The sequence below is a fragment of the Burkholderia sp. USMB20 genome (assembly GCF_000949135.2).
In the GTDB taxonomy this organism is placed as follows: domain Bacteria; phylum Pseudomonadota; class Gammaproteobacteria; order Burkholderiales; family Burkholderiaceae; genus Burkholderia.
Genome location: NZ_JTAN02000015.1, coordinates 114178 through 171848 on the forward strand (window position 1 = coordinate 114178; position 57671 = coordinate 171848).

The following is a 57671-nucleotide window of genomic DNA, read 5'->3' on the forward strand; positions in this document are numbered from 1 at the left end:
GTTCCATGAAAAGAAGAGCAGCTATGTCGCCGACATGACGAGTTGCGAAGTGTTGCCGCCGCACGTGTCGGCGATGCTCGTGCCGCTGCGCCGGCTGGTCGAGGGGCTGTCGATCCGTGACCGGATGCCGCAGATCGAGCTCGCGGTCGGTTCGCAAGTCACGGCACTGGTGCTGCGCGTGCTGGAGCCGATCAATGCGGACGACGAAGCGCTGCTGCGCGCGTTCGCCGACGAGCACAAGGTGCAGTTCTGGCTGCAGCCGAAGGGCCCGGACACGGTGACGCCGTTCTATCCGCTCGACGTGCCGCTCGACTATACGCTGCCGGAGTTCGGCATCCGCATGCCGTTCAAGCCGACCGACTTCACGCAGGTCAACCATCAGATCAACCGCGTGCTGGTGGGGCGCGCGCTGCGCCTGCTCGCGCCGTCGCGTGACGATCGCGTGCTCGACCTGTTCTGCGGGATCGGCAACTTCACGCTGCCGCTCGCGCGGCTGTCGCGCGAGGTGATGGGCATCGAAGGCAGCGAGACGCTGACGACCCGCGCGCTCGCGAATGCGCGCGAGAACGGCGTCGACGGCCATACGACGTTCGCGTGCCGGAACCTGTTCGAGGTGACGGGCGACGACCTGCGTGCGCTCGGCGCCTTCGACAAGTTCCTGATCGACCCGCCGCGCGAAGGCGCGCTCGCGGTGTCGAAGGCGCTGGCCGAAATCGCGCAGAGCGGCGAAGGCCCGCTGCCGAAGCGCATCGTCTACGTGTCGTGCAACCCGTCGACGCTCGCGCGCGACGCAGGCCTGCTCGTGCACGAGGCCGGCTACCGGCTGAAGGGCGCCGGCGTCGTGAACATGTTCCCGAATACGTCGCACGTCGAATCGATCGCGCTGTTCGAGCGCGACTGAGCGGGCGGGCGGTGGACGTAAAAAAACCGGCCCTCGGGCCGGTTTTTTTATCGGGTACGGCGAACGTCAGTTGCGGTTGCCGCCGAAGATGCCGAGCAGCGCGAGCAGGTTCGTGAACACGTTGTACAGGTCGAGGTAGATCGCGAGCGTGGCCGAGATGTAGTTCGTCTCGCCGCCGTTCACGACGCGCTGGACGTCGAACAGCATGTAGGCCGAGAAGATCGCGATCGCGAGCACCGACACGGTGAGCATCAGCGCCGGCAGTTGTAGGAAGATGTTCGCGACCGAGGCCAGCAGGATCACGATCACGCCCATGAACAGCCATTTGCCGAGCCCGGAGAAGTCGCGCTTGCTGACCGTGGCGATCGTCGCCATCGCGGCGAAGATGATGCCGGTGCCGCCGAACGCGAGCATGATCAGCGACGGGCCGTTCGAGAAGCCGAGGATGAAGCTCAGCAGGCGCGACAGCATCAGGCCCATGAAGAACGTGAAGCCGAGCAGCACGAACACGCCGGCCGCGCTGTTTTTCGTCCGCTCGATCGCGAACATGAAGCCGAACGCGATTGCGAAGAACGCGAGCAGGCTCATCATCGGGCTCGTGGCCGCGAACAGCGAGAAGCCCGTCGCGACGCCGACCCATGCCCCGAGCACCGTCGGCACCATCGACAGCGCGAGCAGCCAGTACGTGTTCCGCAGCACGCGATTGCGAACCTCCGCGGTGCTGACGGAGCCGCCGCGGCCGAAATTGTACGGATAGTCGTTCATGGTTTCTCCTAACATTGAACGCGTGGGCGTCCGGGGCCGGTTCGGCGCGCGCGGTGTGCGGCGCAGCAAACCGGAGCAGCTATGGCTAAGATACGTTCCGTGCCGCGAGGTTTCAATGGCCGGGCGGCGCAAAAAACATATGGATTTGGAATCTTTCACTCGTGTAAGGGTTCAATCGCAATGATACACGGGATCGTGCTACAATAGCGGATTCATTTGAACCTGTAACTTCTTAATTTCTTGGAGTTTTTATGGCAATCGAGCGCACCCTGTCGATCATCAAGCCGGATGCGGTGGCAAAGAACGTGATCGGCCAGATCTACAGCCGTTTCGAAGGCGCCGGCCTGAAGATCGTCGCATCGCGCATGGCACACCTGTCGCGTGCGGACGCAGAGAAGTTCTACGCAGTTCACGCAGCACGTCCGTTCTTCAAGGACCTCGTCGATTTCATGATCTCGGGCCCGGTGATGATCCAGGTTCTGGAAGGTGAAGGCGCGATCCTGAAGAACCGCGACCTGATGGGCGCGACGGATCCGAAGAAGGCGGAAAAGGGCACGATCCGCGCCGACTTCGCCGACAGCATCGACGCGAACGCCGTGCACGGCTCGGACGCTGCCGAAACGGCTGCGGTCGAAATCGCGTTCTTCTTCCCGGAAATGAACGTCTACTCGCGCTAAGCCCTGGCTGGCAACAAGTAGGCAGGATTCAGCGCACGCGGCAAGGCAGCACATCATGACGAGCGAAACTTCCGTCAATCTTCTCGACTTCGATGCCGAGGGTCTTGTCGCGTACTGCGGCAGCCTCGGCGAGAAGCCGTTCCGCGCCAAGCAGTTGCAGCGCTGGATCCATCAGTACAACGCCGGCGATTTCGACGGCATGACCGATCTCGCGAAGTCCCTGAGAGAAAAGCTCAAGGGCCGCGCGTCGATCGTGATGCCCGATATCGTCAGCGATCACGTTTCGACCGACGGCACGCGCAAGTGGCTGATCGACGTCGGAAACGGCAATGCGGTCGAAACCGTTTTCATCCCGGAAGAGACGCGCGGCACGCTGTGCGTGTCGTCGCAGGCCGGTTGCGCGGTCAACTGCCGCTTCTGCTCGACGGGCAAGCAGGGCTTCTCCCGCAACCTGTCGACAGCCGAAATCATCGGTCAGCTCCGGATGGCCGAGTTTGCGCTGCGTGCGTCGCTGGGTCGCGCACCCGGTCCGAACGGCAAGGCCGAACGGGTCGTCACCAACGTGGTGATGATGGGTATGGGCGAGCCGCTGCTGAATTACAGCGCGGTCGTGCCCGCGATGCGGCTGATGCTCGACGACAACGCGTACGGCCTGTCGCGCCGCCGCGTCACGTTGTCGACGTCCGGCGTGGTGCCGATGATGGACCGCCTCGGCGCCGAATTGCCGGTCGCGCTCGCCGTTTCGCTGCACGCGCCGAACGATGCGCTGCGCGACGAACTGGTGCCGCTCAACAAGAAGCATCCGCTTCGCGAGCTGATGGCCGCGTGCCAGCGCTATCTGAAAGTCGCGCCGCGCGACTTCATTACTTTCGAATACTGCATGCTCGACGGCGTCAACGACACCGAAGCGCATGCGCGCGAACTGCTGGCCGTCACGCGTGACGTGCCCTGCAAGTTCAACCTGATCCCGTTCAATCCGTTTCCGGAATCGGGCCTCATCCGCTCGAAGCCGGAGCAGATCAAGCGCTTTGCACAGGTCCTCATCGACGCGGGTGTCGTCACGACCGTGCGCAAGACGCGCGGCGACGACATCGACGCCGCGTGCGGCCAGCTGGCCGGCGCCGTGAAGGACCGCACGCGCCTGGCGGAGCGAACGGGCGCAGCAGCAAAAATCATCGAAGTTCGGGCGATCTGACGGGGACGCCTGGTCGGGGCCGCATGGGTGCGGATGCCTGGACTTCTTGCGGTACAACACGCGAATAGCGATCGGTCGCGGCGCCTCGGCGCCGCGCATGATGTGGACAGTTGCGGGAGCCGGCGGCGCCCGCCAGTGAAGAAGAATCGACGCGAGGACAAGGATGAGTGAGCCGCAGCCGACCAACGGCGCAGAGACGAATGCCGCGAAGCCGGCACCGGCGGGGCTTGAAACGCTGGCGGCCGTCGGCAGCCGGCTGGCGCAGCTCCGGGAGGCGAAGGGCTGGACGGTCGACGACGTGTCGGCGCGGCTCAAGGTCGCTCCGCAGAAGCTGCGTGCGCTGGAGGCCGGCGACATCAGTCATTTGCCCGGCGTGACGTTCGCGCTCGGCGTCGTGCGCAGCTACGCGAAGATGCTCGGCGTCGATCCGGAGCCGTTCGCCCATGCATTGCGCCGCGAGCGTGGCGTGCAGGAAGTCGATCTGTCGATGCCCGCGTCGTCGGGGACGGATCTGCCGCGCGGCCGCGTGTCGATTCCGCTTGGCGGGTCGTCGCACCATCATCCGTGGCTGTGGGGGACGGCGATCGTCGTCGTCGCGGTGATCGCGGTACTCATGTGGCACACTGGCGGCGATTCGTCGAGCTGGCTCGCGCGCTTCAAGGGCGGCGCCACGGAACACGCATCGGCGGCCAGGCGGCCGGCGGCGTCTTCCCGTCGAAGCGGCAGGCCGCGGCGGCCGGCGCGGTCGGCGGCAGCGTCAACGAAGGCCCGGCGCAGGTTGCGGCATCCGCCGTGGCGGCCGCACCGTTTGCGTCGGCTGCTCCGGCTCCGCGACCCCGACGGCCGCCGCGCCCGCGTCGCAAACCGGTCGGTCGCGCGGCCGCGGCGAGCAGCGCGGCCGTGCCGCCCAGGCCCGCGAGCGTCGTGGTCGCGGCAGGGCCAGTCGATGGTCGAACTGAAGGTCAAGCAGGATTGCTGGTTCAGCGTGCGCGACAAGAGCGGCAAGGAACTGTTCTCGGCGCTGGTGCGGGCCGGCGAGACGAAGCAGGTCGCCGGCGACGGTCCGTTCAAGGTCACGATCGGCAACAAGGCAGGCCTTGATACGGTCGCGTTCGACGGAAAGCCTGTCGATCCGGCAAAATATTCGGCAGCGCGGGGTAACGTGGCGCGGTTCACGCTGCCCTGACGTCAAGCGCCGTGGCGCAGGCCTGTCCTGGACAGGCCGCGAGGGCACGGCGCTTTTTCAATTCATGCGCCGCCTCGCGGCGCATTCCGCGTAAATGGATCTATCGATGCAATCCGAAGCTCAATCCCCACGCAGCAGTCAGATTTGTTCAACCGAGCCGGTGTTCGGCGGGCATCAGCCGCGTCGCGTGTCGCATGCGGTGGATGTTCGTTGGGGCGGGCAGCTCGTGACGATCGGCGGTGATGCGCCGGTGCGCGTGCAGTCGATGACGAATACCGACACGGCCGACGCGATCGGCACGGCGATCCAGATCAAGGAACTCGCGAACGCGGGCTCCGAACTGGTGCGCATCACGGTCAATACGCCGGAGGCCGCGGCCGCCGTGCCGGCGATCCGCGAGCAGCTCGACCGGATGGGCGTGACCGTCCCGCTCGTCGGCGATTTCCACTACAACGGCCACCTGCTGCTGCGCGACTACCCGGGCTGCGCGGAGTCGCTGTCGAAGTACCGGATCAACCCGGGCAACGTCGGCCAGGGCGCGAAGCGCGACACGCAGTTCGCGCAGATGATCGAAGCCGCGGCGAAGTACGACAAGCCGGTGCGGATCGGCGTGAACTGGGGCAGCCTCGACCAGGATCTGCTCGCGCGCATGATGGACGAGAACGGCGCGCGCTCGCAGCCGTGGGATGCGCAGAGCGTGATGTACGAAGCGCTGATCCAGTCGGCGATCGGCTCGGCCGAGCGCGCGGTCGAGCTGGGCCTCGGCCGCGATCGCATCGTGCTGTCGTGCAAGGTCAGCGGCGTGCAGGACCTGATCGCCGTGTACCGCGAACTCGGCCGCCGCTGCGGCTTCGCGCTGCATCTCGGGCTGACCGAGGCCGGCATGGGCTCGAAGGGCATCGTCGCGTCGACGGCCGCGCTCGGCGTGCTGCTGCAGGAAGGGATCGGCGACACGATCCGCATTTCGCTGACGCCGGAACCGGGCGCGTCGCGCACGGGCGAAGTGATCGTCGGCCAGGAAATCCTGCAGACGATGGGCCTGCGCTCGTTCGCGCCGATGGTGATCGCGTGCCCGGGTTGCGGACGCACGACGAGCACGCTGTTCCAGGAACTCGCGATGCAGATCCAGACCTACCTGCGCGAGCAGATGCCGGTCTGGCGCAAGGAATATCCGGGCGTCGAGAAGATGAACGTCGCGGTGATGGGCTGCATCGTCAACGGCCCGGGTGAATCGAAGCACGCGAACATCGGCATCAGCCTGCCGGGTTCGGGCGAGAACCCGGCCGCGCCCGTCTTCATCGACGGCGAGAAGGTCAAGACGCTGCGCGGCGAGCGGATCGCCGAGGAATTCCAGCAGATCGTCAGCGACTACGTCGCACGCAATTACGGCCGTACCGAGGCCCTGAACTAAATTCGTCCACACACACGAACGATGACTGAACAGAAACGCAAGATCGAGAAGCTCACCGGCGTCAAGGGCATGAACGACATCCTCCCGCAGGATGCCGGCCTCTGGGAGTTCTTCGAAGCTACCGTGAAATCGCTGCTGCGCGCGTACGGCTACCAGAACATCCGCACGCCGATCGTCGAACACACGCAGCTCTTCACGCGCGGCATCGGCGAAGTCACGGACATCGTCGAGAAGGAGATGTACAGCTTCACCGATGCGCTGAACGGCGAGAACCTGACGATGCGCCCGGAGAACACCGCGGCGGTCGTGCGCGCGTCGATCGAGCACAACATGCTGTACGACGGCCCGAAGCGCCTGTGGTACATCGGCCCGATGTTCCGTCACGAGCGTCCGCAGCGCGGCCGCTACCGCCAGTTCCACCAGGTCGGCGTCGAGGCGCTCGGCTTCGCGGGCCCGGATGCGGATGCCGAGATCATCATGATGTGCCAGCGCCTGTGGGACGACCTCGGCCTGACCGGCATCAAGCTCGAGATCAACTCGCTCGGCCTCGCCGAAGAGCGTGCCGCGCACCGCGTCGAACTGATCAAGTATCTCGAGCAGTTCGCCGACGTGCTGGATGAGGACGCGAAGCGTCGCCTGTATACGAACCCGCTGCGCGTGCTCGACACGAAGAACCCGGCGCTGCAGGAAATCGCGCAGAACGCGCCGAAGCTGATCGACTTCCTCGGCGACGAGTCGCGTGCCCACTTCGAAGGGCTGCAGCGCCTGCTGCTCGCGAACAACATCCCGTTCAAGATCAACCCGCGTCTCGTGCGCGGCCTCGACTACTACAACCTGACCGTGTTCGAGTGGGTGACCGACAAGCTCGGCGCGCAGGGCACGGTCGCGGCCGGCGGCCGCTACGATCCGCTGATCGAGCAGCTCGGCGGCAAGCCGACCGCCGCGTGCGGCTGGGCGATGGGCATCGAGCGCATTCTCGAACTGCTGAAGGAAGAGGATCTCGCGCCCGAGCAGGAAGGTGTCGACGTGTACGTGGTGCACCAGGGCGAGACGGCGCGCGAACAGGCGTTCATCGCGGCCGAGCGTCTGCGCGATACGGGCCTCGACGTGATTTTCCACTGCAGCGCCGACGGCGGCCCGGCAAGCTTCAAGTCGCAGATGAAGCGGGCCGATGCGAGCGGTGCCGCGTTCGCGGTGATCTTCGGCGAAGAAGAGGTCGCGAACGGCACGGTGGGCGTGAAAGCGCTGCGCGGCGCGGGCGAGGACGGGGAAAAGAACGTTCAGCAGACCGTACCGGTCGAAAGCTTGACCGAATTCCTAATCAATGCGATGGTTGCATCCGCCGAAGACGGCGACGACTGATCGCGCTGGCATTCGCTCGACAAGAAAAGCCTGAAATGGAAGGAATCGCTCGCCGATGAGTTATCACGACGAACAAGAATCGATTGAAAGTCTGAAGGCGTGGTGGGCCCGCTGGGGTAACCTCACGACGTGGATCGTGCTCGCGGCGCTGGTCGTCGCGGCCGGTTTCAACGGCTGGAATTACTGGCAGCGCCGTCAGGCCGCCGAGGCTTCCGGGTTGTACGAGCAGGTGCAGAAGGCCGCTGCCGCGAACGACAAGGCGACGATGGCCCGTGCGGCCGCCGACATGGAAGACAAGTTCGGCAGCACGCCGTATGCGCAGATGACCGCGCTCACGGCGGCGAAGACGTTGTACGCGGCCGGCGATGCCGCCGGCGCGAAGGCGCAGCTGCAATGGGCCGCCGATCACGCCAAGGACGACGAGTACAAGCAGATCGCGAAGCTGCGTCTCGCGTCGCTGCTGCTCGACGAGAAGGCGTACGACGCGGGCCTCGCGCTGCTGTCCGGCACGCCGGTGGATGCATTCAAGGGCCTCGTGGCCGATCGCCGCGGCGATCTGCTCGCGGCGCAAGGCAAGACCGACGATGCGCGCGCCGCGTACAAGCTCGCGCTCGCCGGCCTGTCGCAGGACGACCAGTCCGCGCGCCAGCTCGTGCAGTTCAAGCTCGATGCGCTCGGCGGCTGATCGCGGCCCCCTCAACCTCTTAACTCTGCTTCGCTAACCGATGAATTTGCTGAAACGTTACGCTGTGCCCGTAGCCTGCGCGGCGGCTGTCCTGGCATTGGCGGCCTGCTCGTCGTCGAAGGACGCGCGCCGCGTGCCGACGCCGCTCACCGAGTTCAAGCCCGTCTTGGACGTGCAACAGGTCTGGAAGGCGAGCGTCGGCAAGGGCGGGCGCTACCTGTTCTCGCCGGTGGCCGTGGGCGACGCCGTCTACGCGGCGGGCGAGAACGGTTCGGTCGAGAAGATCGACGCGAAGACGGGCCAGACGCTGTGGCGCTCGAAGGTCGGTTCGGACCTGTCGGCCGGGGTCGGCAGCGACGGCAACCTGACCGCCGTCGGCGCGCTCAAGGGCGGTGTGTTCGTCCTCGGCCCGGACGGCAAGCAGCTGTGGAAGACGAGCGTGCAGGGCGAGATCTTCTCGCCGCCGCTGGTCGGCAACGGCCTCGTGATCGTGCGCACGATCGACGGTCAGGTGATCGCGTTCAACGGGCAGACGGGCGAGCAGAAGTGGAACTACCGCAACCGCGCGGTGCCGCTGAACCTGCGCGTGTCGGCCGGCATGACGTTCGCGGGCGATGCGGCCGTGCTGGCGGGCTTCCCCGGCGGCGGTCTGGTCGCGATCAACCTGCAGACGGGCGAGCCGTTCTGGCAGACGCCCGTGTCGTTCCCGAAGGGCGTGACCGAAGTCGAGCGCATCAACGACGTCAGCGGTCCGCCGACGCTCGTCGGTGCCCAGGCGTGCGCGGTCACGTTCCAGGGCCAGCTCGGCTGCTTCGACGCGAACTCGGGCCGTCCGCTGTGGGAAAAGGCGTTCTCGAGCCGCAGCGGTCTCGCGCAGGACGATTCGGTCGTCGCCGGCGGCGACGACTGGTCGGTCGTGACGGCCTACGACGCGGCGAGCGGCAACCCGCTCTGGCGCAACGACAAGCTGAAGAGCCGCGACGTCGGCGTGCCGTACCTGCTCGGCCATGCGGTCGTGATGGGCGACTACAAGGGCTTCGTGCACTTCCTGTCGCGCGAGGACGGCAGCTTCATCGCCCGGATGAAGACGGACGGCAGCGCGATTACCGCGGCGCCGGTCCTGGCGGGCAATACGCTCGTCGTGCAGACCAAGGACGGTGGCCTGTACGGATTCCGTCCGCGCTGACGCGCACGCAACAGGCGCAATCGCGGCGCGGCGGGCCTGTCCCGCGCGCTGCGGTCGCGCGACATGAAGGCGGCCGGTGTCCCCGGCCGCTCGGTATTTGAAAGGCAGTTCGCAACGAAAGACGACGGCGCGCACCGCGCGCCCGGCGCGCGCATCCGGCGCGGCGCGAATTCGTGATATTTTCATTCAGCGCAGCCGCCCGCAGCAGCGGGCCTCCCGCTGCTGCGCATCACCGTAGAAAACACAGATGAAACCGGTCATTGCCCTCGTTGGGCGCCCCAATGTGGGGAAATCCACGCTGTTCAACCGGCTCACGCGCTCGCGCGATGCGCTGGTCGCCGACTTGCCGGGCCTGACGCGCGATCGCCATTACGGCGAAGGGCGCGTCGGCGCACGGCCGTACCTGGTCGTCGATACCGGCGGCTTCGAGCCCGTCGCGAAGGACGGCATCCTGCACGAGATGGCGCGCCAGACGCGGCAGGCCGTCGAGGAAGCGGACGTCGTCGTGTTCATCGTCGACGGTCGTAACGGGCTCGCGCCGCAGGACAAGTCGATCGCCGACTACCTGCGCAAGACCGGCCGGCCGATCTTCCTGGTCGTCAACAAGGCCGAGGGGATGAAGTACACGGCGGTCGCGACCGACTTCTACGAGCTCGGCCTCGGCGATCCGCGCGCGATCTCGGCCGCGCACGGCGACGGCGTGACCGACATGATCAACGAGGCGCTGGAAGTCGCGTACGCGGGCCAGCCCGAGGAAGCGGACGAGGACGACCCGTCGCGCGGCATCAAGATCGCGATCGTCGGCCGCCCGAACGTCGGCAAGTCGACGCTCGTGAACGCGCTGATCGGCGAGGACCGCGTGATCGCGTTCGACATGCCGGGCACGACGCGCGATTCGATCTACGTCGACTTCGAGCGTAACGGCAAGAAATACACGCTGATCGATACCGCGGGCCTGCGACGCCGCGGCAAGGTGTTCGAGGCGATCGAGAAGTTCTCGGTCGTGAAGACGCTGCAGTCGATCTCCGACGCGAACGTCGTCATTCTTCTGCTGGATGCGCAGCAGGACATTTCCGACCAGGACGCACACATCGCCGGCTTCGTCGTCGAGCAGGGCCGCGCGCTCGTGATCGGCGTCAACAAGTGGGACGGTCTCGACGACCACGCGCGCGATCGTGCGAAAGCGGATTTGACCCGCAAGCTGAAATTCCTCGACTTCGCGAAGTCGCACTACATTTCGGCCGCGAAGAAGACCGGCATCGGCGCGCTGATGCGTTCGGTCGACGACGCGTACGCGGCGGCGATGGCGAAGCTGCCGACGCCGAAGCTCACGCGCGCGCTGATCGAGGCCGTCGAGTTCCAGCAGCCGCGTCGTCGCGGCCCGGTGCGTCCGAAGCTGCGCTACGCGCACCAGGGCGGCCAGAATCCGCCGCTGATCGTCATCCACGGCAACGCGCTGGACGCGGTGACGGAAACCTACAAGCGTTACCTCGAAAACCGATTCCGCGAAACTTTCTCACTGACTGGGACTCCATTGCGCATAGAGTTCCGTTCGTCGAACAACCCGTACGCGGACAAGGGCTGAAGCAGGTCCTGCAAGGGATAGGCCGCATGGCCTACGCCCGGGCGGGGCAGGCAAAATCAGCTATAGTGTAGCGATTGGCGCCGGATCTCTTTTTCTTCGTCGCCAATCCAGATCAACCTGCAAAAAAAGATGGAGTACGCCATGAGCAACAAAGGGCAATTGTTACAAGACCCGTTTTTGAACGCACTGCGCAAAGAGCACGTTCCCGTTTCGATCTATCTCGTCAACGGCATCAAGCTGCAAGGGAACATTGAATCGTTCGACCAGTACGTCGTGTTGCTCCGTAATACGGTGACCCAGATGGTCTACAAGCACGCCATCTCGACGGTCGTGCCGGCGCGCCCGGTGAATTTCCACCCGGACGCGGAAGCCTCGTCCTAACCCATCGCAGCGGCCGGCATCCGGTCGCCGCGAGCGACCGATGCCAGCCGCCTTATCTTGACACCCGATAATTTGATCAACGCAGCGCTCGTCGGCATCGACTTCGGCAAGACCGATTTCGAAGCCAGTCTCGAAGAACTCAGTCTTCTCGCCTCCAGTGCGGGGGCCCGTCCCGCCGTCACCCTCACAGGTCGTCGCGCCAGCCCCGATGCCAAGATGTTCATCGGCAGCGGCAAAGCCGAAGAATTGCGGCTTGCCTGCGACGCGCACAACGTCGAAATCGTCATCTTCAACCACGCACTGGCACCGGCCCAGCAACGCAATCTGGAGCAGGCGCTTAACAGGCGGGTGGTCGATCGCACGAGCCTCATCCTCGACATCTTCGCGCAGCGCGCCCGAAGTCACGAAGGCAAGCTGCAGGTCGAGCTCGCACAGCTGCAATACCTGTCGACCCGGCTGATTCGCGCGTGGACCCACCTGGAGCGGCAAAAGGGCGGTATCGGCCTGCGCGGCCCCGGCGAAACCCAGCTCGAAACCGACCGCCGGCTGATCGGCGAGCGCATCAAGATGCTGAAGTCGCGGCTCGACCGGCTGCGCCGGCAGCACAGCACGCAGCGTCGCCAGCGCGCACGCAGCGGCACGATGTCGGTGTCGCTCGTCGGCTATACGAACGCGGGCAAGTCGACGCTGTTCAATGCGCTGACGAAAGCGCAGGCCTATGCGGCCGACCAGCTGTTCGCCACGCTCGATACGACGTCGCGACGTGTGTACCTCGGCGACGAGGCCGGTCAGATCGTCGTGTCCGATACGGTCGGGTTCATTCGAGAACTGCCTCACCAGCTGGTTGCCGCGTTCCGCGCGACCCTCGAGGAAACGATCCATGCGGATCTGCTGCTGCACGTGGTCGACGCATCGAGCGCGGTGCGGCTCGAACAGATCGAGCAGGTGAACGGCGTGCTGCACGAGATCGGCGCGGACACGATCCGGCAGGTGCTGGTGTTCAACAAGATCGATGCGGTGCCCGAGCTGGCGGCCCGCGGCGACGCGGTCGAGCGGGACGAGTATGGTAATATTTCGCGCGTCTTTTTGAGCGCACGCACCGGTCAGGGTCTTGACGCGTTGCGTGCCGCCATCGCCGAGATCGCCTCCGCGGAACACCTTAACGGCGCGACGTTACCCAACGGCGCGCTCGACGGCGCACCCGCTGAACCACACGAAGACCACACGATTTCCGAACACGGGCGCTAACCGGTCCCGGCCGGTTCGCCGGCGTCTAATCTGGTGAACAAACTCTGGTGAACGAATACAACGAGCGGAGTACCTGGCGGCGGATGCGCGCCTTGCTGTCGATCAACGATCCCCGCTGGGGGCGCGGCGAAGGCAAGGGCAACGACGGATCCCGTCCGCGTGTGAACGAATCGAAGCGTCCGCCCGGTGGCGACGGTGACGGTCCGCCCGATCTCGACGAGATGTGGCGCAACTTCAACCGGCGTCTGAGCGGCCTGTTCGGCGGCAAGGGCGGCAACGGCTTCCGGCCCGACAACGGCCGGGCCGCGCGTGTCGGCGTCGGCATCGTGATCGGCGTGCTGGTCGCGGTCTACGCGGGCAGCGGGCTGTTCGTCGTGCAGGAAGGCCAGACGGGCGTCGTGCTGCAGTTCGGCAAGCTGTCGGGCACGGTCGGCCAGGGCGTGCACTGGCGCGCGCCGTATCCGTTCGCGTCGCACGAGATCGTCGATACGTCGCAGGTCCGTTCGATCGAGATCGGCCGCAACAACGTCGTGCGTCTCGCGAACGTGAAGGAAGCGGCGATGCTGACGCGTGATGCCGACATCGTCGACGTGCGTTTCGTCGTCCAGTACCGGATCCGTTCGGCAACCGATTACCTGTTCCGCAGCGTCGATCCCGAGCGCAGCGTGTCGCAGGCCGCCCAGGCCGCGGTGCGCGCGATCGTCGGCACGCGCAGCGCGGCCGACATGCTGAACCAGGATCGCGACGCGCTGCGCGCGCAGCTGTCCGCCGCGATCCAGCGCGATCTCGATCGCTACCAGTCGGGGCTCGAGGTGACGGCCGTCACGATGCAGAGCGTCGCGGCGCCCGAGCAGACGCAGGCTGCGTACGCCGAAGTCGCGAAGGCGCGCGATGATCGCGAAGCCGCGAAGCGTGCCGCGCAGGCCTACGCGAACGATCTGCTGCCGAAGGCGCAGGGCGACGCCGCGAAACTTGCCGACGAAGCGAAGGCGTATGCCGATCGCGTGGTCACGCAGGCCGAAGGCGACGCCGACCGGTTCAAGCAGGTCTATGCACAGTATTCGAAGGCGCCCGCGGTGATCCGTGAGCGGATGTACCTCGAGACGATGCAGGAAATCTATTCGAACGCGACGAAGGTGTTCGTCGGCAACAAGGGCGGCAACAGCGTCGTGTACCTGCCGCTCGACAAGCTCGTCGAGCAGGGGCGACAAAACGCCGCAAATGCGACGAATGCGACGAATGCCGCGACGCCCGCCGGCGCATCCGCGCCCGACGCGATGTCGGCGCCGGCCGCCGCCGCGGCGAGCGCACCGCGAGCGCGGCTTCGGCCGCGGGCGCGCCCGCACCGGGCAGCGACGTGCTCGGTCGCGCGAAGCGTTCGCAGCCGCTCGCGTGAAGACGATACGAAGTAACGGGGAGCGCAGAACATGAACCGAATCATTGCGCTCGTCGTCGCAATCGTGATCGCCGCTTTCGCGGCGTCGTCGACCGTCCTGACCGTCGATCCGCGCCATGCGGCCGTGCTGTCGGGCCGCGACGGCGCGCAACCCGAACTCGCGGGCCCCGGCATCCATTTCAAGCTGCCGCCGCCGCTGCAGACGGCGACGCTGATCGACACGCGCCTGCAATCGCTCGAGTCGTCGGATCCGCTGCAACTGGCGACCGAAGACAAGCACGACCTGCTCGTCGCGTATGCGGTCAAGTATCGGATCAGCGATCCGATGAAGTATTTCGCGGCGACGGGCGGTGACCCGGCGGCGGCCGCCGACCGCCTGGCCGGCGCGCTGAAGAGCGCACTCGGCGACGCGTTCGGCAAGCGCGCGCTCGACGACGCGCTCGGCGGGCAGCGCGAGATCGCCAATGCGGCGCGCGACGCGGTGCGCGCGACGGCATCGGGCTTCGGCGTCGACGTGGTCGACGTGCAGTTGACGCGCGTCGACTTGCCGGCTGCGCAGACGGATGCCGTCTATCAGCGGATGATTGCCGCGCTGCGCGACCAGGCCGCACAGGTGCGCGCGGATGGCGCCGCCGATGTCGAGCAGATCAAGGCCGACGCGGAACGCGAGCAGCAGGCGGTGCTCGCGAATGCGTACAAGTCCGCGCAGACGATCAAGGGCGAGGGCGACGCGAAGGCCGCGTCGATCGCCGCCGATGCGTTCGGCCGCGATCCGCAGTTCTACCAGTTCTACGCGAGCCTGCAGGCTTACCGGAATACCTTCAAGCGCAACGACATCATCGTCGTCGACCCCGACAGCGAGTTTTTCCGTTTCATGCGCAGCCCGACGGGCGGTGCCGCACCGGCGGCACCCGCTCCCCGCAAACACTGACCTTGGGGCGCCGCGTCGAGCGGCGCCGTCGCTCGCATGGACCTGGCTGGCTCGTTGTTGCTCGCGGTAGCACTGATGCTGATCATCGAGGGGGCGTTCCCCTTCGTGTTTCCCGTCGCCTGGCGCGACACGTTTCGTAGAATAGCGGAGCGGCCGCCGCATCATATCCGGATCGGCGGGCTCATCGTGATGGCGCTCGGGCTCGTCCTGCTGCTGCTCGCCACCTGATCCGGACGGCGCACCCGCCGTTCGTTCCGCCCGATTGCCGATTTCCGATTCATTTCGCGGCGCGCATGTCGCGCCCTGTTTCCCGTCGTAGGACCGTACCGATGTCGACCTGGTTACTTCCCGAGAATATCGCCGACGTGCTGCCGTCGGAAGCGCGCAAGATCGAGGAGCTGCGCCGCAGGCTGCTCGACCGCTTCCGTTCGTACGGCTACGAAATGGTGATGCCGCCGTTGCTCGAATACCTCGAATCGCTGCTGACGAGCGGCGGCAACGACCTGCGCCTGCGCACCTTCAAGCTGGTCGACCAGCTGTCGGGCCGCACGCTCGGCCTGCGCGCGGACATCACGCCGCAAGTCGCGCGCATCGACGCGCACCTGCTGAACCGCCAGGGCGTGACGCGCCTCTGCTATGCCGGCCACGTGATGCATACGCGTCCTCGCGGGCTGCACGCGACGCGCGAACAGATCCAGATCGGCGCCGAAATCTACGGGCACGCCGGGCTGGAAGCCGATCTCGAGATCCAGCAGCTGATGCTCGACGCGCTACACCTCGCGGGGTTGTCGCGCATCCGCCTGGACCTGTGCCACGCGGGCGTGCTCGCGGCGCTGCTCGCGCGCGATGCACAGGCTGCCGAGCGCGGCGAGGCGCTGTACGACGCGCTGTCGGGCAAGGACGTGCCGCTGCTGAACGAACTCACCGACGATCTCGGCGCCGACACGCGCGCGGCGCTGCGTGCGCTGCCGCATCTGTACGGCGACGCGAGCGTGCTCGACGAGGCGCGTGTGCGCCTGCCGGTGCTGCCCGAGATCACGCGTGCGCTCGACGATCTCGCGCAGCTTGCGGCGCAGGCAAGGGGCGTCGAGGTGGCGATCGATCTCGCCGACCTGCGCGGCTACGCGTACCACAGCGGCGCGATGTTTACGGCGTACATCGACGGCGTGCCGAACGCGATCGCGCGCGGCGGCCGGTACGACCACGTGGGCCAGGCCTACGGCCGCGCCCGTCCGGCGACGGGCTTCTCGCTCGACCTGCGCGAGCTCGCGCGGATTTCGCCGGTCGAGGCGCGCGGCACCGCGATTCTCGCGCCGTGGGCGCAGGACGACGCGCTGAGCGCGGCGGTGGCGGCGCTGCGCGACGCGGGCGAGGTCGTGATCCAGGCCTTGCCGGGACACGACCACGTGCTCGACGAGTTCGCCTGCGACCGTTCGCTCGTCGAGCGTGACGGCGCGTGGGTGGTCGAACCCCGTTAAACAGGCGTTCGCGGGCCGTCGTTCGGCATGCATATCGTTGAAGCGAAACGGAAAAATTCGGAATCGCCCGCGAACATAGGTAGAATACGTTTTTAACCAGCTAACGAATCAACATGTCTGCCAGCGCAGTGAACGTGACTCCCGGGCGCAATGTCGTCGTCGTGGGAACGCAATGGGGTGATGAAGGCAAGGGCAAGATCGTCGACTGGCTGACGGACCACGCTCAGGGCGTCGTGCGTTTCCAGGGCGGTCACAACGCCGGCCACACCCTCATCATCGGCGGCAAGAAAACCATCTTGCGCCTGATTCCGTCGGGCATCATGCGTGAAGGCGTCGCCTGCTACATCGGCAACGGCGTCGTCCTGTCCCCCGAGGCACTGTTCAAGGAAATCGGCGAGCTGGAAGAGGCCGGCGTGAACGTGCGCGATCGCCTGTTCATCTCCGAAGCCACGACGCTGATCCTGCCGTACCACATCGCGATCGACCAGGCGCGCGAAGCGCGCAAGGGCGCGGGCAAGATCGGTACGACCGGCCGCGGCATCGGCCCGGCGTACGAGGACAAGGTCGGCCGCCGCGCGCTGCGCGTGCAGGACCTGTTCGACGCGAAGACCTTCGCCGACCGCCTGCGCGAAAACCTCGATTTCCACAACTTCGTGCTGACCCAGTACCTGGGTGGCGCGGCCGTCGATTTCCAGGCCACGCTCGACACGATGCTCGGCTATGCCGATCGCCTGAAGCCGATGGTGGCCGACGTGTCGCGCCGCCTGTACGACGCGAACAACGCCGGTCAGAACCTGCTGTTCGAAGGCGCGCAAGGCACGCTGCTCGACATCGACCACGGCACCTATCCGTTCGTCACGTCGAGCAACTGCGTCGCGGGTGCGGCATCGGCCGGCGCCGGCGTCGGTCCGCAGAAGCTGAACTACATCCTCGGCATCACGAAGGCGTACTGCACGCGCGTCGGCTCGGGCCCGTTCCCGAGCGAGCTGTACGACGCGGACAACCCGCAGCGCCAGGACCAGGTCGGCGTCACGCTGGCGAACGTCGGCAAGGAATTCGGCTCGGTCACCGGCCGTCCGCGCCGCACCGGCTGGCTCGACGCAGCGGCACTGCGCCGCTCGATCCAGATCAACGGCGTGTCGGGCCTGTGCATGACGAAGCTCGACGTGCTCGACGGCCTCGATGAAGTCAAGCTGTGCGTCGGCTACAAGATCGACGGCAAGGACGTGGACATCCTGCCGCGCGGTGCGGCCGACGTCGCGCGTTGCGAGCCCGTGTACGAAACGTTCGCCGGCTGGAAGGAAAGCACCGTCGGCATCAAGACGTGGGACGCGCTGCCGGCGAATGCGCAAGCCTACCTGACCCGCGTGCAGGAAGTGGCCGGCGTGCCGGTCGACATGGTTTCGACGGGGCCGGATCGCGATGAGACGATCCTGCTTCGCCATCCGTTCAAGGTGTAATTGTCAGCATGACGCAGCAAATCACGATGACGGCGGCAGACTTGATGACCGATCCGCGCAACGACGACAAGAACCTGTGGGTAGGCTGGGACGAATACCATCGTCTGATCGAGTTGCTCGCGCTGCAGGTGCATGAATCGGGCTGGAAGTTCGACCAGATCCTGTGCCTTGCGCGCGGCGGCCTGCGCGTCGGCGACCAGCTGTCGCGCATCTACGACGTCCCGCTCGCGATCCTCGCGACGAGTTCGTACCGCGAAGCGGCCGGCACCGAGCAGGGCGAGCTCGACATCGCGCAGTACATCACGATGACGCGCGGCAGTCTCGCGGGCAACGTGCTGCTGGTCGACGATCTCGTCGATTCGGGCGTCACGCTCGCGCGCGTGCAGGAGCACCTGAAGGAGCGCTATCCGTCGGTCACGGCCGTGCGTTCGGCCGTGCTCTGGTACAAGGGCTGCTCGAAGGTCAAGCCGGACTATCACGCACAGTATCTGCCGACGAATCCGTGGATTCATCAGCCGTTCGAAGAGTGGGACACGGTTCGTCCGCACAACCTCGAGGCATGGATCAAGCGCGGTCGCGCGCAGCGCGACGGCTCGGGCGCGTAAGCGGCCGGCCGATCGAAGGAAAGCCTTGTACGGCGCCGCTTGCGGCGCCGTTTTTTATTGGCGCGCCGCGGCCGGCGGGCACGGCGATCGGCGGGCGTGGTAGGCAGATGGCGCGGCCCCGGCTATGATGGCAGCCCTGCCACAGCTTGCGCAGGATTGCATGCGCAGCGTGGATCACGTGGTTTAAGGGCAACAAGGCAGGACGGTTTTTCAGGGGGGCGCGAGTAGAATAGCGCTCGTTTTGTCCGACCGGACCCGATTATTACGCTTCATATGAACGACACGATCCAGGCGACCGACGCAGCCCATGCGCATTCGACGCACCAACACTCGATGCGGGCGCTTGCGATAGCGGCCATCGGCGTCGTGTTCGGCGACATCGGCACGAGCCCGCTGTATTCGCTGAAGGAGGCGTTCAGCCCCGCACACGGCATTCCGCTCACGGAAGGCTCGATTCTCGGTGTGATCTCGCTGCTGTTCTGGGCGATCATCCTGGTGGTCGGCATCAAGTATCTGCTGTTCGTGATGCGGGCCGACAACAACGGCGAGGGTGGCGTGCTCGCGCTGATGGCGCTGTCGCTGCGGCCGCTCGACTCGAAAACACGCGTCGCGGGCGCGCTGATGGCGCTCGGGATCTTCGGCGCCTGCATGTTCTACGGCGACGCCGTGATCACGCCGGCGATTTCCGTGATGTCGGCGGTGGAAGGCCTCGAGATCGCGACGCCGCACCTGTCCCATCTCGTGATGCCGATCACGATCGTGATCCTGATCGCGCTGTTCTGGATCCAGCGTCACGGCACCGCGCTGGTCGGCAAGCTGTTCGGGCCGATCATGGTGCTGTGGTTCGTCGTGATCGCGGCACTCGGCGTATATCACATCGTGCGCGTGCCGGGCATCATCGCGGCGATCAACCCGTATTACGCTGCGTCGTTCATGTCGGAGCACCTGCTGCAGGCCTACGTCGTGCTGGGTTCGGTCGTGCTGGTGCTGACCGGTGCGGAAGCGCTCTACGCGGACATGGGCCATTTCGGCGCGAAGCCGATCCGCCTCGCCGCGTACGGGCTCGTGATGCCGTCGCTCGTGCTGAACTATTTCGGCCAGGGCGCGCTGCTGATCCAGAATCCGAAGGCGATCGAGAACCCGTTCTTCCTGCTGGCGCCGGAGTGGGCGCTGCTGCCGCTCGTCGTGCTGTCGACGGTCGCGACCGTGATCGCTTCGCAGGCCGTGATTTCCGGCGCGTATTCGCTGACGTCGCAGGCGATCCAGCTCGGCTACGTGCCGCGCATGAAGGTGCTGCATACGTCCGAGCTGGCGATCGGCCAGATCTACGTGCCGGTCGTGAACTGGCTGCTGCTGTTCGTGATCCTCTGCATCGTGATCGGCTTCAAGAGTTCCGACAACCTCGCCGCCGCGTACGGCATCGCGGTGACTGCGACGATGGTGATCACGACCGTGCTCGCTGCCGTCGTGATGGTGAAGGTGTGGAACTGGAACCGGCTGCTCGTCGGCGCGATCATCGCCGTGTTCCTCGCGGTCGACCTGGGCTTTTTCGGCGCGAACCTGCTGAAGGTCGCGCAGGGCGGCTGGCTGCCGCTCGGCATCGGCGCGCTGCTGTTCTTCCTGCTGATGACCTGGTACAAGGGCCGCCATATCGTCAAGGAGCGCACGGCAGCCGACGGTATCCCGCTCGAGCCGTTCCTGCAGGGGCTGCTCGCGCATCCGCCGCACCGCGTGTCGGGTACCGCGATCTACCTGACCGGCAACGACAAGCTCGTGCCCGTCAGCCTGCTGCACAACCTGAAGCACAACAAGGTGCTGCACGAGCGGACCATTTTCCTGACGTTCGTCACGCGCGACATTCCGTACGTGCGCGACGACAAGCGCCTGAGCTCGCGCGACGCGGGCGGCGGCCTGTACATCGTCAAGGCCCAGTACGGCTTCAACGAGACGCCGGACGTGAAGGCCGTGCTCGAGGAATTCGGCCGCACGCACGACATGACGTTCGAGCTGATGGACACGTCGTTCTTCCTCGCGCGCGAAACGGTCGTGCCGACGCATCTGCCCGGCATGTCGATCTGGCGCGAACGCGTGTTCGCATGGATGCACCAGAACGCGGCGAAGCCGACCGACTTCTTCTCGATCCCGGCGAACCGCGTCGTCGAGCTCGGTACCAAGATCGAGATCTGACCGGTGCGCGCAGTGGCCGCGCATGCGGCCCATGCCGATCTGGCTGCGCGCTCGTTGAAGCAATAAAAAACCCGCCTTTCGGCGGGTTTTTTATTGCTTCAACAGTCTTCGCGTGATCAGCGCTTCAGCTTCGCGAACGCCGCGGCCATCGCGCCGGCCGGTTCCGGTTCGCGCAAACGCTGCGGACGGGCGCTGCCGCCGCGGCCGGCGTTGCCGCGATCCTGGCCGCCGCGCGGCGCCATGCCGGGCGCGGCCGCTTCGTCGTCGAGGCGCATCGTCAGCGCAATGCGCTGACGCTTCACGTCGACGTCGAGCACCTTGACCTTGACGACCTGACCGGCCTTCACGACTTCGTGCGGATCCTTGATGAACTTCGTCGACATCGCGGACACATGGACGAGGCCGTCCTGATGCACGCCGACATCCACGAACGCGCCGAATGCGGCAACGTTCGTCACGACCCCTTCGAGCAGCATGCCGGGCATCAGGTCGGAGACCTTCTCGACGCCGTCGCGGAACGTTGCCGTCTTGAATTCGGGACGCGGGTCACGACCCGGTTTTTCGAGTTCGGACAGGATGTCGCGCACGGTCGGCAGGCCGAAACGTTCGTCAACAAATTCGGCCGGCGACAGGCCGGCCAGCGCGTCGCGGCTGCCGAGCACGTCGTCGATCCGCTTGCTGATCTTCGCGAGGATGCGTTCGACGACCGGGTAGGCCTCCGGGTGGACCGACGAGCGATCGAGCGGATTCTCGCCGCCGTTGATGCGCAGGAAGCCGGCTGCCTGTTCGAAGGTCTTGTCGCCGAGGCGCGGCACCTTGCGCAGGTGGTCGCGCGACGGGAACGGCCCGTTCGCGTCGCGATAGTCGACGATGTTGCGTGCGAGCGTGGCGTTCAGGCCCGAGACGCGCGCGAGCAGCGCGACCGACGCGGTGTTCGCGTCGACGCCGACCGCGTTCACGCAATCCTCGACCACCGCGTCGAGCGAGCGGGCGAGTTCGCGCTGGTTCACGTCGTGCTGGTACTGGCCGACGCCGATCGCTTTCGGCTCGATCTTCACGAGCTCGGCGAGCGGATCCTGCAGGCGGCGGGCGATCGACACGGCGCCGCGCAGCGACACGTCGAGTTCCGGGAATTCCTTCGCGGCCAGCTCGGACGCCGAGTAGACCGACGCGCCGGCCTCCGACACGACGATCTTCTGCAGCCGCAGTTCGGGATGCTTCGAGATCAGCTCGCTCGCGAGCTTGTCGGTTTCGCGCGATGCGGTGCCGTTGCCGATGCTGATCAGCTCGGCCTGCGTCTGCGCGGCGATGCGCGCGAGCTTCGCGAGCGAGCCGTCCCAGTCGCGGCGCGGCTCGTGCGGGTAGATCGTATCGGTCGCGAGCAGCTTGCCGGTGCGGTCGACCACGGCGACCTTCACGCCCGTGCGCAGGCCGGGGTCGAGACCGATCACGGCCTTCGGGCCGGCCGGCGCGGCCAGCAGCAGGTCCTTCAGGTTGCGGGCGAACACGCGGATCGCTTCGGCTTCCGCCGTTTCGCGCAGTTGCGTGAGCAGTTCGTTCTCGATGTGCGGCTGCACCTTCACGCGCCAGCACCAGCGGCACACGTCGGACAGCCACTTGTCGGCCGGGCGGCCCTGGTTCGCGATCCCGAAATGGCGCGCGATCATCGCTTCGCCGGGATGCGGGACCTGCGCGTCGAGTTCCTCGCCGAGACCGAGCTTGACGGTCAGCACGCCGGCGTTGCGGCCGCGGAACAGCGCGAGCGCGCGGTGCGACGGCACGGTCCGGATCGTTTCCGCGTAGTCGTAGTAGTCGCGGAACTTCTCGCCTTCCTCGTTTTCCTTGCCTTCGACGACCGCCGACGACACGACGCCCTGGCTGTGCAGGTAGTCGCGCAGCTTGCCGAGCAGTTCGGCGGTTTCGCCGAATTGTTCCGACAGGATGTCGCGCGCGCCGTCGAGCGCGGCCTTCACGTCGGCGACGCCCTTGTCGGCATCGACGTAGGCGGCGGCTTCCGTCTGCGGGTCGAGCAGCGGATTCGCGAGCAGCGCCTGCGCGAGCGGCTCGAGGCCGGCTTCGCGGGCGATCTGCGCGCGCGTGCGGCGCTTCGGCTTGTACGGCAGATAAAGGTCTTCGAGCACCTGCTTGCTGTCGGCCGCGTCGATCGCGGCGCGCAGTTCGTCGGTCAGCTTGCCCTGTTCGTCGATGCTCGACAGGATCGCCGCGCGGCGATCCTCGAGCTCGCGCAGATACAGGAGGCGTTCCTCGAGCTGGCGCAGCTGCGTGTCGTCCAGGTTGCCGGTCACTTCCTTGCGGTACCGGGCAATGAACGGAACGGTCGAGCCTTCGTCGAGGAGTTGCACTGCCGCCGCGACCTGGCGCGGCTGGACGGACAGTTCGGTGGCGATGCGCTGTACGATCTTGAGTGCTACGGTTTCCGTCATGTCGTGGATGATCTGCCTGCTGAAATCGCGGCGCGGGCCGGCAGACCGCGCGGCGGGCTGCGAGACGGGCCCGCCGGACCAGATGCCGCGGGTGAGTGAAGCGGGGCATTTTGCCATAAATGGCGGAGCGTCCAGCCGGGGGTGATAGAATTTGACACATGTCCCGCAGCTTTCCTACGACGTTGCCAACTTCCCGCATTTCTCTCGTCGCGCTCGGCGCAGCGCTTGCCGCGGCTTTGTCCGCCGGGTCCACCGTCGCGTACGCACAGGCATCGGGCGCAACCGCGCCGGACGCCGCTGTCGCCGCGCCCGTTGCAGCCTCCGCCACGCAGGATTTCGACGCCCGTCAAAAAGTGCTCAATCAACGTTCCGCGGAAAACGATTATCGTTATGCCGTGGCGGAGCACGATTGCTACAGCAAGTTCTTCGTCAATCACTGTCTCGGCGTGGCGCGCGACCGGATGCGCGAGGAGCGGGCGAGCATCCGTCAGGAGCAGCTCGCGCTCGACGACGAGCAGCGCGCGGTGCGGGCGCAGCAGCGCGACCAGCAGCAGGCGTTGAAGCAGGCGCAGAATGCGGCGGAAGCGCCGCAGCGCGCGGCGAACGATGCGGCGAACGCGGCTGCGTTCCGCGACAAGCAGGAGCAGAATGCATTGAAGCGGGCGCAGCGTGGCGCGGAAGGGCCGCAGCGCGCCGCGAACAAGCAGGCATACGACCAGAAGCAGGCGGATTTCCAGCACAAGCTCGACCAGGCGCGCCAGCAGGGCGCGCAGAAGGCGCAGGAGCGGGCGGACAACGCCGCGCGCTACGAGCAGAAGCAGAAGGAAGCCGCCCAGCACAAGGCCGATGTCGAACGGCGTCAGCAGGAAGCGGCCGACAAGGCCAAGCAGCAGCAACAGCAGGGGCAGTAACGTGTTGGATTGATCCGGAGTCAGTCTCGTGCGTGCCGGCACGCCAGTCGGCGCGCTGCTTCGATGAGGAGGCGCATATGCAAAACCGTCCCACGGAACAGCAGCAGGAATTGCACAACCGTTTGGCAGCATTGCAGGAGCAGCACCAGCAGCTCGCTCGGGAGATCGAGCTGAAGGAAGGACACTCCGACATCGACGACATCACGCTGCACCGGCTGAAGAAGGAAAAGCTGGCGGCCAAGGACAAAATCATTTTGCTGCAATCGCAGCTGGAACCGGATAAGCGCGCCTGAGCGCGGCCTGGCAAGCGCCGGCGCCGCCCGGGCGCTGGACACAGGAACGCTTGCCTTGAATTCACCGCTTGAAGCCAACCCCGATGCCCGGCGTGACGCGTCGTCCGCCGGGCGCGTTCGTGCGCCCGAAGGCACCTTCGAGCTGAGCCGCAAGCGCGTCGACGAACTCGACACGATTTTCGGCGAAGGCGGACTGCTTGCGCGCGCGCTGGACGGCTATCACCCGCGCCAGTCGCAGATCGAAATGGCGCGCGCGGTCGCGTCCGCGATGGAGGCGTCCGCGCGCCGGATGCCCGAGCCGGAAATCTTCGAGACCCGCAAGCGGCCGGCGCGGCGCCTCGGCGAAGGCGACCAGGCGGCCGAGTCCGCCGCGGACGGCGCAGCCGCCGACACCGACGCCGGCGACAACACGCTGATCGTCGAGGCCGGCACCGGTACCGGCAAGACCTATGCATACCTGGTGCCCGCGATGCTGTGGGGCGGCAAGGTGATCGTGTCGACCGGCACGAAGCACCTGCAGGACCAGCTGTTCCAGCGCGACATCCCGACGGTGCGCAACGCGCTCGCGGTGCCGGTGACGGTCGCGATGCTCAAGGGCCGCTCGAACTATCTGTGCCATTACTACCTGCAGCGCACGGCCGACAACGGCCGCCTGCCGTCGCGGCAGGACACCGCGTACCTGCAGGAAATCGTCCGGTTCGCGAAGATCACGAAGAGCGGCGACAAGGCCGAGCTCGCGAGCGTGCCGGAGACGGCGCCCGTGTGGTCGATGGTCACGTCGACGCGCGACAACTGCCTCGGCCAGGAGTGCCCGCATTACAAGGAATGTTTCGTGATGCAGGCGCGGCGCGAGGCGCAGCAGGCCGACGTCGTCGTCGTCAACCATCACCTGTTCTTCGCGGACATCATGCTGCGCGACACCGGGATGGCCGAACTGCTGCCGAACGCGAACACGGTGATCTTCGACGAAGCGCACCAGCTGCCGGAAACGGCCACGCTGTTCTTCGGCGAGACGCTGTCGACCACGCAGATCCTCGAACTCGCGCGCGACACGGTCGCCGAGGGCCTGAGCCATGCGCGCGATGCGGTCGAGTGGGTGAAGCTCGGCGGCGATCTCGAACGTGCGGCGCGCGACCTGCGCCTCGCGTTCGCGAACGACCAGATCGTGCGCATGTCGCTCGCGCAACTGGGCGACGATCATCCGATGTTCGGCGCGCTCGATGCGCTCGAAGTGGCGCTCGATGCGCTTGCCTCGGCGCTCGCGAGCCAGGCCGAACGGGCGGAATCGCTCGGCGCGTGCCTGCGGCGCGCCCGCGAGCTGCAGGACCTGCTCGCGGGCTGGGTCGCGCCCGGTGCGGCGGAAGCGGCCGCGAAGGCCGACGCCGCCGCAGCCGGCGACAAGGCGGGCGCCGACGACCCGAACGAGAAGGTGCGCTGGGTCGAGGTGTTCGCGCATACCGTCCAGCTGCACGAAACGCCGCTGTCGGTCGCGCCGATTTTCGCGAAGCAGCGCGCCGGCGTGCCGCGCGCGTGGGTCTTTACGTCGGCGACGTTGTCGGTGCGCGGCGACTTCACGCACTACGCGGCCCAGATGGGGCTCAGCTCGCGGCGCTCGATGACGCTCGCGAGCCCGTTCGACTATCAGACGCAGGGCCTGCTGTACGTGCCGCGCAACCTGCCGCAACCGTCGTCGCCGGCGTTTACCGACGCCGTGTTCGATGCCGCGCTGCCGGCGATCGAGGCATCGGGCGGTGGTGTCTTCATGCTGTGCACGACGCTGCGCGCGGTCGACCGGATCGCGTCGAAGCTGCGCGACGTGATCGAGTCGCGTGGCTGGAACATGCCGCTGCTGGTGCAGGGCGACGCCAGCCGCACCGAGCTGCTCGACCGCTTCCGTTCGTACGGCAATGCGATCCTCGTCGGCAGCCAGAGCTTCTGGGAAGGCGTGGACGTGCGCGGCGACGCGCTGTCGCTCGTCGTGATCGACAAGCTGCCGTTCGCGCCGCCCGACGATCCGGTGCTGGCCGCGCGGCTCGACGCACTGACCAAGAAAGGCTTGAGCCCGTTCGCGGTTCACCAGCTGCCGCAGGCCGTGATCACGCTGAAGCAGGGCGCGGGGCGCCTGATTCGCGCGGAGACCGATCGCGGCGTGCTGATGATCTGCGACACGCGGCTCGTCGACAAGCCTTACGGCCGCCGGATCTGGCAGAGCCTGCCGCCGTTCAAGCGCACCCGCGAGATCGCGGTCGTGCAGGACTTTTTCGACGAGCACCGCGCGGAAAAACGCGCATGACCGCACCGCCGCCTGCTACGGGCGGCACCAATAAAAAACCCGGCTCGATGGCCGGGTTTTTTATTGATGCACGGGCGTCGCTCAGAATTGCCACCACGACTTCTTCGTGCCGGGGCGCGAGTGGCCGGTGATGTACGGGCTGTCCGGGAAAGTCCCCGCGAGCACGCGCTTCGTGTCTTCCGCGAGCTCCGGCTGGTTCAGCTTGCCGTACGACAGGATCATGATGTGCAGCGCGTCCTCGATCGCCGGCGCGCCCTTGTAGTCCTTGATCGCGAGCTGCGCGCGGTTGATCGCCGCGACATAGGCGCCGCGCCGATAGTAGTAGTCGGCCGCGTGCACTTCGTGCGACGCGAGCGCGTTGACGATGTAGCGCATCCGGGCGGCGGCGTCCGGCGCGTACTTGCTCTTCGGGTAGCGGTCGACGACGACCTTGAACGCGTCGTACGATTCGCGCAGTGCCTGCGGATCGCGCTCGCTCATGTCCTGGCCGGAGAAGCGGCCGAACAGGCCGAGATCGTCGTTGAAGTGGATCATCCCCTTCAGGTAGTACGCGTACGGGATATCCGGGTGATCCGGGTGCAGCTGGATGAAGCGGTCGACGGCCTGGTCGGCGGCTGCCGCTTCGTTGTCCTTCCAGTTGCAGTACGCGACGTTGATCTGCGCCTGTTGCGCGAAATGGCCGAACGGATCGCGGCCTTGCAGCGATTCGAAATATTTCGCGCACTTGCCCCAGTCGCCGCCGGACAGTGCGTCCTGGGCCTCTGAGTATAATTTGTTGTTCGACCAGGTAGCCGTCTCGTCCTGCTTCTGCGGCAAGCCGTGGCAGCCGGCGATGAGGGCCGCGGCCGCTACCACCGCAGCTCGGGCGGCGACGGTTTTGGCCGTACGTTTGGTCGAATTCATCATGCTCGCATGTCCTAGCTTCAAGTCTCGGTGACCCAGTCTAAATGACCCGTTCAAGTTCGCAGAATGCCCCGCGGGGCAAGTCAAATCGCGAAGATTATAGCCCAAGCGATCGGCCCGCCGACGCTGCCTCGGGGGATTCCCCCGATGACGATCTGGCTGCAGGCGCGATGCAGCCGCCTGTGGTGCCGTCCGCGGCGGCCGACGAGGCGCCGCGCGTCGTCGAAGTGCCGCTGTCGCTGGCGGGTGAACGCCTCGACAAGGCGCTCGCCCAACTGTTCCCCGAATTCTCCCGCAGCCGCCTGCAGAGCTGGATCGAGGCGCAACGCGTGCTGGTCGACGGCGCGCCGGCGAAGATCCGCCAGCCGGTGCCGCTCGGCGCCAGGATCGAGCTCGTGCCCGACCTGCTGCCGGAACAGCTGGCGTTCGCGCCGGAGCCGGTGCCGCTCGACGTGATCTACGAGGACGACGCGCTCGTCGTCATCAACAAGCCGGCGGGCCTCGTCGTCCACCCGGCCGCCGGCAACTGGAGCGGCACGATCCTCAACGGCCTGCTGCACCGCTACGGCGACGCGGCGGCCGGCCTGCCGCGCGCGGGCATCGTGCACCGGCTCGACAAGGAGACGTCCGGCCTGATGGTGGTTGCGCGCACACTCGCCGCGCAGACCGACCTCGTGCGCCAGCTGCAGGCGCGCACGGTGAAGCGCCGCTATTTCGCGCTCGTGTGGGGCACGATGCCCGAGGACGGCACGATCGACGCGCCGATCGGCCGCGATCCGCGCGAGCGCACACGCATGGCCGTCGTCACCGGCGCGTCGGGCAAGCCCGCGCGCACGCATTTCCGCACGGTTGACACATGCATGTGGCAACGTCAGCCGGTGTCCGCGATCCAGTGCGACCTCGAAACCGGCCGCACGCATCAGATCCGCGTGCACTGCTCGCATGTCGGGCATCCGCTGCTCGGCGATCCGGTGTACGGGCGCGCGCGCGGCAAGCGCTCGGTCGCGCCGCTGCCGGACGGGTTCGCGCGGCAGGCGCTGCACGCATGGCGGCTCGGCCTCGTGCATCCGGTCACGGGCAAGACGATGCAGTGGCGCTGTCCGTTGCCGGACGACATGAACGCGCTCGTCGCGGCGCTGGGCTTCGGGCAGGGCGACGAGGAATTCGACGACGAAGACGGTGTCTACGACGATGACGATTTCGCCGGCGGTTATCGGGATCACGACGAGGATCACGACGACGATTACGACGATGAGGAGGAGTGAGTGCCGATGACGAACCTGGCGCCGTTGACGTGGCAGGACTGCGTGCAGCCCGACTGGCAGGTGGCGCCGCGCGTGCGTGCGCTGATCACGACGCGCGACGGCGGCGTGAGCGAAGGCCCGTACGGGCGCTGGCAGGACGGCGCCGCGTTGCCGGGCGGGATGAACCTCGGCCTGCATACCGGTGACGATCCGGCCCATGTCGCAGCGAATCGCGCGCGCCTGCTCGCGCTGGCGGGGCAGTCGCGCGCGGCATGGCTCGAGCAGGTTCACGGCGCGCAGGTCGTGCGTGCGGACGAGGTGATCGAGGCCGCGCCGGCTGCCTCGGCGCCCGTGCAGGCCGACGCGAGCGTGACCGACCGCACGGGGGCGGTCTGCGTCGTGATGGTCGCGGATTGCCTGCCGGTGCTGCTGTGCGATGCGCAGGGCCGGGCGGTGGGCGCCGCGCACGCGGGCTGGCGCGGGCTCGCGGCCGGCATCGTCGAGCAGACCGCGGCGCGCGTCGCGGCGCTCGCCGGCGGCGCGACGGATGCGCTGCATGCGTACCTCGGGCCCGCGATCGGCCCGCAGGCGTTCGAAGTCGGCGCCGACGTGCGCGAGGCGTTTCTCGACACCGCTCCGCAGTCGGAGCATGATGAGACGCGGCGAGCGTTCGTCGCGATCGACGGCGCGCCCGGCAAGTACCTCGCCGATCTCCATGCGCTCGCGCGCCTGCGTCTCGCGCGCGCAGGCGTGGCGCACGTGAGCGGCCGGCGCGCGTGCACGGTCACTGAACCCGCGCGCTTCTATTCGTACCGGCGCGATCGCGTGACGGGCCGCATGGCGGCGGCGATCTGGCTGGCCGATTGACGATTGACCGCGGCCCGCCGCGCGTGCTTGCGTGCGCGGTTTGCTGCGTTGCAAAATCGGGTTATCTTGATATTGGCGCGGCAATGCGGCGTTGCATGGACAACCGAATGAATAATCGCGAAGTCAAGTCAATCAAAATGTTTTATGTTTCGCCGGAAGCCTTGTCCCGCCTGTTGCGCGCGGATTATCTTCGAGCAGAAATGTTCGGCGGTTTGACGCAGCGCTTCACATGGGGAAAACGATAATGATAAAAATACCGCACTGCGGCAGAATCTGGAGACGCCTCTCCAGAGCATGACGGCCCGGCTCGCAACCGGCACGCCGCGCGCGAGCAGGATTTCACGATTGACGCTCACGAATCACCGGTAAGGCAGGTAATGACAGCATCGAAAAATTCGTCGACGTCCGCTCAGGCGGGCACTTCCACGGGTAGCACCGGATTCGGCCAGGCTGCCCAGCCGATGCAGCAGATGTTCGAGGCATGGCTGAACGCGTGGCGCGGTTTCGCCGATCCGGCGCGCGCCGCAACGGCGTCGACCAGCGCGAATCCATTCGCCGCATTCCAGTTCCCGACATCGGTGCCGTTCCAGATGCCGTCGATGCCCGATCTGGGCGCCTTCGGCGGCCTGGCGTCGCCGTTCGCGGGGCTGAAGCTGCCGGTAGCCGCGATCCCGCCCGAACGGCTCCAGAAGTTGCAGGCCGACTATGCGCGCGACTGCATGACGCTGATGCAGCAGGCCGCCGCCGCGAAGCTCGAGTCGCCTGAACTGAAGGACCGCCGCTTCAGCGGGGATGCCTGGAAGGCGTCGCCCGCGCATGCATTCGCGGCCGCGTGGTACCTGCTCAACGCGCGCTACCTGCAGGAGCTGGCCGACGCGCTCGAGACCGACCCGAAGACGCGCGAACGCATCCGTTTCTCCGTTCAGCAATGGACGGCCGCCGCGGCGCCGAGCAACTTCCTCGCCCTCAATCCCGACGCACAGAAATCGATCCTCGAGACGCAGGGCGAAAGCCTGCGGCAGGGGATGATGAACCTGCTCGGCGACCTGCAGCGCGGCAAAATTTCGCAGACCGACGAATCGCAGTTCGTGGTCGGCAAGAACCTCGGGTGTACCGAAGGCGCGGTCGTCTACGAGAACGACCTGATCCAGCTGATCCAGTACGCGCCGAAGACGGACAAGGTGTTCGAACGGCCGCTCCTGATCGTGCCGCCGTGCATCAACAAGTTCTACATCCTCGACCTGCAGCCCGAGAATTCGCTCGTCGCGCATGCGCTGTCGAGCGGTCATCAGGTGTTCCTCGTGTCGTGGCGCAACGCCGATGCGTCGGTCGCGCACAAGACGTGGGACGACTACATGAACGAAGGGCTGCTCGCGGCGATCGACGCCGTGCAGCAGGTCAGCGGCCGCGAGCAGATCAACACGCTCGGCTTCTGCGTCGGCGGCACGATGCTCGCGACCGCGCTGTCGGTGCTCGCCGCGCGCGGCGAACATCCGGCCGCGTCGATGACGCTGCTGACCGCGATGCTCGACTTCACCGACACCGGCATCCTCGACGTGTTCGTCGACGAGGCGCACGTGCAGATGCGCGAGCAGACCATCGGCGGCAAGAACGGCGCCGCGCCGGGGCTGATGCGTGGCGTCGAGTTCGCGAACACGTTCTCGTTCCTGCGGCCGAACGACCTCGTGTGGAACTACGTCGTCGACAACTACCTGAAGGGCCGCACGCCCGCCGCGTTCGACTTGCTGTACTGGAACAGCGACTCGACGAGCCTGCCGGGGCCGATGTACGCGTGGTACCTGCGCAATACCTATCTCGAGAACAAGCTCCGCGTGCCGGGTGCGCTGACGGTGTGCGGCGAATCCGTCGACCTGTCGCGCATCGACGTGCCGACCTTCATCTACGGGTCGCGCGAGGATCACATCGTGCCGTGGCAGACGGCCTACGCTTCGACGTCGATCCTGACGGGCCCGCTGAAGTTCGTGCTCGGCGCGTCGGGTCACATCGCGGGCGTGATCAATCCGCCCGCGAAGAAGAAGCGCAGCTACTGGGTCAACGACAGCGACCTGCCCGCATCGGCGGACGACTGGTTTGCCGGTGCGACCGAGCAGCCCGGCAGCTGGTGGACGACCTGGGTCGAGTGGCTCGACCAGTACGGCGGCCGCAAGGTCGCGCCGCCCGCCAAGCCCGGGAGCGAGCAGTTCCCGGTGATCGAGCCGGCGCCGGGTCGCTACGTATTGCAGCGCGATTGACGAAAACCGGACAGCGGCGCACGCTGTCCGATGCACCGCAGTTTTTTTAACAGGGCCGGTAGCGATGCGCCGTGTCGTGCGGGCCCGGAGGAAACGGAAATGACGGACGTAGTGATCGTATCGGCCGCGCGGACCGCGGTCGGCAAATTCGGCGGCTCGCTCGCGAAGATCGCGGCACCGGACAAGCAGATGGGCTGGGACACGTCGAAGGTGAACGTGAACGGCGGGGCGATCGCGATCGGTCACCCGATCGGCGCGTCGGGCTGCCGGATCCTGGTGACGCTGCTGCACGAGATGGCCAAGCGCGATGCGAAGCGCGGGCTGGCGTCGCTGTGCATCGGCGGCGGGATGGGCGTCGCGCTCGCGGTCGAACGTCCGTAACCGGTCGTTCGTCACTGCCAAACCAATCCGGGCGCCGGCCGATTGCGGCTTCGGCCGGTGCCACGTGAAGTCAGAGGGGCCTCCGGCGGCTCTCGAAACCAAAAAATGGAGTGAGATTTATGTCTCAGCGAATTGCGTACGTAACGGGCGGGATGGGCGGCATCGGCACCAGCATCTGCCAGCGTCTGTCGAAAGACGGCTTCAAGGTGGTCGCGGGTTGCGGCCCGAACTCGCCGCGTCGGGTGAAGTGGCTCGAGGACCAGAAGGCGCTCGGCTACGATTTCATCGCGTCGGAAGGCAACGTCGGCGACTGGGACTCGACCAAGGCGGCGTTCGACAAGGTCAAGGCCGAAGTCGGCGAGATCGACGTGCTGGTCAACAACGCGGGCATCACGCGCGACGTCGTGTTCCGCAAGATGACGCATGAAGACTGGACGGCCGTGATCGACACTAACCTGACGAGCCTGTTCAACGTGACGAAGCAGGTGATCGACGGGATGGTCGAGCGCGGCTGGGGCCGGATCATCAACATCTCGTCGGTGAACGGCCAGAAGGGGCAATTCGGCCAGACGAACTACTCGACCGCGAAGGCCGGCATCCACGGTTTCACGATGTCGCTCGCGCAGGAAGTCGCGACGAAGGGCGTGACGGTCAACACCGTGTCGCCCGGCTACATCGGCACCGACATGGTGAAGGCGATCCGTCCGGACGTGCTCGAGAAGATCGTCGCGACGATTCCGGTGCGGCGTCTCGGTGCGCCGGAGGAAATCGGCTCGATCGTCGCGTGGCTCGCGTCGAACGATTCCGGCTTCTCGACCGGCGCCGACTTCTCGCTGAACGGCGGCCTGCACATGGGCTGAACGTCCGGGCTGCGCAGGCCGGACCGGCCGTGCAGCCTGGCGTTTCCGAAGGCCCCCGCCTCCCGGATCCGGGGGGCGGGGATTTGTCACTTGCGCTACGCTGCACCCAAAGGCGTTACATGACTACTACAAAGAAAACGGCCGAGCGGCTCATTAAGAAGTACCCGAACCGCCGGCTCTACGATACCGAGACGAGCACGTACATCACGCTGACCGACGTCAAGCAACTCGTGCTGGAACAGGAGGACTTCAAGGTCGTCGACGCGAAATCGAACGAAGACCTGACGCGCAGCATCCTGCTGCAGATCATCCTCGAGGAAGAGAGCGGCGGCGTGCCGATGTTCTCGTCGTCGATGTTGTCGCAGATCATCCGTTTCTACGGTCATGCGATGCAGGGCATGATGGGCACGTACCTGGAAAAGAACATCCAGGCGTTCATCGACATCCAGAACAAGCTCGCGGATCAATCGAAGAACCTGTACGAAGGCAACGCGATGAATCCGGAAGTCTGGTCGCAGTTCATGAACATGCAGGCGCCGATGATGCAAGGGATGATGACGAGCTACATCGAGCAGTCGAAGAACATGTTCGTGCAGATGCAGGAGCAGATGCAGAATCAGGCGAAGTCGATGTTCAGCACGTTCCCGTTCAAGCAACCGGGCACGCCGGAGCCGGAGAAGAAGTAACGATGTCGCGGCAGGCCGGCCGCGGCGGCGCGAGCCGTCGGGCGTCGGTACCGCGACGTGCGGCGGGTGCGATGCGGCCGGTCGCGTGCCCGGGCACGACGATGATTGGCGGCTCGCTGCCGCGAGATGTCGCCGACGGTCGTCCCTGATCGTCGGCACCGAATGCCCGTGCCCCTGGGTGGGGGCGGGCGTGACCGTCGTCCGGTCGATCGAATTCCAGGCAAGCAGCGAAATACAAGCGGAGCATGTCGCGCCTGATGGCGCGCGTGCGGGCGCGGGCGGCCGCCGTTGTGTCGGACGGCGCGACGACGCGCCGCCTCAATGCCGGCATGGCGCGCCGGCGTCGCTCAAAGCGCGCGATCGAAATCCTGTTGATCGTCCGCCGGCGGCAGGTCGAGCACGAGCTTCACCGCGCAGTAGTTCGCCTTCAGCGAAAACACGCGGCCGATCACGAGGAACGTTTGCTGCGAGTTCTCGATCTCGACGAAATCGCCAGGCTGCGGCACGTGGGCGCCCTGGTCATAGGAAAAGCTGGTGCTGGTCTGCTCGCCGATGGTTTCGGCGGCGTGCTCGGTGAATTCGATCGTGATGTGGGTGGTCATGCGAACCCCGTCGTGCGTGGAGTGAAGCGGTTGGAGGTTCCGATTCTCGCATAATGGCGGGTCGCGTCCGGGGCGATTGTCGTGCGCCGGCGATTGCGGATCGTGCTGACCCGCCGGGCAGCGGCTCACCGGAATGCGCACTCGTCGAGGATTTCTCATGAGCGCTGCAGTGAGCCTCCCGTTGGAGATGCGTGGCAGTGCGATGGCAGCGGCTCGGGCGAAGCCGGGCGCGGCGCGGAACGAAGCGAGGCGGTGGTTATTTTTCTGAAAACGTGCCCGCTTCCACCAACGTCATCTTGTCGGGGGCCAAGTATGTGCGGATGGCGGTATTGACCTGCTCGACGGTCAAGGCGCGGATGCGCTCGGGATAGGTGTCCAGGTCGCTCAGCGGGCGGTCCTGGAGCACCGTCTGGGCAATCATGGCGGCCATCTGCCCGGTGGTTTCCATGGAGACTTGATGGCGGCCGATCATGCCGTCCTTGCGTGCATCCAGCTCCGCCTGGGTAACGCCCTGTTTCCACCAGGCATCCAGAATGCGGCGCGTGCTGATGACGCCCTTGTCCAGCAGGGGCGGAGCGAAGCTGCTGGTGATGACGAATCCTCCGTCCATCAGGGAGAGTCCGGACAGGCCGGCACGGATGCCGTAGGTGAGGCCCTCCTTGTCTCGGACCCCTGCCATCAACCGGCCGGTGAAGCCGTTGCCCAGGATGTTGACGGCCGCGCTGAGGGGCAGGTAGTCGGCATCGTTCGCGCGCAGGTCGATGGCCTGACCCAGCATCACGCTGATGGATGACTTGTCCTTCATCGCGATTCGCTGCGTGTCGGCCTGGCTCGCCTTGGGAGGCGGACCCTGTCGCACGAGGGCCTTGCCACCGCTCCAGCCCGCGAAGGCCTCGGTCACCATGGATTGAAGGCGGCCCGGGTCCGCTCCGCCCACTATCACTAGCGTCATATGCGCCGGTCCGTAATAGGTTCGATGAAACGTCTCGATATCGTCCAGCGTGGCAGCGGCAATGGCCTCGAGCATCCGCTCGCGCGGCACCGGGGCGTTGAGGTGCGCATCGGGATAAATGGACCGATGCAGCGCCTCCGTGGCCCGGACCGACGGGTTTTCTCCGGCGTTACGGACCGCGGCCTCCAGCCGGGTCTTGGCCTTGGCCAGCTCCTCCGGCCTGAAGGCCGGCAGGCGCAACTGCTCGGCCATCAGGTCGATCAGTGTCGGCAAATCCTTGGTTAGGCATTGGCCGTGTATGCCGGCGTAGCCTCCGTCGGACAGGAACGACAACTGCGCGCCCAGGCTGTCCAGCAGCGCGGAGATCTCCACCTTGTCGCGACGGGCGCTGCCTTCCTGCAGCAACATGCCGGTCAGCAGCGGCACGGCCGGATTGGCTGTCTTGCTGGCCGCGTCGGCGTCGCCCAGGGGCATTACGCCGGCTAGGGACACCATTTCATGCGGCGACATCGGATAGGTCAGCAGCGTGATGCTGCCGGCCTGCGCGCGCACGATGCGGTCGGCGATGCCTGCCTGAGCCGCAACAGGCAGCCACAGCACGGCAAGCCACACGAACCACGTCCGCAGATGGTTGAATCGAACCTGCTTCATGAAGATTGCTCCGGGACGAACCAGCCGGTAGTGCTCTGGTTTTCAATGAGGTACTTGCGGGCGACGCGCTGCACGTCGACGGGCGTCACCTTCTCCAGTTCTTCAAGCTCGGTGACGAACCGTGTCCAGTCGCCCAGCGAGACGGCTTTGCCCAATCGGGCGGACGTCAAGCTGACGCCGTCACGCTGGTAGATCTGATCGGCTCGGTAAGGCCCGAGTACCCGCTGGATATCCTCGCGAGTGACGCCCTCGGTCTTGATACGCTCCAGTTCGGTCCAGGCGATTTTCTCGGCTTGCTCGAATTTCGCGTCGGGCGGCAGGCTGACCGTCACCACGAACGGACCGGGATCGCGCAGCGCATGGAAGCTGGCGCCGGCATGCGTGGCAACCTCGGTGTCAACCAGCGCGCGATATAGCGGGCTGCTCTTGCCCTGGCTCAATACCAGGCTCAGTACGGTCAGGGCCGCCGCATCGGGGTCAAGCGCGCGCGGCGCCTTGAAGGCGATGATCAGATTGCCCGTTGCGCCTGCGCGTTTGAGCACCAGCCTTCGCGGCCCCTGCTGCGGTGGTTCTTCGGTCGTGACAGCGGGGATGGCCTTGGGCGCGCGCGGGATGCCGCTGTAGTACTGCCTGACCCAGCCCAACGCCTGGTCCGGCCGAAAATCGCCGACCAGGATGACGACTGCGTTGTCTGGCCAGTAGTAGGTGTCGTAGAAACGGCGCAGCTTGTCCACGCTCACATGCTCGATGTCGCTACGCCAGCCAATGGTGGGATGGTGATAGGGGTGCGCCTGGTAAGCAGTCGCCATGACCTGCTGGAACAATGCGGTGAAAGGGCGGTTCTCGCCCCGCTCGTACTCGTTGCGTACCACCGTCATCTCGCTGGCCAGATCTTCCGGGCGCAGCAGGAGATTGCGCATGCGGTCGGCCTCGATGGCGATGTAGCCTTCCAGCGCATCGCGCCCGAGCGTGCCGAAGTAGTTGGTGCGGTCCATCGAGGTGGTTGCGTTGAAGGTCGCGCCCACTCGCTCCATGTAGCTGTTCAGTGAGTTGCCGAGCGCCTTGTTGTAGTGACGGCTGCCCTTGAACATCAGGTGCTCGAGCAGGTGGGTGCCGCCGGTCGTGCCGGCGGCTTCGTTGCGTGAACCCACTTGATACAACACCTGGAAACTGACCACCGTCGCAGCGGGATCGGGCAGGGCAAGCACGGTGAGACCGTTGGCATCCAGGCGGTATTCGTCGATACCGCCCAGGGAGCGGACATGGGTAAAGCCCGCTACCTCGACGGGTTGGGCCATCGCCGTGCCTGCAATCAACAGGCACAGCGAGAGCCCGGTGCATATCAAACGTCGTACTGACATGGAACTTCCTTTCGTGTAGGCAGGATGAACGCGGAATATTGGGCGCTGGCTCGGCGGTCAGTTGACCTGCCTACCCTGCCATGTGTCGAGCGCGGCGAACGTGAAGTTCTTCATATTTCCCGATGCACGTTGACCGATGGCGCGTTGCGGGGACATCGCTGCCATGATGCGCCTGTTGACGGCCATACGCTGTTTGACCGTCGATGCGTAGCGACAGACGGCGCGCTCTCCGTTGAATGTGCAGATCACCTGAAAGCGATTGTCGGGCTTGGACTTCCTCGATGGCGCATCGCCCTGGGGTTTGCCGGCGATCAACGTAGGCAGGAGACCGTCGGACGCTGAAGCACCGGAGGAAAACCTGGACTTGTCGTCGGTGGCCCCGTCGAGCGTGATGGCAATGGACGCGCGATCGGGCAGCCTGTCGCACGCAAAGAGATTCGGGGGCCAGCGGCCCGCGTTGACTCGTGCGGCATGCTGCCGTGCCGGTTCCGCGGTCGTGGGCGTGGCGGCCTCGGCGTTCATCGAGGCCGGTACGGCGACCAACAGCGCAAGTCGGCGCGCGAGCGCGCGCAAGGTGGTGACCTTCATTCGGCATCCCGTTCCAGGGTAAAGGGGATCGACGCGCGACCGCGATCGATATGCTCGTGCGGCCCGATGGCTTGACATCGACGGTAGCGCGGCCTCGTGGCGAGCTGGTGAGCCAAATTCGACCCGATGTGGCAATGCGGTTGGGGCAGGGCGACTCATGTGCGATGCTACTTCGCGCCCCCATCATCGTGAAATGAGACGAGTTCGAATTTTTGGGGCAGAGCCCCGGCGTATCAGGGCAATCGCACGAAACGTTACAAACGGAGAACTGCAGCGCGGTAACCGTCGCTGGCGCCTGCTTTGAGCCGTCGGCTCTTGATGCCGGCCTTCGTCGTCGTATCCGCTTTGAGCAGGTTCAGGCAGATGCGACGCAGGATCGCAAAGTTCTGGGCGGCGTTGTTGACGCGAACCCTGCACTGGTCTTCGCCGAAGGCCATGTCCAGCACCCAGTGCATGCTGATCTCGATACGCCAATGCGCTCGCACGGCCTGCGCGATGCGCGCTGCATCGGGAGGCAGGCTACGACAAGTAGTAACGCCGCTCGGTCGTCTTGGTATCGCCGATTTCGCGAGTGGCCTCGACTATCACGATCGAACGCTTCCCGATCAAACCGCTACGACTTGACTGAAGTTTGGCTGAGAAACGCAGCTTGGCGTCGCTTTCAAGCGCCCCGACGGTGTTCCATTGAGAAATGAGCGCCGGGATTTATGCGTGAGCATCATGAGTTGCATCCGCAAAGAGGAAGTCCATGCCCCTCGGGACTTTCACACCGTTTGCTTGAGCACGAACGCCGTACGGGTGTATGAACTCATCCAGATCGATGTCGGCGCGCAGGCTCGATAGCTGGTTACGCGCCGAACGGAATAGCACTTCAGCATCTGGCGCTGTTATGCCAATCGACGCTAAAACAATATGTCATCCTTAACAACCTACCGTTTTCAGGACGTATTTGATTGCGTTGCCCTCGTCTGCCCGCCTTGCTCACGCCAACTGCATCGGCACTGGCCAGTCGTCCGGCCGGAGCAGGGCATCCGTACCACCGTCGAGCCAGATCACCGAGCCGCACATGAATCGGGACTCCGTTCCGAGCAAGAACGCGATGAGCGAGGCGACTTCTTCAGGTGTTCCCGGGCGGCCAGCGGGAATCGGGAAGGCGTCGAGTTGACGTGCGATGTCGGGATCGGTACGACCTTCAGCCGCGAGTGCCGTCTCGATCAATCCCGGTGCAATCGCGTTTAATCGTATTCCGCTTCCGATCCAGTCCTTCCCTGGCGCCAAACGCCTGACAAGTCGGGCAATCGCGGCCTTTGTCGCGGGATAGGTCAATACTGGTCCGAACGTGTCGGCCATCGTGCAGGCGAGCGTTTCATCCCCGGACAGACACGCGGCGGCCAGTGCTTCGGGCCACCCAGGTTGGGCCGTAGACGAGTTGGAACTGATGACGACGACGGATGCATTTTCTGATGCGGCGAGAGCCGGCCTCAGTCCGGAAAGCAGAACGGCCGTGCCGAAGTAATTGATCGCGGCGACTTCTGCGCCACGACGATGCGGGAAGCCGCCGACCCCGGCACAGGTCACGAGGCCATCCAGGCGACCGTCCGAAAGCGCGTTGATGCGTTCGATCGCGAACTGCCGACCCGGCTCGGAGCCCAGGTCGCAGACAACATCGGCCTCGTGACGGTCGACGCTGATGACTCGATGCCCTTCACCGGCCAGGCGCGCTTGCGTTGCCGCTCCGATGCCGGAAGCGGTTCCCGTCACTGCAATCGTACCCATCTGCTTACTCCTTCGATGTGTGTCCATCTTTACTCAGGAACGTGCGGTGGAGGTCTGCAACTCCAGCGAACATGACTGGCCGACATCCAGCACGCGCATGGCTCTGCCAGCACCGACCCACAGTGCACAGCAAATGCCGAGATCGACGATCTCGGCATCTTCGAATGCCACGCGCAGACGCATCCAAAAATCATCATCCGCGCTCAGTGCAAGGTGATCGAGCGCAAAGCGCTCGGCAAACTCGATGGCCAATCGCTCGCGCTCGCTGTATCCGGGCCAGGTTCGCCATTCGACGACGTGTTCATACAGCGCGTCGTCGACACCATTGGCTTGTCCTTGGGCGTCGCGCGTGTTGCGGCACAACTGACACTCGTTGGCCTCCGCGATCCTCATGCGTGCCGCTTCGCGTACTCGCATCGGTAACCGGCTCTTTCCATACACTGCGTGGCTGAGGGCGTTCAGGCCGGCGGCCAGTTCAGGTTGTAGTTCCATCCAGCTCTGGGGATCGTCAACGACGTCGATACGCGGCATTTCAGACTCCGTCCGGCGAGGTCAGGTCAATGCGGACAGGCTGCCTCAATGACGATCGCAAAGCTTCACTCAAATGGACTACTTCGGAGATATCGCGCTGGAGTGTTCGCAGACGGCGGAAACGGAAGCCACGCTTCCATGGTCGCGGTACTGGCGGCCTGGCTCAGGTAGATTGTTTGTCGATCGCGTCCGAGTTGCACGAAGACGCGAAGCCATTCGATTTCGGTCTGGCAGCGATTTCCCAATTCGAAGCGGGCGAAAGTGGATGTGCGGCCGATCGGCGCCGACTTTCCATCTGCAAGGAGCCCCCAAGATTGGTGCTGTCGACGCTACGGTGATGCCGTCGGTGACGAGCTGGGGGAGCTGCCTCCGCGCCGGTAACGACGCAGGCCGTGCCGGGTTGAGCTCGGCTCGGCTCGGCTCGGCTCGCGGCTCGATGGATCCGACCCTCCGCCCGTAGCGCGGACCTGTTCGGCATGTGGCAATCCCGGGCTACGCGAAGGAACACCCCGCGAGGCCCTTGGCGCTGGTACCGGGACGGAGCCCAGCGCCCATCCGCCCCAAACTGAAAGGGACGCATCAAGCGCGACATCGGGGGCGGCCGCCCGCCGGCCAGCTCATTCGAGCCGGCGCCTGCACCGCCACCAACCGCCGTTTTTGCCTCGCTGACCCATAAATAGCTGTAAACTCACGCTTTTGCCGCCACGCCCCCACATTCCAGATGTCCCAGTCCCCCAAAGTAGGCTTCGTATCGCTCGGGTGCCCGAAAGCCCTCGTCGACTCCGAACAAATCATCACGCAGCTGCGTGCCGAAGGTTATGAAATCTCCGGCACCTACGACGGCGCCGACCTCGTCGTCGTGAACACCTGCGGCTTCATCGACGAAGCCGTGCAGGAAAGCCTCGACGCGATCGGCGAAGCGCTGACCGAGAACGGCAAGGTGATCGTCACCGGCTGCCTCGGCGCGAAGTCGAGCGCGAGCGGCTCGAACCTGATCGAGGAAGTCCACCCGAAGGTGCTCGCCGTCACCGGCCCGCACGCGGTGGGCGAAGTGATGCAGGCCGTGCATTCGCACCTGCCGAAGCCGCACGACCCGTTCACCGATCTGGTGCCGGCGGCCGGCATCAAGCTCACGCCGCGTCACTACGCATACCTGAAGATTTCCGAAGGCTGCAACCACCGTTGCACGTTCTGCATCATCCCGTCGATGCGCGGCGACCTCGTGTCGCGCCCGGTCGCCGAAGTGATGCTGGAAGCCGAGAACCTCTTCAAGTCCGGCGTGAAGGAACTGCTCGTGATCTCGCAGGACACGAGCGCATACGGCGTCGACGTGAAGTACCGCACCGGCTTCTGGAACGGCAAGCCGATCAAGACGCGCATGACCGACCTCGTCGCCGCGCTCGGCGAACTCGCCGCGCAGTACGGCGCATGGGTGCGCCTGCACTACGTGTATCCGTATCCGAGCGTCGACGAAGTCATTCCGCTGATGGCCGAAGGCCCGTTCAAGGGCCATGTGCTGCCGTATCTCGACGTGCCGTTCCAGCACGCGCATCCGGACGTGCTGAAGCGCATGAAGCGCCCGGCGAACGCCGAGAAGGTGCTCGAGCGCGTGCAGAAGTGGCGCGAGATCTGCCCGGACCTGACGATCCGCAGCACGTTCATCGCCGGCTTCCCCGGCGAGACGGAAGAACAATTCGAAACGCTGCTCGACTTCATCCGCGAGGCGGAACTCGATCGCGTCGGCTGCTTTGCGTATTCGCCGGTCGAAGGCGCGACCGCGAACGAACTCGACGGCGCGCTGCCGGACGAGGTGCGCGAAGAACGCCGCGCGCGCTTCATGGAAGTGGCCGAGGAAGTGTCGGCGCGGCGCATCCAGCGCAAGGTTGGCAAGACCCTCAAGGTGCTGATCGACGAAGTCGGCGAGGAAGGCGGCATCGGCCGCACGGCGGCCGATGCGCCGGAGATCGACGGCGTCGTCTACGTCGAGCCGGCGACCAAGGCGTCGAAGCGCTACAAGGTCGGCGATTTCGTGTCGGTGAAGATCACGGGCGCGGACGGCCACGACCTGTGGGGCGAGGTTTAAGCGATGACCGCCGCACTGCCGCAGATCCTCGCGCTCGGCGAGGCGATGATCGAATTCAACCAGTCGCAGCCGGGCCGGCCGGAGTTCCTGCAAGGCTTCGGCGGCGACACGTCGAACTTCTGCATCGCCGCGGCGCGCCAGGGCGCGTCGACGGGCTTCGTGTCGGCGATCGGCGACGATCCGTTCGGCCGCCTGCTGACCGACATGTGGGCGGCGGAGCACGTCGATACGACGTACGTACGGATCGACCGCACGGCGCCGACCGGCGTGTATTTCGTCACGCACGGTGCTGACGGCCACCAGTTCGACTATCTGCGCGCGGGTTCCGCGGCGAGCCGCTACGCGGTGGCCGACTTGCCGCTCGATGCGCTGGCCGCGGCACGGGCCGTGCACCTGTCGGGCATCAGCCTCGCGATCGGCACGGCCGCGTGCGACGCCGCGTTCGCGGCGATCGACCACGCGCGCAGCAACGGCGCGCAGGTCAGCTTCGACACGAACCTGCGCCTGAAGCTGTGGCCGCTGCCGCGCGCCCGCGCGGTGATGCGCGAAGCGCTGCGCCAGACGGACATCTGCCTGCCGAGCTGGGACGACGTCACGGCGCTCACCGGTGCGAACGACCGCGACGCGATCGTCGATGCGATGCTCGAGCACGGGCCGCGGGTCGTCGCGCTGAAACTCGGCAAGGAAGGCGCGTATGTCGCGACGCCGAACGAACGGCGCGTGGTGCCGGGCTTCGCGGTCGAGGCCGTCGACGCGACGGGCGCGGGCGACTGCTTCGGCGGTGCGTTCGTTGCGCGGATCGTCGCAGGCGACGATCCATTCGCGGCCGCGCGTTATGCGAACGCGGCGGCGGCACTGTCGACGACCGGCTACGGCGCGGTCGCGCCGATTCCGCGCCGCGACGCGGTGGAACGCCTGATGCAGGGCTGACGCGGCTCTCGCACGCCGGCTACCTGTTCACTCGAACGCCCGGATGACGGGCGACGTGAACGGCTGGCGAGCGGTGTGCGTACCGCGGGCGCCTGCGCATCGGCGGTCGCCACGTGCGCGTGGCGATCGATGTGCAGCGGCGACGCGCAGCATGTCGCCGCGATTTTCGAGCGAATCTGAAGCAAGGAGCAACACAAGGTGGGTCGATATTCGCAATGGCAACGGGCGCTGGTGATTGCCGGCGCGCTGGCGGCGGGCCTCGCGATGCCGGGCGTGGTCGCGGCACAGGCCGCCGCGCCGGGCGCGCAGCAGGATGAAGCGGCGCCCGCACGGCCGCTGCGGCCGAATCCGGAATTCGCCCGCCTGCCGCGTTACGAAGGCACGCTCGGCGATCGGCCGATCGTCGTGCATCTCGGCCCGAAGACGGACGAGGAAGGCGTGCACGGCGAATACCAGTTCGCGGACACGGGCGAGGTGGTGCTGCTCGCCGGCGATCGCGACGGCGACACGCTCGAGATCGAGGAATCGAACGACGGCACGAACATCACGGGCGTGTGGATCGGCCGCTTCGACGCGACGGGCGAGCTGAAGGCCGACCGGATGAACTCGGACGAATCGGATCCGCAACCCGTCGTGCTGCGCCTGGCGCCGGGCAAGCGCGCGGCGCTGCAGGTACGCGACGGCCGCGTGCAGGAAATCGAGACGGTCGGCAACGTTGTCAATCTGCGCACCGACGACTGAGCGCGCGCTGGCTCGGCGCATGCGGCGCGCATTGTACCGGGCCAACCGCGCCGATTTTGGCTAACCTAGCGACCTATTCCGCAACCGAACGGCCTTTCTCCGGGCCTCCTGCCATGACTGCATCCACTCCGAAGCGCGCACTCCAGACCCGCATCGTTCAACCCGACGACAACATCCCGGATGGCTTCCGTTCGTTCGTGCCGCCGGTCGAGCGTGCATCGACGGTCGTGTTTCCCGATCTCGCGACGATGCGCGCGCTGGTCTGGCACGACGACAACCAGTGGCGCTACGGGCTGCATGCGACCCCGACGTCGCTCGCGCTCGCGCAGCGGCTCGCCGAGATCGAAGGCGGCTCGCATGCGCTGCTGCAGCCGTCGGGTCTCGCGGCGATCATGAACGTCTATTTCGGGATCGTGAAGGCGGGCGACGACGTGTTGATCCCGCACAACGTCTACGGGCCGAATGCCGATCTCGGCAACTGGCTCGCGAAGGATTTCGGCATCACCGCGCGCTTCTACGATCCGCTCGTCGGCGCCGGCATCGCCGACCTGATCCAGCCGAACACGCGGCTGATCTGGATCGAGGCGCCGGGCTCGGTGACGATGGAAGTGCCCGACGTGCGTGCGATCACGGCGGTCGCGCAGGCGCGCGGCATCGTCACCGCGATCGACAACACGTATTCGGCCGGGCTCGCGTTCAAGCCGTTCGAGCATGGCGTCGACATCTCGGTGCAGGCGCTGACCAAGTATCAATCGGGCGGCAGCGACGTGCTGATGGGCGCGACGATCACCGCGAGCGCGGCGCTGCAGGCGCAACTGAAGCTCGCCCGGATGCGCTGCGGGATCGGCGTGTCGGTCGACGACTGCTCGCTCGTGCTGCGCAGCCTGCCGAGCATGCAGGTGCGCTTCGATGCGCACAGCAAGAGCGCGCTCGCGCTCGCGCAATGGCTGAAGGCGCGTCCGGAGATCGCGGCCGTGCTGCATCCGCAACTACCGGACTGTCCGGGGCACGCATCGTTCATGCGCGACTTCACCGGCGCGGGCGGGCTGTTCTCGGTCGTGTTCGACGAGCGCTACAGTGCCGAGCAGATCGATCGTTTCGTCGAGGCGCTCGAGCTGTTCGCGATCGGCTGGAGCTGGGGCGGCGCGTGCAGCCTCGCGATGCCTTACGACGTGGCGTCGATGCGCCCGGACTGGCCGCATCGCGGCACGCTGGTACGCTTCTACGTCGGTCTCGAAGACGAAGCCGATCTGCGCGCGGATATCGAGCGCGCGATGCAGTCCACGCTCGGCTGAGCACCGAACCCCGAGCGGAACAACAGAACGCCCGCGCGATGCAACATCGCGCGGGCGTTTTTCATGGGCGGCGTGCGCGGATCGGAAATCAGAACAGCCGCAGCAGCCCGTCGAGGCCGACGTGGTCGAATGCGACGGTGGCCGCATCGCGCACGACGGGCTTCGCGTGGAACGCGACCGACAGCCCGGCTTCGGCCATCATCTTCAGGTCGTTCGAGCCGTCGCCCATCGCGATCGCGCGGCTCGGCTCGATGCCGAGCGATGCGCAGGTATCGCGCAGCAGGCGCGCCTTGACGTCGGCGTTGACGATCTCGCCGAGCACCTTGCCGGTCAGCTTGCCGTCGACGATCTCGAGCGTGTTCGCGTGCGCGAAGTCGAGGCCGAGGCGCGCCTTCAGGCGCTCGGTGAAGAACGTGAAGCCGCCCGACACGAGCAGCGTCTTCAGGCCCGCGGCCTTCACGCCGGCGAGCATCGTCTCCGCGCCGGGCGACAGCTGCAGCCGTTCCTCGTACACGCGCTCGAGCGCCTGCGCGTCGAGCCCCGCGAGCAGCGCGACGCGGCGCGTGAGGCTTTCGTTGAAATCGCGGATCTCGCCGCGCATCGCCGCCTCGGTGATCTCGGCGACCTGCGTCTTCAGCCCGCAGAAATCGGCGATCTCGTCGATGCATTCGATCGTGATCAGCGTCGAGTCCATGTCCATCACGACGAGCCCGAAATCGCTCAGCGCGCGGCCGGCTTCGACGAAGCCGAAGTCGAGCGCATGCGTGCCGCAGTACGCGTCGATGTCGAGACGCTGCGCGGGGTTGGCGTTTTCGATGCGCAGCGCGTGATCGTCGGTCTGCACGATGCGGGTGCCGCGCGACAGCGCGAGCAGCGGTTTGTGATGCGCGTCCGACAACGGCGCGAGACTCTGGATGACGAGGTTGTGGGTCATGACGGAATGTTTGGAAGCGAATGAAACGCGTGCGCGGCCGGCATGCGGCCGCCTGCGAGCGCGGGCCCCGTTCGGCGTCGGGCCGTTGCGTCGCGAACGCGCCATTGTAGCCGGTTGGTATCCGATCGCGACCGGATCGCCGCCGGGAACCGGCGCTGGCGCCGTGCCGGGTGCCGCACGCACGGCGATTCGGCGGACGGTGCGGGCTATTCGGGCTATTCGTGCGATTGCCGGTCGCGATCCCAGTAAGGCGGATCGCCGAAGTGTTCGGCCAGGAACGCGATGAACGCGAGCGTCTTCAGCGGCACGTGCGCGCGGCTCGGATAGACGGCCCAGATCGCGACGTCGTTCGCGAACGGGTAGTCGTCGAGCACGGTGACGAGCGCGCCGCTCGCGAGCAGCGGGCCGACGTCCCAGGTCGACTTGATCGCGATGCCGAAGCCGTCGACGAGCGCTTCGCGGATTGCCTCGCCGTTGCTCGCGACGAGCCGGCCGCCGACCCGCACGGTGAGCGGGCCTTGCGGCGTGACGAACGACCAGTCGCGCTGGTCGCCGAGGATCACGCATTCGTGCTGCGCGAGGTCGGCCGGATGGCGCGGCGTGCCGTGTTCGGCGAGATACGCGGGCGAGCAGCACAGCACGCGCCGGTTCGTGGCGAGCCTGCGCGCGACCAGCGTCGAATCCTTCAGCGCGCCGAGGCGGATCGCGACGTCGTAGCCGTCGTCGACGAGGTCGACGATCTCGTCGGACAGCCGCAGGTCGAGCGACACGGACGGGTAGCGGCGCAGGAACGCGGGAATCACGGGCGCGACGTGCTGGCGGCCGAACGACGACGACATCGACACCTTCAGCCGCCCGTACGGCTCGCTGCGGCCGTGGCCGACCGAGGCGCGCGCGGCGTCGGCGGCCGACAGCAGCGCCTCGGCGCGGGCCATGAAGACTTCGCCGTCCTGCGTCAGGCTGATGCGGCGCGTGGTGCGATGCAGCAACCGCGCGCCGAGCTGGCGCTCCAGCTGCGCGATGCGTGCGCTCGCGACCGCGGCCGATACGCCGAACTCGCGCCCGGCCGCGCTCACGTTCGCGAGCAGCGCGGCGCGCACGAACAGGCCGACGTCGAGCAGGTCGAGCGGCTTGTCGGGGGCTGGAATCGGATCGGACGTCATTATTCTGAAATTCCTGAAAATGTTTCAGGAAATATAGCGGTTTTCTCGAAGGATCGGGGCGTCTACGATGGCATGCATGGGGCTGCGCTGCGGCCCGCCCGATTTCCCTGAAGGAGTTTCGTGATGAAAGCTGTTGGACTGACCCGTTACCTGCCGATCGACGATCCGCAGGCGCTCGTCGACGTGGAACTGCCGCAACCGGTGCCGGGCCCGCGCGACCTGCTCGTGAAGGTCGAGGCGATCTCCGTGAACCCGGTCGACACCAAGGTGCGCGCGCCGAAACCGCAGGTCGAGGAGACGCCGCGCGTGCTCGGCTGGGATGCGGCCGGCACGGTCGTCGCGGTCGGTGCCGAGGTCACGCTGTTCCGGCCGGGCGACGAGGTGTTCTACGCGGGCAGCATCACGCGGCCCGGCGCGAACAGCGAATTCCACGCGGTCGACGAGCGGATCGCCGCGCTCAAGCCGCGCTCGCTCGATTTCGCGGCATCCGCCGCATTGCCGCTCACCGCGCTGACCGCCTGGGAGGCGCTGTTCGACCGGCTGCGCGTGTCGCCGCAGGGCGCCGACGCGGGCAAGTCGGTGCTGATCATCGGCGGCGCGGGCGGGGTGGGTTCGATCGCGATCCAGCTCGCGAAGACGCTCGCCGGGCTGCGCGTGATCGCGACCGCGTCGCGGCCGGCGTCGGCCGAATGGGTGCGCTCGCTCGGCGCGGACGACGTGGTCGATCATTTCGGCGACCTGCCCGCGCAATTGCGTGAAATCGGCCACGCGAGCGTCGACTACGTGCTGATCTTCAACGACACGGACCGTCATTTCCCTGCCGCGGCGGAAGTAATCCGCCCGCAGGGCGGCATTTGCACGATCGTCGAGAACGAGAAGCCGATTCCGGTCGAGCAACTGAAGGCGAAGAGCGCCGCGTTTCACTGGGAATTCATGTTCACGCGTGCGATGTTCGAGACGCCGGACATGATCGAGCAGCACAAGATCCTGAGCGAGGTGGCGCGGCTCGTCGACGGCGGCACGCTGCGCACGACGCTCGGCGAACAGCTCGGCACGATCAACGCCGCCAACGTGCGGCGCGCGCATCAGCTGCTCGAAGCCGGGCGCGCGATCGGCAAGCTGGTGCTGAGCGGCTTCTGAGTGCCGCAGACGCGTCGCTTCGCGCCAGGCGCCGATGGGCATCCCCCAAGGGGACTTCCTTCGGGGCGGAAAACCTGGGTCTGCCCGGCGTGTTCCCGAGCGCCGGCGTCGCGCGTACGGGATGCCGCGTCGCGAACGCAAGCGGGGTAACACCCGATGCGTTTGCGGCGCATTGCATGCCGCTTGGCGGTAGACTGGCAACGCATCATGCATCGAAAACCGCGCGGCACGCGCGTGCCGCCGCATTACAAGGAGGTCAGCATGAGCCAACGCAGCTTGTCAGTCGCCGCATCGTGGTCAGCCGTGTTCGCGGCGGCGTGCGTCAGCGCGAGCGTATTCGCGGCGCCGCCGGTCAAGGGCAGCCTGAAGGGCGGCGGGACAGGGCAGCTCGAATACACCGTCAAGGTCGATTCGAAGACCTTCGGCAATACGCAGGAGACCCGCAAGATCCGCTCGGGCGAAACGGACGACTTCAACTGGAAGTCGGTGCCGCCGGGTGGCGCGGTCGCGATGCCGGACGGTTGCCCGAACGCCGACAACCTGCCGCGCGACGCGAACGGCGCGATGGTGCGCCAGACCCAGGTGCGGCTCGCGCCATCGGTCGACGCGAAGGGGATCGCGAACGTGCAGATGAGCTTCCAGGCGGCCGCGCCGAAAGGCACGCACAACGTGAGCGCGGGCGGCAAGTCGCTGCAGTGCCCGGATGTCGTGTCGGTGAGCCAGGTCAAGTGGGTGTCGATTTCGACCAATGGCGGCTCGAAGTCCGTCTCGATGAGCGACGGCACGAAGGTGACGGTGTCGATCAAGCGCTGAGCGGTGCGCGCGGGCCGGCGAGACGTCCGGTGCGTGCGCAACCAACCGCGATGCGTATCCGGTGATCCGGGCAGGGCCGCGCGTGACGGTTTCGTGGCGCGCGGCTTCGCGTATTTCCGTTGTTTGAGGTTTGATGTGCGTCGTGTCCGGCGCGCACCGACAGCGCGGCCATTCGCCCCCCGGCGCGCGTGACGTGATGCGGATGTCGCGCTATCCTCGTGGGCTTCTCCCTCTCCCCGAACGACATCCCGATGAAACATTGCATGCGCGCGCTGCTGTCGGCCGCTGCGTTCGTCGCCACCCATGCGCAGGCGGCCGACGATTGCAGCTTCGCGAAGAAAGTCGAGTTGCCGTCGCGACAGCAGGTCGCCGTCGTGTCGAGCGGCGCACTCGAACCGTGCTCGACCGGCAGCTATGCGGTGCGCGTGTATTCGACTGCGCATGCCGCGCCCGGCTTCGATAGGGACGACTACATAACCGGCGTGCTGCATGCGCGTGACGGCACCGTCGCCGACGCCTTCACGGCCGACCTCGGTGCGCGTGCGCCGCAGGCGCTCGTCGTCACGACGCGCTCGGCCGGCAGCGGCGGTTATGTCGGCGCGCAGGCCTATGTGACGACACCGCGCGCGGTGCGGCTCGTCGCGTCGGTCGACGGGCTGGCGCCCGATGCCGACGTCAAGGCCGCGTTGCGCCAGGCCCTCGGCAAACGCCGCAGCGCCCGCTGACAGCACGCCGCGCCAATGCCGCGCGGGTCGCGGCGCCGCGCGTCAATGCGCGCGTTCCTCGAGCCGCGATGCGAGAAAGCGGTGATCGGCGGAGAACAGCCGGCGATACGTCATCAGCACCGCGCCGACCGTGCCGAGCGCGGACGCCGCGGCGATCAGGAACATGATCACGATCTGGTAGCGCACGGCCTGCAGCGGCGACTGGCCGGCCAGCACCTGGCCGGTCATCATCCCCGGCAGGCTCACGACACCGACGACGGCCATCTGGTTGAGCGTCGGCAGCATGCCCGCACGCACGGCCTGGCGCGCGGCGTCCTGCGCGGCTTCCCAGCGCGTCGCGCCGAGCGCGAGCGCGGTCTCGACGCGGTCGCGCCGTGCCGTCAGTTCCTCCATCATCCGTTCGACGCCGAGCGACACGCCCGTGAGCGTATTGCCGAGGATCATCCCGAGGATCGGGATCGCATACTGCGGCGTGTACCACGGATGAATGCGGATCACGGCGAACAGCCCGATCGCCGCGACGACCCAACTGCTGAACCAGATGGACGCGATGCTGTCGACGCGCTGTCCGCGATACGTGCGCTTGCCGCGGCCGGCGCCCGCGAAGCCCGCGATCAGCGTCATCAACGCGGTCAGCGGCAGCACGACGGTCCAGTGCGGATGGCCGAACACCCAGCCGAGCACGTAGCCGATCGCGAGCAGCTGCACCACGGTGCGCACGGCGGCGAGCGCGAGCTTGCGCCCGAGGCCGAGCGACAGCGCCGCGGAGATCGCGCCGTTGACCGCGACGAGCGCGGCGGCGATGCCGACGTCGACGAGACTCAGATCCTGCAGTGCCGGGCTCATCGTGCCGCCTCCGTCGTGCTCGCGGCGTGCAGCACGCCGGCCTGCATCACGAGCCGCATCGTGCCGATCCGTGCGGCCTGCGCCGGATCGTGCGAGATCCACATATAGGCGCGCGCATCGGCCGCCGCGTCGAACCAGGCGCCGACGAGCGCTTCGATCGCGCGCGTGGAGTCGGGGTCGAGCGCGGACGTCGGCTCGTCGAGCAGCAGCACGTCGGGGTCGAGTTGCAGCACGCGCAGCAGCGCGGCGATCTGCGCTTCGCCGCCCGACAGTTCGCTCGCGCGCTTGTCGAGAAAATCGGCGCCGCGACCGGCGCGGGCCGCGAGCGCTTCGGCGCGCGCACGGTCGAACGTCGCGTCGCGATAGATCGCGAGCGAGTACGGATAGCGCAATTGCGCCTCGACGGTGCCGTCCATCTGCGCGGGTCGCTGGCGCACGTAGGCGACGCTGCGCCGGTAGCGCGGAATTGCATTGCGCCTGATCCGCTTGCCGCGCCACAGGATCTGACCGCCGTCGAGCGGATCGAGCAGCGCGAGCGCGCGCAGCAGCACGCTCTTGCCGGAACCCGATGGTCCGGTGATAGCAATTCGCGATCCCGCGGCGAGGCTGAAGTCGGTCGGCGCCAGCAAAGTCTTGCCGCTGCTGGCGTCGCGGCGCGTGATGTGCTGCGCATCGATGAGACCGGTCGGGGCTGTCATGTCGAAAATGAAAAAAAGCGTTAATGGCGCCGAGGCGTCGTCGGAGCGTGCGTCATAATACAGATTGAAAAGCCGCCAGTGTCGTGCTTCGTTCATTCACGCACGTGGCCCGACATGGCGTGCACACTCTGCATAACAACAACGGAATCGCCATGACGCTAGCCCGAGCCATCGGCAAATCGGCTGCATGGATCGTCTGCATCGTCGCACTGATCATCGCGGCCGCCGGCATTTTTATCGTCACGTTCGACTGGAACCGCGCGAAACCGTGGGTCAACGAACATGTGAGTACCGCGCTTGGCCGTTCGTTTGCGATCAACGGCGATCTCAAGGTCGGCTGGCGTCGCCCGGACGGCGAGACCGGCTGGCGCGCATGGGTACCCTGGCCGAGCTTCTCGGCCACGCAACTCGAGATCGGCAATCCGGACTGGGCGAAGGGGCCCAGGTTCGTCACGGTCGATGCCGCGCATTTCGATCTCGCCATCCTGCCGCTCCTCGCGCACGAAATCGTCATTCCGTCGATCGATGTCGTCAATCCCGCAGTCGACCTCGAGCGGCTCGCCGACGGCCGCAATACGTGGACCTTCCAGTTCAAGCAATCCGCGCAGCCGTCGCCGTGGAAGGTGCGGCTCGACAGCTTCGGGTTCGCGAAGGGCATCGTCACGTATCGCGATGCGATCACGAAGGCCGATCTCACGGTCGCGATCGATACGCTCGGCCAGCCGATTCCGCTCGGCGACGTGCTGAAGGAACAGGAACAGAGGTCGCGTGCGGCATCGGCCCAGCGCGTCGGCAAGCACGGCGCCGCGCAATTGAGCGCGAAGGCGAATGCAGAAGCCGCATCGGGTGCGTCGGCGCCGCAGGCGGCGAGCGGGGCGTCTGCCGTTGCGGCGTCGGGAGTGTCCGGCGCCGCTCCGGCTACTTCGGTTTCCTCTGCATCGACGGCCGCGCCGGCATCGGGCGCGAGCGGTGCGTCAGGTGCATCCGGTGCGTCGGCGGCCGCCGCGCCCGCGAAGCCGTCCGGCCCGACCTATGCGTTCGGGCTCAAGGTCGACGGCCGCTACAAGAACGTGCCGATCAGCGGCACCGGCAAGGTGGGCGGCGTGCTGGCGATCGAGAAGTCGACGCAGCCGTTCCCGCTGCAGGCCGACGTGAAGGCCGGCGACACGCGGCTCGCGATCGTCGGCACGCTGACCGACCCGATGCATCTCGCGGCGCTCGACCTGCGGTTATGGCTGCAGGGCACGTCGATGTCGCACCTCTACCAGATTACCGGCATCACGCTGCCCGACACGCCGCCGTATGCGACCGAAGGGCGGCTGATCGGCAACATCAAGCAGGGCGCCAGCACGTTCCGCTACGAGGACTTCAACGGCCGCGTGGGCGGCAGCGATCTGCGCGGCACGCTCACCTGGGCGCAGCGCGAGCCGCGGCCGAAGCTGTCGGGCGAGCTCGAGTCGAAACTGCTGCAGTTCTCCGACCTCGCGCCGGTGATCGGCGCCGACACGGCCGCGAGCAAGGCCAAGCGCGGCGACACGACGCGCCAGCCGCCGGACCGCGTGCTGCCGGTTTCGAGGTTCCGCACCGAGCGCTGGAGCGCGATCGACGCGGACGTGAAGTTCACCGGCCGCAAGCTGATCAAGAGCCCGCAACTGCCGATTACCGACCTGTACACGCACGTTCTGCTGCAGGACGGCGTGCTGACGCTCGAGCCGCTGAAGTTCGGCGTCGCGGGCGGCACGCTCGCGACCACCGCGCACCTGGACGGCAGCCGCACGCCGCTCAAGGGCCGCTTCACGCTGTCCGCGCGTCACCTGAGGCTCAAGCAGCTGTTCCCGACGCAGAAGGTGATGCAGACCGCGCTCGGCGAGATCAACGGCGACGCGTCGCTGTCGGCGACCGGCAACTCGCCGGCCGCGCTCGCGGGTACCTCGACCGGCGAAGTGAAGGCGCTCATCACGGATGGCCGCATCAGCCTGCTGCTGATGGAGGCGGCAGGGCTGAACGTCGCGAACGTCGTCTACGAGAAGCTGTTCGGCACCCGCGACGTGAACATCAACTGCGCGGCGATCGACTTCGTCGCGACCGACGGGATGCTCGACCCGAGGGTTTTCGCGCTCGATACGGACGATGCGCTGATCAACGTCGACGGCCCGGTCAACTTGCGCGACGAATCGATCGACCTGAAGATCCATCCGCACACGAAGGGTTTCCGGGTCTTCTCGCTGCGCTCGCCGCTGTATGCGAAGGGCACGTTCAAGAACCCGAAGGTCGGCGTCGACGCGGGCGCGCTCGCGCTGCGCGCCGGCGCGATGGTCGGGCTCGGCCTGATCAACCCGTTCGCGGCGCTGGTTCCGCTGATCGCGCCGAGCAACAACCGCGACGTGCCGTGCGCGGAGCTGTTCGGGCAAATGAAGGAGAAGGCGGCGCAGAAGCGCGCGGCGAAGGAAGGCAAGTAGGGGCCCCGAAGGGAGGCGCCGGCGCCGCGCGCGGCGGCCCGGCTGGCGGGGCCGGAACAGTGCGGTCGGCAGTTTCTCCGACACCTGCTAAAATACACGGTTTTCCGTCGATTTCTCTCTTACGGGACCTGCCGTGCTTTCTACTGCCAACATCACGATGCAATTCGGGCCGAAGCCCTTGTTCGAGAATATCTCGGTCAAATTCGGCGAGGGCAACCGCTATGGTCTGATCGGCGCGAACGGCTGCGGCAAGTCGACCTTCATGAAGATCCTGGGCGGCGACCTCGAGCCGAGCGCCGGCAACGTCGCGCTGGAGCCGAACGTGCGCCTGGGCAAGCTGCGCCAGGACCAGTTCGCGTACGAAGACGTGCGCGTGCTCGACGTCGTGATGATGGGCCACACCGAAATGTGGGCCGCGATGACCGAGCGCGACGCGATCTACGCGAACCCGGAAGCTACCGACGACGACTACATGCACGCGGCCGAGCTCGAAGGCAAGTTCGCCGAATACGGCGGCTACGACGCCGAGGCGCGCGCGGGCGCGCTGCTGCTCGGCATCGGCATCGAGGAGAAGTTCCACAACGGCACGATGGCCGACGTCGCGCCGGGCTGGAAGCTGCGCGTGCTGCTCGCGCAGGCGCTGTTCTCGAAGCCGGACGTGCTGCTGCTCGACGAACCGACCAACAACCTGGACATCAACTCGATCCGTTGGCTCGAGCACACGCTCAACGAGTACAACTCGACGATGATCATCATCTCGCACGATCGTCACTTCCTGAACTCGGTGTGCACGCACATGGCCGACATGGACTACGGCACGCTGAAGGTCTGGCCGGGCAACTACGACGACTACATGCTCGCATCGGCACAGGCGCGCGAGCGCCAGGCCGCGGCGAACGCGCGCGCGAAGGAACGCGTGGCCGAGCTGCAGGACTTCGTGCGCCGCTTCTCGGCGAACAAGTCGAAGGCCCGCCAGGCAACGAGCCGCGCGAAGCAGATCGACAAGATCAAGATCGAGGAATTCAAGCCGTCGTCGCGTCAGAACCCGTTCATCCGCTTCGAGTTCGAGAAGAAGCTGCACAACGTCGCGGTGGTCGCCGAAGACATCACGAAGAAGTACGAGCGCACGATCTTCCAGAACTTCAACCTGTCGGTGCAGCCGGGCGAGCGCATCGCGATCATCGGCGAGAACGGCGCGGGCAAGACGACGCTGCTGCGTTCGCTGCTCGGCGCGCTGCAGCTCGATCACGGCACGGTGAAGTGGTCGGAGAACGCGAACGTCGGCTACATGCCGCAGGATACGTACGAGGAGTTCCCGAACGACATCACGCTGATGGACTGGATCGACCAGTACCGCAAGGACGGCGACGACGAAACGATGGTGCGCGGCACGCTGGGCCGCCTGCTGTTCTCGTCGGACGACATCAAGAAGTCGGTGAAGGTGCTGTCGGGCGGCGAGAAGGGCCGCATGATCTGGGGCAAGCTGATGCTCGGCCGCCACAACGTGCTGCTGATGGACGAGCCGACCAACCACATGGACATGGAGTCGATCGAGTCGCTGCAGATCGCGCTCGAGCAGTTCGAAGGCACGCTGATCTTCGTGTCGCACGACCGCGAATTCGTGAGCGGGCTGGCGAACCGGATCATCGAAGTGCGCACGGACGGCACGCTGTTCGACTTCGGCGGGAATTACGAGGAGTTCCTGACGAGTCAGGGGCAGGAGTAAAAACCGGCGGTTTGTCCCAAGACCACCCTTCATGTGTCCCGGATTGTCCCACGGAATTGTCCCATTGGGACAGCGTGGTGCTTCTCTCTAGAGGACACTAGGCGGGACGCGTAGGTGCTCGCTAGAAACACGGAAGGCCCACATCGACAGTCTGTCGATGCGGGCCTTTTTCTATTGATCTTCGCGATGGCAACTCAAGGCCTGCAAGCACGCACCGCCTCGAACGCCCGGGCGCACGACACGAAGCAGCAGTTTTTTGCCTCGGACTCTAACTGCAGTTCGGACTAAAACCGGGGCAGGTCAGGTCGGGCATATTCCACGGTTGGAACGGTTGGAGTCTCGTCTGCAATGTTGCTAGTTGTCGACTCCTTTTACGGAGAAATTCATCTGGTCGTCAAAGAACCCATATAAGCAATTGACGTTCGGAAAATTTTTCTCCATCTCGCGAGTGTCGCCGAACCGACTATCAAGAATCTTTGAGCGTGGCTTCATTTCCGTAAAGATGATTGTTGCAGAGTCGACATCTCTCGACTCAACAGCCCTGCTGCATTTGATCAAATCATACGCGTGAGAGTGGAATTCCCCGGTTGAGATGTGTAATCCCCTATTTGCGGATTGATTCTTAAAGCGATAGGCGGGCCAAATATTTGTATTGACTTCGATCCATTCGTCAACTCTTTTCTGTCGGACAACCCATTCATCAATGCTGTTTTTCATCTTTGCTAAATCGCCGTCAGAGGCGACGTACATAGTCACTTGGCGCGCCTTTTCTCTGGCATGAATGGTATTTAATAGTTCTAATGTTTGGGAAATTGCTTGTCTATCGAGGGCCGATGCAAGCTGGGCGTCAAATGTTATGTTTTTCCATAGGGAGTTTATAATATCGCTCTTGAAGGTGGAATTCTCGATATCTTTCACTTCCTTGATTGATGATTTGTCAATCGGGGTGTGGAGTGCTTTGCTCGCCATTTCAAGAAATTGATCGACCGTGTACATCCAAAACATCTTGACGCTAGATAGCCTGCATATTTCTTGTGTAAGTTCTGGTAATGGCCCCAGGGTTTGGCCAAGTTTGCGCGCCCACCAATCTTCTTTTCTGTCGCCAGTTACAAAGACTAAGTTCTTGATGTCTTGGTTATTGGCGTGCTGAATTATTTGGCGCCATATAATTAAGTCGCCGTATTCGGCGGTGTATTCTATGCCGTCGTGAATGTATTTTGCTTCATTTGGATTTTTCGATTTGCCGTGGTCTAAGAAGCCAGGGGGGATTCTTTTTTCATATCGTGCGGCTGCGTCATCTAGAGACTTATCTAGCTCTGCTTGACTTTCTGGGGGCGCTCCGATGTTGCTACCTAGTATTTTCTCTAAGCGGTTGCGGACCGCATCGTCATGGTTGATAGATAATTGATTTTTTCTGGCTTTGTCTACGGATTCCCGAATCTTTGATATTGCGTCTTTTAATGCGGTCGTCAAGGGGGAAGGGTCGATGCCCAGTCCTCGCTTCCCTAACTCCAGTCGTGCAACAGCTTGGTCAAGTTCGGCTTCGGCTTTTTCGAGTTGCTTTACAGTGGAGTCGAATTTTTCATTTTCTTCTAGAATTACCCCGACTCGATTTCTTTGATACTCGAGAGCGACATGAAATGGTATCCATAAGCGGCCAGCGAGTTTTTCCAGAACAGTGAAAAGATCGTCGCGCGCCTGCTGGGGAAACTTATACAAATTCAAAAGCACATTGGTGTCGACGATAAATGTCGCATCTCGCCAAATTGATTCTAAATTATCTTTGGTGGGTTGGTAGTAACCTGGGAACTGGTCTCTTAGCACGCTTTACCTCGTTCATATTTGAATGCCTATCACCCGTACGCTTCTAGCAGCCTAAGCTCC

At 65.8% G+C, this 57671-nt stretch carries 50 protein-coding genes and 2 pseudogenes (1 of these 52 running past the window's edge); 37 read left to right on the forward strand and 15 right to left on the reverse strand.

Going from position 1 to position 57671, the window contains the following annotated elements; all coding sequences use genetic code 11:
- Nucleotides 1-901, forward strand: partial view of a 23S rRNA (uracil(1939)-C(5))-methyltransferase RlmD gene (gene rlmD / locus PL79_RS19740; protein ID WP_082088767.1) — the 3' portion only. It extends 497 nt beyond the left edge of the window; 901 of the gene's 1398 nt are visible here — the last part of the coding sequence; the start codon falls outside the window, past its left edge; its stop codon occupies nucleotides 899-901.
- A gap of 66 nt (nucleotides 902-967) precedes the next feature.
- On the opposite strand, the gene PL79_RS19745 is transcribed toward rlmD, so the two are convergent.
- On the reverse strand, nucleotides 968-1666 hold the full coding sequence (locus PL79_RS19745; protein ID WP_006761414.1) for a Bax inhibitor-1/YccA family protein: 699 nt from the start codon (nucleotides 1664-1666) through the stop codon (nucleotides 968-970).
- Nucleotides 1667-1917: 251 nt separating this feature from the next.
- Between PL79_RS19745 and ndk the strand changes: the two genes are divergently transcribed.
- The 17 genes and pseudogenes from ndk (at nucleotide 1918) to PL79_RS19840 (ending at nucleotide 20639) form a co-directional block, all read left to right on the forward strand.
- Nucleotides 1918-2343 (forward strand): nucleoside-diphosphate kinase, encoded by a 426-nt coding sequence (gene ndk, locus PL79_RS19750; RefSeq protein WP_006478674.1) that lies wholly within the window; start codon nucleotides 1918-1920, stop codon nucleotides 2341-2343.
- A gap of 55 nt (nucleotides 2344-2398) precedes the next feature.
- Entirely contained in the window at nucleotides 2399-3538 is a 1140-nt protein-coding gene (gene rlmN / locus PL79_RS19755; protein WP_044848980.1) for a 23S rRNA (adenine(2503)-C(2))-methyltransferase RlmN, read from the forward strand.
- A gap of 163 nt (nucleotides 3539-3701) precedes the next feature.
- Nucleotides 3702-4724, forward strand: a pseudogene (locus PL79_RS19760) (helix-turn-helix domain-containing protein).
- 106 nt (nucleotides 4725-4830) lie between these two features.
- Nucleotides 4831-6135: a flavodoxin-dependent (E)-4-hydroxy-3-methylbut-2-enyl-diphosphate synthase gene (ispG, locus tag PL79_RS19765; RefSeq protein ID WP_027787235.1), complete on the forward strand. Its 1305-nt coding sequence runs from the start codon at nucleotides 4831-4833 to the stop codon at nucleotides 6133-6135.
- Between the two features lie 21 nt (nucleotides 6136-6156).
- On the forward strand, nucleotides 6157-7497 hold the full coding sequence (gene hisS / locus PL79_RS19770) for a histidine--tRNA ligase (RefSeq protein ID WP_044848982.1): 1341 nt from the start codon (nucleotides 6157-6159) through the stop codon (nucleotides 7495-7497).
- A 55-nt stretch (nucleotides 7498-7552) separates the two neighbouring features.
- Nucleotides 7553-8182 (forward strand): tetratricopeptide repeat protein, encoded by a 630-nt coding sequence (locus PL79_RS19775; RefSeq protein WP_044848983.1) that lies wholly within the window; start codon nucleotides 7553-7555, stop codon nucleotides 8180-8182.
- Between the two features lie 40 nt (nucleotides 8183-8222).
- Nucleotides 8223-9368 (forward strand): outer membrane protein assembly factor BamB, encoded by a 1146-nt coding sequence (gene bamB / locus PL79_RS19780; protein WP_044848984.1) that lies wholly within the window; start codon nucleotides 8223-8225, stop codon nucleotides 9366-9368.
- 247 nt (nucleotides 9369-9615) lie between these two features.
- The gene (gene der / locus PL79_RS19790) at nucleotides 9616-10953 is read left to right on the forward strand and encodes a ribosome biogenesis GTPase Der (RefSeq protein WP_044848985.1); all 1338 of its coding nucleotides are present in this window, start codon (nucleotides 9616-9618) and stop codon (nucleotides 10951-10953) included.
- A gap of 141 nt (nucleotides 10954-11094) precedes the next feature.
- Complete coding sequence (hfq, locus tag PL79_RS19795) at nucleotides 11095-11334, forward strand: RNA chaperone Hfq (RefSeq protein ID WP_006399927.1); 240 nt, start codon at nucleotides 11095-11097, stop codon at nucleotides 11332-11334.
- 72 nt (nucleotides 11335-11406) lie between these two features.
- A complete protein-coding gene (gene hflX, locus PL79_RS19800) occupies nucleotides 11407-12582 on the forward strand; it encodes a GTPase HflX (protein ID WP_193759858.1) in 1176 nt (391 codons plus the stop codon).
- A gap of 47 nt (nucleotides 12583-12629) precedes the next feature.
- Nucleotides 12630-13994: an FtsH protease activity modulator HflK gene (gene hflK, locus PL79_RS19805; protein WP_135801100.1), complete on the forward strand. Its 1365-nt coding sequence runs from the start codon at nucleotides 12630-12632 to the stop codon at nucleotides 13992-13994.
- Nucleotides 13995-14009: 15 nt separating this feature from the next.
- Entirely contained in the window at nucleotides 14010-14909 is a 900-nt protein-coding gene (gene hflC / locus PL79_RS19810; RefSeq protein WP_044848881.1) for a protease modulator HflC, read from the forward strand.
- Nucleotides 14910-14945: 36 nt separating this feature from the next.
- Nucleotides 14946-15137 (forward strand): DUF2065 domain-containing protein, encoded by a 192-nt coding sequence (locus PL79_RS19815; protein WP_009687995.1) that lies wholly within the window; start codon nucleotides 14946-14948, stop codon nucleotides 15135-15137.
- Between the two features lie 101 nt (nucleotides 15138-15238).
- Nucleotides 15239-16387 carry an ATP phosphoribosyltransferase regulatory subunit gene (locus PL79_RS19820; protein WP_044848882.1) on the forward strand — a complete coding sequence of 383 codons (1149 nt, stop codon included), beginning with the start codon at nucleotides 15239-15241 and terminating at the stop codon, nucleotides 16385-16387.
- A 113-nt stretch (nucleotides 16388-16500) separates the two neighbouring features.
- Nucleotides 16501-17847: an adenylosuccinate synthase gene (locus PL79_RS19825; RefSeq protein ID WP_044848883.1), complete on the forward strand. Its 1347-nt coding sequence runs from the start codon at nucleotides 16501-16503 to the stop codon at nucleotides 17845-17847.
- 8 nt (nucleotides 17848-17855) lie between these two features.
- A complete protein-coding gene (locus PL79_RS19830; RefSeq protein ID WP_044848884.1) occupies nucleotides 17856-18452 on the forward strand; it encodes a phosphoribosyltransferase in 597 nt (198 codons plus the stop codon).
- A gap of 273 nt (nucleotides 18453-18725) precedes the next feature.
- A complete protein-coding gene (locus PL79_RS19840) occupies nucleotides 18726-20639 on the forward strand; it encodes a potassium transporter Kup (RefSeq protein WP_044848885.1) in 1914 nt (637 codons plus the stop codon).
- Between the two features lie 116 nt (nucleotides 20640-20755).
- Here PL79_RS19840 and PL79_RS19845 read toward each other — a convergent pair whose 3' ends face one another.
- A complete protein-coding gene (locus PL79_RS19845; RefSeq protein ID WP_044848886.1) occupies nucleotides 20756-23083 on the reverse strand; it encodes a Tex family protein in 2328 nt (775 codons plus the stop codon).
- A 158-nt stretch (nucleotides 23084-23241) separates the two neighbouring features.
- On the opposite strand from PL79_RS19845, the gene PL79_RS19850 reads away from it, so the two are divergent.
- The 3 genes from PL79_RS19850 (at nucleotide 23242) to PL79_RS19860 (ending at nucleotide 26580) form a co-directional block, all read left to right on the forward strand.
- Nucleotides 23242-23994 carry a hypothetical protein gene (locus PL79_RS19850; protein WP_044848887.1) on the forward strand — a complete coding sequence of 251 codons (753 nt, stop codon included), beginning with the start codon at nucleotides 23242-23244 and terminating at the stop codon, nucleotides 23992-23994.
- Between the two features lie 77 nt (nucleotides 23995-24071).
- Nucleotides 24072-24287, forward strand: a complete 216-nt coding sequence (locus tag PL79_RS19855) for a YdcH family protein (protein ID WP_006755091.1) — start codon at nucleotides 24072-24074, stop codon at nucleotides 24285-24287.
- 55 nt (nucleotides 24288-24342) lie between these two features.
- Nucleotides 24343-26580 (forward strand): ATP-dependent DNA helicase, encoded by a 2238-nt coding sequence (locus tag PL79_RS19860; protein ID WP_044848888.1) that lies wholly within the window; start codon nucleotides 24343-24345, stop codon nucleotides 26578-26580.
- 81 nt (nucleotides 26581-26661) lie between these two features.
- Here PL79_RS19860 and PL79_RS19865 read toward each other — a convergent pair whose 3' ends face one another.
- On the reverse strand, nucleotides 26662-27486 hold the full coding sequence (locus PL79_RS19865; RefSeq protein WP_044848889.1) for an outer membrane protein assembly factor BamD: 825 nt from the start codon (nucleotides 27484-27486) through the stop codon (nucleotides 26662-26664).
- 41 nt (nucleotides 27487-27527) lie between these two features.
- On the opposite strand from PL79_RS19865, the gene PL79_RS19870 reads away from it, so the two are divergent.
- The 7 genes and pseudogenes from PL79_RS19870 (at nucleotide 27528) to phaR (ending at nucleotide 33773) form a co-directional block, all read left to right on the forward strand.
- Nucleotides 27528-28748, forward strand: a complete 1221-nt coding sequence (locus tag PL79_RS19870; protein WP_044848890.1) for an RluA family pseudouridine synthase — start codon at nucleotides 27528-27530, stop codon at nucleotides 28746-28748.
- A gap of 6 nt (nucleotides 28749-28754) precedes the next feature.
- Complete coding sequence (pgeF, locus tag PL79_RS19875; protein ID WP_044848891.1) at nucleotides 28755-29594, forward strand: peptidoglycan editing factor PgeF; 840 nt, start codon at nucleotides 28755-28757, stop codon at nucleotides 29592-29594.
- Complete coding sequence (locus tag PL79_RS19880) at nucleotides 29591-29839, forward strand: hypothetical protein (RefSeq protein WP_135801101.1); 249 nt, start codon at nucleotides 29591-29593, stop codon at nucleotides 29837-29839. The genes pgeF and PL79_RS19880 overlap by 4 nt, the downstream gene beginning before the upstream one ends.
- Nucleotides 29840-29971: 132 nt before the next feature.
- Complete coding sequence (gene phaC, locus PL79_RS19885; RefSeq protein ID WP_044848892.1) at nucleotides 29972-31846, forward strand: class I poly(R)-hydroxyalkanoic acid synthase; 1875 nt, start codon at nucleotides 29972-29974, stop codon at nucleotides 31844-31846.
- 174 nt (nucleotides 31847-32020) lie between these two features.
- Nucleotides 32021-32227: pseudogene (locus PL79_RS19890) on the forward strand (acetyl-CoA C-acetyltransferase); the annotation flags it as partial.
- A 119-nt stretch (nucleotides 32228-32346) separates the two neighbouring features.
- Nucleotides 32347-33087, forward strand: coding sequence for a 3-ketoacyl-ACP reductase (locus PL79_RS19895; RefSeq protein WP_044848894.1), 741 nt, complete (start codon nucleotides 32347-32349; stop codon nucleotides 33085-33087).
- Between the two features lie 119 nt (nucleotides 33088-33206).
- Nucleotides 33207-33773, forward strand: a complete 567-nt coding sequence (gene phaR, locus PL79_RS19900; protein ID WP_006478701.1) for a polyhydroxyalkanoate synthesis repressor PhaR — start codon at nucleotides 33207-33209, stop codon at nucleotides 33771-33773.
- A 347-nt stretch (nucleotides 33774-34120) separates the two neighbouring features.
- Here the strand turns inward: phaR and PL79_RS19905 are convergent, their stop codons facing one another.
- The 7 genes from PL79_RS19905 to PL79_RS19935 form a co-directional block, all read right to left on the reverse strand.
- Entirely contained in the window at nucleotides 34121-34375 is a 255-nt protein-coding gene (locus PL79_RS19905; RefSeq protein ID WP_044848895.1) for a hypothetical protein, read from the reverse strand.
- A gap of 256 nt (nucleotides 34376-34631) precedes the next feature.
- Nucleotides 34632-35978 (reverse strand): M16 family metallopeptidase, encoded by a 1347-nt coding sequence (locus PL79_RS19910; RefSeq protein WP_044848896.1) that lies wholly within the window; start codon nucleotides 35976-35978, stop codon nucleotides 34632-34634.
- Nucleotides 35975-37339 carry a M16 family metallopeptidase gene (locus tag PL79_RS19915; RefSeq protein ID WP_082088760.1) on the reverse strand — a complete coding sequence of 455 codons (1365 nt, stop codon included), beginning with the start codon at nucleotides 37337-37339 and terminating at the stop codon, nucleotides 35975-35977. Before PL79_RS19915 ends, PL79_RS19910 begins: the two co-directional genes overlap by 4 nt.
- Nucleotides 37340-37396: 57 nt before the next feature.
- The gene (locus PL79_RS19920; protein WP_044848897.1) at nucleotides 37397-37927 is read right to left on the reverse strand and encodes a hypothetical protein; all 531 of its coding nucleotides are present in this window, start codon (nucleotides 37925-37927) and stop codon (nucleotides 37397-37399) included.
- A 254-nt stretch (nucleotides 37928-38181) separates the two neighbouring features.
- On the reverse strand, nucleotides 38182-38412 hold the full coding sequence (locus PL79_RS19925) for a transposase (RefSeq protein ID WP_442861562.1): 231 nt from the start codon (nucleotides 38410-38412) through the stop codon (nucleotides 38182-38184).
- Nucleotides 38413-38908: 496 nt separating this feature from the next.
- Nucleotides 38909-39703, reverse strand: coding sequence for an SDR family oxidoreductase (locus PL79_RS19930; RefSeq protein WP_044848899.1), 795 nt, complete (start codon nucleotides 39701-39703; stop codon nucleotides 38909-38911).
- Nucleotides 39704-39736: 33 nt separating this feature from the next.
- Nucleotides 39737-40234, reverse strand: coding sequence for a carboxymuconolactone decarboxylase family protein (locus tag PL79_RS19935; RefSeq protein WP_044848900.1), 498 nt, complete (start codon nucleotides 40232-40234; stop codon nucleotides 39737-39739).
- A gap of 721 nt (nucleotides 40235-40955) precedes the next feature.
- Here PL79_RS19935 and rimO point away from each other — a divergent pair.
- From rimO to PL79_RS19955, 4 genes are all read left to right on the forward strand, one after another.
- Nucleotides 40956-42317 carry a 30S ribosomal protein S12 methylthiotransferase RimO gene (rimO, locus tag PL79_RS19940; RefSeq protein WP_044848901.1) on the forward strand — a complete coding sequence of 454 codons (1362 nt, stop codon included), beginning with the start codon at nucleotides 40956-40958 and terminating at the stop codon, nucleotides 42315-42317.
- A gap of 3 nt (nucleotides 42318-42320) precedes the next feature.
- Nucleotides 42321-43247, forward strand: coding sequence for a sugar kinase (locus tag PL79_RS19945; RefSeq protein WP_044848902.1), 927 nt, complete (start codon nucleotides 42321-42323; stop codon nucleotides 43245-43247).
- 198 nt (nucleotides 43248-43445) lie between these two features.
- Nucleotides 43446-43988: a hypothetical protein gene (locus tag PL79_RS19950; RefSeq protein ID WP_044848903.1), complete on the forward strand. Its 543-nt coding sequence runs from the start codon at nucleotides 43446-43448 to the stop codon at nucleotides 43986-43988.
- Nucleotides 43989-44101: 113 nt separating this feature from the next.
- Entirely contained in the window at nucleotides 44102-45283 is a 1182-nt protein-coding gene (locus PL79_RS19955; RefSeq protein ID WP_044848904.1) for a cystathionine beta-lyase, read from the forward strand.
- 88 nt (nucleotides 45284-45371) lie between these two features.
- Here the strand turns inward: PL79_RS19955 and serB are convergent, their stop codons facing one another.
- Together serB and PL79_RS19965 are read right to left on the reverse strand one after the other, a co-directional pair.
- Complete coding sequence (serB, locus tag PL79_RS19960) at nucleotides 45372-46217, reverse strand: phosphoserine phosphatase SerB (RefSeq protein WP_044848905.1); 846 nt, start codon at nucleotides 46215-46217, stop codon at nucleotides 45372-45374.
- Nucleotides 46218-46432: 215 nt separating this feature from the next.
- On the reverse strand, nucleotides 46433-47380 hold the full coding sequence (locus PL79_RS19965) for a LysR family transcriptional regulator (protein ID WP_044848906.1): 948 nt from the start codon (nucleotides 47378-47380) through the stop codon (nucleotides 46433-46435).
- Between the two features lie 123 nt (nucleotides 47381-47503).
- On the opposite strand from PL79_RS19965, the gene PL79_RS19970 reads away from it, so the two are divergent.
- From PL79_RS19970 to PL79_RS19980, 3 genes are all read left to right on the forward strand, one after another.
- Nucleotides 47504-48520 (forward strand): zinc-binding alcohol dehydrogenase family protein, encoded by a 1017-nt coding sequence (locus PL79_RS19970; RefSeq protein WP_044848907.1) that lies wholly within the window; start codon nucleotides 47504-47506, stop codon nucleotides 48518-48520.
- 261 nt (nucleotides 48521-48781) lie between these two features.
- Entirely contained in the window at nucleotides 48782-49333 is a 552-nt protein-coding gene (locus PL79_RS19975) for a DUF6013 family protein (protein ID WP_044848919.1), read from the forward strand.
- A 251-nt stretch (nucleotides 49334-49584) separates the two neighbouring features.
- Entirely contained in the window at nucleotides 49585-50058 is a 474-nt protein-coding gene (locus PL79_RS19980; RefSeq protein ID WP_044848908.1) for a PliI family lysozyme inhibitor of I-type lysozyme, read from the forward strand.
- A 42-nt stretch (nucleotides 50059-50100) separates the two neighbouring features.
- Here the strand turns inward: PL79_RS19980 and PL79_RS19985 are convergent, their stop codons facing one another.
- Together PL79_RS19985 and PL79_RS19990 are read right to left on the reverse strand one after the other, a co-directional pair.
- Nucleotides 50101-50904, reverse strand: coding sequence for an ABC transporter permease (locus PL79_RS19985; RefSeq protein ID WP_044848909.1), 804 nt, complete (start codon nucleotides 50902-50904; stop codon nucleotides 50101-50103).
- Nucleotides 50901-51602, reverse strand: a complete 702-nt coding sequence (locus PL79_RS19990) for an ABC transporter ATP-binding protein (protein ID WP_044848910.1) — start codon at nucleotides 51600-51602, stop codon at nucleotides 50901-50903. Before PL79_RS19990 ends, PL79_RS19985 begins: the two co-directional genes overlap by 4 nt.
- A gap of 152 nt (nucleotides 51603-51754) precedes the next feature.
- On the opposite strand from PL79_RS19990, the gene PL79_RS19995 reads away from it, so the two are divergent.
- Together PL79_RS19995 and PL79_RS20000 are read left to right on the forward strand one after the other, a co-directional pair.
- On the forward strand, nucleotides 51755-54061 hold the full coding sequence (locus tag PL79_RS19995) for an AsmA family protein (RefSeq protein WP_044848911.1): 2307 nt from the start codon (nucleotides 51755-51757) through the stop codon (nucleotides 54059-54061).
- 133 nt (nucleotides 54062-54194) lie between these two features.
- Nucleotides 54195-55787 (forward strand): ABC-F family ATPase, encoded by a 1593-nt coding sequence (locus tag PL79_RS20000; protein WP_044848912.1) that lies wholly within the window; start codon nucleotides 54195-54197, stop codon nucleotides 55785-55787.
- Nucleotides 55788-56141: 354 nt separating this feature from the next.
- Here PL79_RS20000 and PL79_RS20005 read toward each other — a convergent pair whose 3' ends face one another.
- Nucleotides 56142-57611: a PIN domain-containing protein gene (locus PL79_RS20005; protein ID WP_135801102.1), complete on the reverse strand. Its 1470-nt coding sequence runs from the start codon at nucleotides 57609-57611 to the stop codon at nucleotides 56142-56144.
- Nucleotides 57612-57671 lie beyond the last annotated feature (60 nt).

Coding starts and splice junctions, on each gene's coding strand:
- PL79_RS19990 (WP_044848910.1), bottom strand. CDS start 51,602: ATGACAGCCCCGACCGGTCTCATCGATGCGCAGCACATCACGCGCCGC.
- PL79_RS19865 (WP_044848889.1), bottom strand. CDS start 27,486: ATGATGAATTCGACCAAACGTACGGCCAAAACCGTCGCCGCCCGAGCT.
- PL79_RS19775 (WP_044848983.1), top strand. CDS start 7,553: ATGAGTTATCACGACGAACAAGAATCGATTGAAAGTCTGAAGGCGTGG.
- PL79_RS19920 (WP_044848897.1), bottom strand. CDS start 37,927: ATGAAGGTCACCACCTTGCGCGCGCTCGCGCGCCGACTTGCGCTGTTG.
- ndk (WP_006478674.1), top strand. CDS start 1,918: ATGGCAATCGAGCGCACCCTGTCGATCATCAAGCCGGATGCGGTGGCA.
- PL79_RS19905 (WP_044848895.1), bottom strand. CDS start 34,375: ATGACCACCCACATCACGATCGAATTCACCGAGCACGCCGCCGAAACC.
- phaR (WP_006478701.1), top strand. CDS start 33,207: ATGACTACTACAAAGAAAACGGCCGAGCGGCTCATTAAGAAGTACCCG.
- PL79_RS19930 (WP_044848899.1), bottom strand. CDS start 39,703: ATGGGTACGATTGCAGTGACGGGAACCGCTTCCGGCATCGGAGCGGCA.
- phaC (WP_044848892.1), top strand. CDS start 29,972: ATGACAGCATCGAAAAATTCGTCGACGTCCGCTCAGGCGGGCACTTCC.
- PL79_RS19955 (WP_044848904.1), top strand. CDS start 44,102: ATGACTGCATCCACTCCGAAGCGCGCACTCCAGACCCGCATCGTTCAA.
- PL79_RS19895 (WP_044848894.1), top strand. CDS start 32,347: ATGTCTCAGCGAATTGCGTACGTAACGGGCGGGATGGGCGGCATCGGC.
- hisS (WP_044848982.1), top strand. CDS start 6,157: ATGACTGAACAGAAACGCAAGATCGAGAAGCTCACCGGCGTCAAGGGC.
- pgeF (WP_044848891.1), top strand. CDS start 28,755: ATGACGAACCTGGCGCCGTTGACGTGGCAGGACTGCGTGCAGCCCGAC.
- PL79_RS19970 (WP_044848907.1), top strand. CDS start 47,504: ATGAAAGCTGTTGGACTGACCCGTTACCTGCCGATCGACGATCCGCAG.
- PL79_RS19975 (WP_044848919.1), top strand. CDS start 48,782: ATGAGCCAACGCAGCTTGTCAGTCGCCGCATCGTGGTCAGCCGTGTTC.
- der (WP_044848985.1), top strand. CDS start 9,616: ATGAAACCGGTCATTGCCCTCGTTGGGCGCCCCAATGTGGGGAAATCC.
- bamB (WP_044848984.1), top strand. CDS start 8,223: ATGAATTTGCTGAAACGTTACGCTGTGCCCGTAGCCTGCGCGGCGGCT.
- rlmN (WP_044848980.1), top strand. CDS start 2,399: ATGACGAGCGAAACTTCCGTCAATCTTCTCGACTTCGATGCCGAGGGT.
- PL79_RS19910 (WP_044848896.1), bottom strand. CDS start 35,978: ATGAAGCAGGTTCGATTCAACCATCTGCGGACGTGGTTCGTGTGGCTT.
- PL79_RS19825 (WP_044848883.1), top strand. CDS start 16,501: ATGTCTGCCAGCGCAGTGAACGTGACTCCCGGGCGCAATGTCGTCGTC.
- PL79_RS19850 (WP_044848887.1), top strand. CDS start 23,242: ATGTCCCGCAGCTTTCCTACGACGTTGCCAACTTCCCGCATTTCTCTC.
- PL79_RS19815 (WP_009687995.1), top strand. CDS start 14,946: ATGGACCTGGCTGGCTCGTTGTTGCTCGCGGTAGCACTGATGCTGATC.
- rimO (WP_044848901.1), top strand. CDS start 40,956: ATGTCCCAGTCCCCCAAAGTAGGCTTCGTATCGCTCGGGTGCCCGAAA.
- PL79_RS19855 (WP_006755091.1), top strand. CDS start 24,072: ATGCAAAACCGTCCCACGGAACAGCAGCAGGAATTGCACAACCGTTTG.
- PL79_RS19915 (WP_082088760.1), bottom strand. CDS start 37,339: ATGTCAGTACGACGTTTGATATGCACCGGGCTCTCGCTGTGCCTGTTG.
- PL79_RS19820 (WP_044848882.1), top strand. CDS start 15,239: ATGTCGACCTGGTTACTTCCCGAGAATATCGCCGACGTGCTGCCGTCG.
- PL79_RS19840 (WP_044848885.1), top strand. CDS start 18,726: ATGAACGACACGATCCAGGCGACCGACGCAGCCCATGCGCATTCGACG.
- PL79_RS19965 (WP_044848906.1), bottom strand. CDS start 47,380: ATGACGTCCGATCCGATTCCAGCCCCCGACAAGCCGCTCGACCTGCTC.
- serB (WP_044848905.1), bottom strand. CDS start 46,217: ATGACCCACAACCTCGTCATCCAGAGTCTCGCGCCGTTGTCGGACGCG.
- PL79_RS19870 (WP_044848890.1), top strand. CDS start 27,528: ATGACCCGTTCAAGTTCGCAGAATGCCCCGCGGGGCAAGTCAAATCGC.
- ispG (WP_027787235.1), top strand. CDS start 4,831: ATGCAATCCGAAGCTCAATCCCCACGCAGCAGTCAGATTTGTTCAACC.
- PL79_RS19945 (WP_044848902.1), top strand. CDS start 42,321: ATGACCGCCGCACTGCCGCAGATCCTCGCGCTCGGCGAGGCGATGATC.
- PL79_RS19845 (WP_044848886.1), bottom strand. CDS start 23,083: ATGACGGAAACCGTAGCACTCAAGATCGTACAGCGCATCGCCACCGAA.
- PL79_RS19830 (WP_044848884.1), top strand. CDS start 17,856: ATGACGCAGCAAATCACGATGACGGCGGCAGACTTGATGACCGATCCG.
- hfq (WP_006399927.1), top strand. CDS start 11,095: ATGAGCAACAAAGGGCAATTGTTACAAGACCCGTTTTTGAACGCACTG.
- PL79_RS19745 (WP_006761414.1), bottom strand. CDS start 1,666: ATGAACGACTATCCGTACAATTTCGGCCGCGGCGGCTCCGTCAGCACC.
- PL79_RS19935 (WP_044848900.1), bottom strand. CDS start 40,234: ATGCCGCGTATCGACGTCGTTGACGATCCCCAGAGCTGGATGGAACTA.
- PL79_RS19995 (WP_044848911.1), top strand. CDS start 51,755: ATGACGCTAGCCCGAGCCATCGGCAAATCGGCTGCATGGATCGTCTGC.
- hflC (WP_044848881.1), top strand. CDS start 14,010: ATGAACCGAATCATTGCGCTCGTCGTCGCAATCGTGATCGCCGCTTTC.
- PL79_RS19985 (WP_044848909.1), bottom strand. CDS start 50,904: ATGAGCCCGGCACTGCAGGATCTGAGTCTCGTCGACGTCGGCATCGCC.
- PL79_RS19980 (WP_044848908.1), top strand. CDS start 49,585: ATGAAACATTGCATGCGCGCGCTGCTGTCGGCCGCTGCGTTCGTCGCC.